The 45523-nt window shown below is 61.3% G+C and carries 37 protein-coding genes and 3 pseudogenes; 10 read left to right on the top strand and 30 right to left on the bottom strand.

Translation table 11 applies throughout. The annotated features are described in order from the left end of the window. The 3 genes from B4F51_RS23800 to B4F51_RS23790 form a co-directional block, all read right to left on the bottom strand. Positions 1-3412 (bottom strand): ESPR-type extended signal peptide-containing protein (locus B4F51_RS23800; RefSeq protein ID WP_296229269.1); only part of this gene is annotated, 3412 nt, incomplete at its 3' end. A 729-nt stretch (positions 3413-4141) separates the two neighbouring features. Continuing rightward, complete coding sequence (locus B4F51_RS23795) at positions 4142-4885, bottom strand: response regulator transcription factor (RefSeq protein WP_296229267.1); 744 nt, start codon at positions 4883-4885, stop codon at positions 4142-4144. A gap of 401 nt (positions 4886-5286) precedes the next feature. Beyond that, positions 5287-5985, bottom strand: coding sequence for a hypothetical protein (locus tag B4F51_RS23790; protein WP_296229266.1), 699 nt, complete (start codon positions 5983-5985; stop codon positions 5287-5289). Between the two features lie 976 nt (positions 5986-6961). On the opposite strand from B4F51_RS23790, the pseudogene B4F51_RS23785 reads away from it, so the two are divergent. After that, positions 6962-7291: pseudogene (locus tag B4F51_RS23785) on the top strand (recombinase family protein); the annotation flags it as partial. Positions 7292-8036: 745 nt separating this feature from the next. Here the strand turns inward: B4F51_RS23785 and B4F51_RS23780 are convergent. From B4F51_RS23780 to tssH, 25 genes and pseudogenes are all read right to left on the bottom strand, one after another. After that, positions 8037-8432, bottom strand: coding sequence for a DUF3597 domain-containing protein (locus tag B4F51_RS23780; protein WP_296229265.1), 396 nt, complete (start codon positions 8430-8432; stop codon positions 8037-8039). A gap of 121 nt (positions 8433-8553) precedes the next feature. After that, positions 8554-8676, bottom strand: a complete 123-nt coding sequence (locus B4F51_RS23775; protein WP_296229263.1) for a hypothetical protein — start codon at positions 8674-8676, stop codon at positions 8554-8556. Between the two features lie 89 nt (positions 8677-8765). Further along, positions 8766-9026, bottom strand: a complete 261-nt coding sequence (locus tag B4F51_RS23770; RefSeq protein ID WP_296229262.1) for a hypothetical protein — start codon at positions 9024-9026, stop codon at positions 8766-8768. 216 nt (positions 9027-9242) lie between these two features. Further along, a complete protein-coding gene (locus B4F51_RS24695; RefSeq protein ID WP_414706819.1) occupies positions 9243-9635 on the bottom strand; it encodes a C40 family peptidase in 393 nt (130 codons plus the stop codon). A gap of 267 nt (positions 9636-9902) precedes the next feature. Further along, a complete protein-coding gene (locus B4F51_RS23760; RefSeq protein ID WP_296229260.1) occupies positions 9903-10052 on the bottom strand; it encodes a hypothetical protein in 150 nt (49 codons plus the stop codon). A gap of 58 nt (positions 10053-10110) precedes the next feature. Further along, positions 10111-10191: pseudogene (locus B4F51_RS24690) on the bottom strand (hypothetical protein); the annotation flags it as partial. 100 nt (positions 10192-10291) lie between these two features. Then, on the bottom strand, positions 10292-10645 hold the full coding sequence (locus tag B4F51_RS23755; RefSeq protein WP_296229259.1) for a hypothetical protein: 354 nt from the start codon (positions 10643-10645) through the stop codon (positions 10292-10294). 28 nt (positions 10646-10673) lie between these two features. Further along, the gene (locus B4F51_RS23750) at positions 10674-11585 is read right to left on the bottom strand and encodes an OmpA family protein (RefSeq protein ID WP_296229258.1); all 912 of its coding nucleotides are present in this window, start codon (positions 11583-11585) and stop codon (positions 10674-10676) included. 215 nt (positions 11586-11800) lie between these two features. Beyond that, on the bottom strand, positions 11801-12322 hold the full coding sequence (locus B4F51_RS23745; protein ID WP_296229257.1) for a hypothetical protein: 522 nt from the start codon (positions 12320-12322) through the stop codon (positions 11801-11803). Positions 12323-12373: 51 nt separating this feature from the next. Next, positions 12374-12859 (bottom strand): lytic transglycosylase domain-containing protein, encoded by a 486-nt coding sequence (locus B4F51_RS23740; RefSeq protein WP_296229256.1) that lies wholly within the window; start codon positions 12857-12859, stop codon positions 12374-12376. Positions 12860-13004: 145 nt separating this feature from the next. Next, on the bottom strand, positions 13005-13403 hold the full coding sequence (locus B4F51_RS23735) for a hypothetical protein (protein WP_296229255.1): 399 nt from the start codon (positions 13401-13403) through the stop codon (positions 13005-13007). Further along, the gene (tssM, locus tag B4F51_RS23730) at positions 13403-17482 is read right to left on the bottom strand and encodes a type VI secretion system membrane subunit TssM (protein WP_296229254.1); all 4080 of its coding nucleotides are present in this window, start codon (positions 17480-17482) and stop codon (positions 13403-13405) included. The genes B4F51_RS23735 and tssM overlap by 1 nt, the downstream gene beginning before the upstream one ends. 31 nt (positions 17483-17513) lie before the next feature. Then, complete coding sequence (tssL, locus tag B4F51_RS23725; protein WP_414706817.1) at positions 17514-18770, bottom strand: type VI secretion system protein TssL, long form; 1257 nt, start codon at positions 18768-18770, stop codon at positions 17514-17516. A 60-nt stretch (positions 18771-18830) separates the two neighbouring features. Then, positions 18831-19094, bottom strand: coding sequence for a PAAR domain-containing protein (locus B4F51_RS23720; RefSeq protein ID WP_296229253.1), 264 nt, complete (start codon positions 19092-19094; stop codon positions 18831-18833). 45 nt (positions 19095-19139) lie between these two features. Next, complete coding sequence (locus tag B4F51_RS23715) at positions 19140-20789, bottom strand: tetratricopeptide repeat protein (protein ID WP_349676326.1); 1650 nt, start codon at positions 20787-20789, stop codon at positions 19140-19142. A gap of 11 nt (positions 20790-20800) precedes the next feature. Further along, positions 20801-22729, bottom strand: coding sequence for a phospholipase D-like domain-containing protein (locus B4F51_RS23710; RefSeq protein ID WP_296229252.1), 1929 nt, complete (start codon positions 22727-22729; stop codon positions 20801-20803). A 60-nt stretch (positions 22730-22789) separates the two neighbouring features. Then, the gene (locus tag B4F51_RS23705) at positions 22790-23899 is read right to left on the bottom strand and encodes a hypothetical protein (RefSeq protein WP_296229251.1); all 1110 of its coding nucleotides are present in this window, start codon (positions 23897-23899) and stop codon (positions 22790-22792) included. After that, positions 23886-24008, bottom strand: a complete 123-nt coding sequence (locus B4F51_RS23700) for a hypothetical protein (protein WP_296229250.1) — start codon at positions 24006-24008, stop codon at positions 23886-23888. Before B4F51_RS23700 ends, B4F51_RS23705 begins: the two co-directional genes overlap by 14 nt. 42 nt (positions 24009-24050) lie before the next feature. Then, a complete protein-coding gene (locus B4F51_RS23695) occupies positions 24051-26795 on the bottom strand; it encodes a type VI secretion system Vgr family protein (protein WP_296229249.1) in 2745 nt (914 codons plus the stop codon). A gap of 69 nt (positions 26796-26864) precedes the next feature. Beyond that, a complete protein-coding gene (tssK, locus tag B4F51_RS23690; RefSeq protein ID WP_296229247.1) occupies positions 26865-28211 on the bottom strand; it encodes a type VI secretion system baseplate subunit TssK in 1347 nt (448 codons plus the stop codon). Positions 28212-28247: 36 nt separating this feature from the next. Further along, on the bottom strand, positions 28248-28769 hold the full coding sequence (gene tssJ / locus B4F51_RS23685; RefSeq protein WP_296229279.1) for a type VI secretion system lipoprotein TssJ: 522 nt from the start codon (positions 28767-28769) through the stop codon (positions 28248-28250). Between the two features lie 88 nt (positions 28770-28857). Continuing rightward, entirely contained in the window at positions 28858-29343 is a 486-nt protein-coding gene (locus tag B4F51_RS23680) for an Hcp family type VI secretion system effector (protein ID WP_296229246.1), read from the bottom strand. 102 nt (positions 29344-29445) lie between these two features. Next, the gene (tssC, locus tag B4F51_RS23675) at positions 29446-30942 is read right to left on the bottom strand and encodes a type VI secretion system contractile sheath large subunit (RefSeq protein ID WP_296229244.1); all 1497 of its coding nucleotides are present in this window, start codon (positions 30940-30942) and stop codon (positions 29446-29448) included. Positions 30943-30974: 32 nt separating this feature from the next. Beyond that, complete coding sequence (gene tssB, locus B4F51_RS23670) at positions 30975-31505, bottom strand: type VI secretion system contractile sheath small subunit (protein WP_296229243.1); 531 nt, start codon at positions 31503-31505, stop codon at positions 30975-30977. A gap of 43 nt (positions 31506-31548) precedes the next feature. Beyond that, positions 31549-34260, bottom strand: coding sequence for a type VI secretion system ATPase TssH (tssH, locus tag B4F51_RS23665; protein WP_296229242.1), 2712 nt, complete (start codon positions 34258-34260; stop codon positions 31549-31551). A 520-nt stretch (positions 34261-34780) separates the two neighbouring features. Between tssH and B4F51_RS23660 the strand changes: the two genes are divergently transcribed. From B4F51_RS23660 to icmH, 7 genes are all read left to right on the top strand, one after another. Then, entirely contained in the window at positions 34781-35395 is a 615-nt protein-coding gene (locus B4F51_RS23660; RefSeq protein WP_296229239.1) for a TagK domain-containing protein, read from the top strand. A 68-nt stretch (positions 35396-35463) separates the two neighbouring features. After that, positions 35464-36279 (top strand): type VI secretion system accessory protein TagJ, encoded by an 816-nt coding sequence (locus B4F51_RS23655; protein ID WP_296229238.1) that lies wholly within the window; start codon positions 35464-35466, stop codon positions 36277-36279. Further along, on the top strand, positions 36276-36842 hold the full coding sequence (tssE, locus tag B4F51_RS23650; protein WP_296229236.1) for a type VI secretion system baseplate subunit TssE: 567 nt from the start codon (positions 36276-36278) through the stop codon (positions 36840-36842). Before B4F51_RS23655 ends, tssE begins: the two co-directional genes overlap by 4 nt. Positions 36843-36878: 36 nt before the next feature. Next, complete coding sequence (gene tssF, locus B4F51_RS23645) at positions 36879-38768, top strand: type VI secretion system baseplate subunit TssF (protein ID WP_296229235.1); 1890 nt, start codon at positions 36879-36881, stop codon at positions 38766-38768. Continuing rightward, on the top strand, positions 38768-39859 hold the full coding sequence (tssG, locus tag B4F51_RS23640) for a type VI secretion system baseplate subunit TssG (RefSeq protein WP_296229234.1): 1092 nt from the start codon (positions 38768-38770) through the stop codon (positions 39857-39859). The genes tssF and tssG overlap by 1 nt, the downstream gene beginning before the upstream one ends. Then, positions 39856-40971: an ImpA family type VI secretion system protein gene (locus B4F51_RS23635; protein WP_296229233.1), complete on the top strand. Its 1116-nt coding sequence runs from the start codon at positions 39856-39858 to the stop codon at positions 40969-40971. The genes tssG and B4F51_RS23635 overlap by 4 nt, the downstream gene beginning before the upstream one ends. Positions 40972-40997: 26 nt before the next feature. Next, positions 40998-42314, top strand: coding sequence for a type IVB secretion system protein IcmH/DotU (gene icmH, locus B4F51_RS23630; protein WP_296229232.1), 1317 nt, complete (start codon positions 40998-41000; stop codon positions 42312-42314). A 442-nt stretch (positions 42315-42756) separates the two neighbouring features. On the opposite strand, the pseudogene B4F51_RS23625 reads toward icmH, so the two are convergent. Then, positions 42757-43303, bottom strand: a pseudogene (locus tag B4F51_RS23625) (integrase arm-type DNA-binding domain-containing protein); the annotation flags it as partial. A 210-nt stretch (positions 43304-43513) separates the two neighbouring features. Here B4F51_RS23625 and B4F51_RS23620 point away from each other — a divergent pair. Next, complete coding sequence (locus B4F51_RS23620) at positions 43514-44719, top strand: sterol desaturase family protein (protein WP_296229230.1); 1206 nt, start codon at positions 43514-43516, stop codon at positions 44717-44719. 17 nt (positions 44720-44736) lie between these two features. Continuing rightward, positions 44737-45255: a cupin domain-containing protein gene (locus tag B4F51_RS23615; protein WP_296229229.1), complete on the top strand. Its 519-nt coding sequence runs from the start codon at positions 44737-44739 to the stop codon at positions 45253-45255. On the opposite strand, the gene B4F51_RS23610 is transcribed toward B4F51_RS23615, so the two are convergent. Further along, complete coding sequence (locus B4F51_RS23610) at positions 45256-45378, bottom strand: hypothetical protein (RefSeq protein ID WP_296229228.1); 123 nt, start codon at positions 45376-45378, stop codon at positions 45256-45258. Positions 45379-45523 lie beyond the last annotated feature (145 nt).

The following is a 45523-nucleotide window of genomic DNA, read 5'->3' as shown; positions in this document are numbered from 1 at the left end:
TGTTCGTCGTGCTCAGACCCGTGGACAGCGAGCTGGCCGTCGTCGACGTCGAAGTCGACAGCGACGCCAGGCTGCTGTTCGTCGTCGACAACCCCGTCGACAGCGAGCTGATGCCGGTCGAGGTCGAGGTCGACAGCGACGCCACCGTGCTGTTCGTCGTGCTCAGACCCGTTGACAGCGAGCTGATGCCGGTTGACGCCGAGGTCGACAGGCTAGCGATGCTCGACGTCGTCGTGCTGGCGACCGCATAGAGCTGGCTGCCGTTGATTGCATCGGTGCTGGTTGCACTGATCAGACCGGCAGCGACATTCTGAATACGGCGCTCGGTGCCGGGGGCGCCTACGCTAACCACACCTGCAGCCGAGCTGGCGCCGGCGTACGTACCGTATGTGGTGCTGCCAATGGTCGTGCTGCTGACCGTTCCCGTGCCGCCCGTAGCGGCCGTTGCGGCACCCGTTGTGGCAGCACCGGAACCAAGCGCAACGGAGCCGGCAACATTGGCCACAGAGCCGGAACCGAATGCCTGCGCATTGGTGGCGCTGGCTTGGGCGGTATCGCCCAGTGCTACGCTGCCTGCAGCGGAAGCACTGCTGGCATTACCCAGCGCCACAGAACCTTGCCCGGTCGCCGTATTGGCGTTACCGAGCGCGACGGCGCCATTGCCGTTCGCTGTGTTGTTGGCACCCAACGCAACCGCGCCCGTGCCGGTGGCCGCATTCGGGTCACCGATAGCGACCGCGCCATCCCCAGTCGCCGTTTGCCCTCGACCAATTGCAACTGCGCCGCCAGTGGCCGTCGAGCTGTTGGCTGTCGTGCCGCTGGAGCCAATCGCAACGTTCTGGCCCGTTGCGCCGGAAATGATGCCATCGCCTTGCGCGATGCCGAACGCGCCGCTCGCGGTTGCACCACGTCCGACTGCAATGCCAGACGTGGCCGCCGCTGCGACGGATGACTGGCCGCCCAGGGCGATGCCGTCCGATGCAGCCGACATGGCACCGGCGCTCGTGTTCGAGCCGATCGCAACTGAACCCGCGCCGGTGGCCGCTGCACTGTCGCCAATTGCGGTTGCCCAAATACCAGACGAAGTGGCGTAAGCGCCCAGCGCCACCGATGAAGCGATGCTAGATGCGATCGCACTCGTCCCGATTGCGACCCCATTTCCCCCGCTCGCCGTCGCAAAATTGCCGAGCGCCGTTGCCTGGTTGCCCGACGCGATCGAACTCGCCCCGTATGCCATCGCTTTCGTCCCGCTTGCCGTCGCAAAATTGCCGAGCGCCATCGAGAAGTCTCCAGACGACGTGGCCGAGGCACCGATTGCCGTGGCAGTGACGCCTGATGCTGTCGACCGGTCGCCTAAGGCAAGCGCGGAGGTATTCGATGCGGTGCTGCCATAACCGACTGCAACCGCATCTACTGCACTCGCGTTGGCGCTATCGCCCACCGCGACTGCGCTTGCACCGGCTGCCGTTGCATTGGTGCCGGCGGCCAGGGCATTGAGGCCCGTCGCGCCATTGTCGTTGTAGTTGCCCTGCTGCGCGCCGTTGTCGTTCACGCTGTAGTAATGCGTGCGGGTGGCCGACACCGCCGCATAGAGCTGGCTACCGTTGATTGCATCGGTGCTGGTTGCGCTCACCAACCCGGCGGCAACATTCTGGATGCGGCGCTCGGCGCCAGCAGCGCCGACGCTGACCACACCAGAGGTTGAGCTGGTACCGGCGTACGAGCTTAATGTCGTGCCGTTGATGGTCGAGGAGCTGACCACACCTGTTCCGCCCGTGGCAGCCGTTGCCGTGCCCGTCGTCACCGCATTCTGGCCAATTGCGACAGAGCCCGTCACGTTTGCAGTGGCACCTTGACCAAGAGCAACCGATGAAGGCGCAGAACTGGTCGCAAACGCACCCAGAGCTGACGAGCCGCCTCCCGAGGCCAGTGCGCCAACCCCCAACGCGGTGGCTTGGGCACCCGAAGCTGTTGTTTGCTGCCCAACTGCGGCTGCGCCTTCAGCCGAGGCGATCGCGCCGAAACCGAGGGCCATCGCATTTGCAGTGGATGCGGAAGCAACCTGACCAATGGCAATGCCGCCGCTCTTGGTTGATTGGTTGGCTGCCGCAGTTGCAACCGCGCCTGTACCAATCGCAATGCCGTTGTCTTGTACAGATGCCTTGGCGCCGTTACCAATTGCGGTGCCGTTGGTGGCGGATGCCGTAGCAAGGTTACCGAAGGCTGTCGACGAAGCGCCCGACGCTGTGTTCGAGTTGCCGAATGCCACAGAACCTTGTCCGGTCGCCGTATTAGCGTTACCGAGCGCGACTGCGCCAGTGCCGCTCGCAGTGTCGTTGGCCCCCATCGCAACGGCGCCGGTGCCGGTGGCCGCATTCGGGTCGCCGATGGCGACCGCGCCATTTCCGGTTGCCGTTTGCCCGCGACCAATTGCGACTGCGCCACCGGTGGCCGTCGAGCTGTTGGCTGTCGTGCCGCTGGAGCCGATCGCAACGTTCTGACCCGTTGCGCCGGAAATGACGCCATCGCCTTCCGCAATACCGAATGCGCCGCTCGCGGTTGCGCCACGTCCGATTGCAATACCAGAGGTTGCCGCAGCGGCCACCACGGATTGCCCGGCCATCGCAATCGAATCGGCCGCATTAGCAGCGGCGCCCTGCGTTGCGTTACTGCCCAATGCTGTGGCGCCAACTCCGGCAGCCCATGCGGCGGTGCCAAACGAAGTGGCGTAATTGCCGGTCGAGTGGGCGCCCGCGCCAATTGCGAGCGTATCGATCGCTGAGGCAACAGAGTCACCGCCGATGGCCACTGCGTTGCCCCCCGACGCTTGAGCGCCCTTGGTCGCGGTACTGCCACCGATGGCAACCCCGCCATCCCCCGTGGAGGTTACTGGTGACAGGGCGCTGGAGCCGATCGCGACCCCATACCCCCCAGAAGCGGTAGAGTTATAACCTAAAGCCGTGGAGGCAACGCCCGACGCAGTTGCCTGAAGCCCCAACGCCGTGGCCCACTTGCCCGCCATCGCGCCCATACCAAAAGCAGCGGCACCATTCCCTGTCGCAGTGGTAAATGAACCATACAGTGTCACCCCGAGCAGGGTACCGCCGCCATTCGCGCCACAACCCGCAACAGACGACCAGCTACCGTTGCCGTCGATAGGATTTGATCCTGCAGGATACGTGCGCACGCCATCGGGGCCTGTAGCGGCTAAGGTACCGCAGCCCGCTGCGCTGGAAAACGAATAGACGCCCGCGTACCCCGCCTGAGCAGCGCCAAGAAGCAGCACACCGGCCAGCAACTTGGCTGACGCTGATCCCTTGCCTCGGCCCTTTCCGCGGGCGGTGGTAATTTCGGATGCAGCCACCCACGCACCGAGGGCTTCGTTCCAAATGCTTCGATATGACTTGTTCATCTTCGCTGCTCAGTTGTCCCCGCCGGCGGCCGGTTACGTCGTCGTGTTCTTATTGACGAGCCCGCAAGTAGGTTTCGGTTAAGACAAGCGCCCTTGTTCTCGACAAGAACGGCTTATAGCGAAGGTAGTGCGCTGCAGAAACTGGAATTACAACAACTGTTCCGCGAAGTGTTAATAAATGTGAGGACTTTCGTTGAACACCGCTTGATGCAGCTAACCAGCGGCCCCAGGACAGGGCGACAAGACGGAACCTCGTCAGGCGAGAGACGAACATGAACTGTGATTTGGCGAGCTGCCGCACAGGACCTTCACACTGGATTGCAGAGGTCTTGATGCGACGCGCTGCGTGGCGACGATGTGCGGCTGCCCTCAACCGCTCGAGCTTGACGCTACGCCGGCAAGCGGCGAAAACCGGCTCGCCAGCGCGCAGAGGGCGGCGGCGGCAACCGAGTGAGGGTGGCTAAAGATCCGATCTACGTTGCCAGCCCCCCCCCCTGAGTCGACCGCGGACATGGCCCGAAGCCGCTCGCCACGTCGTTTTACATTGCGCGGGTTAACGGCATGAAGGAATGCGCAACGCGGCAACGGTGCGCGACGATATGCCCTTCACGCACGCCCCCCCCGACGCTGTGCCAGCCATGCGCAACCTGGTCATTGCGCTGGCGCACTTCAAGGGGTGACATCCGGCCACGCACCGAGACTATTTGCGGCGCATATCCCAGAACGGGATCATGCAATCAAACGCGTAGCGGTATCCGGGGATGCGTGGCCCATTTCGACTGCACTTTTTCGAATCAGCTTGAAACCGTGCGAATACACGCTCACCAAGGAATAGGTACTTTGTCGATTCAGGAAAAAACGTGTGCGCACACGTGATACCAGTGCGTCCAGTGCGCGCGAGTCCGGGCTGATTGACTTGCCCCAGATGAACGTCTCCAGAAAGTCTCGCGGAACCAACCAGTCCAGATGGCGAAACATATAGAGCGCCAGTTTGAACTCGCGAGTCGACACACAGAGCGTCTGCCCCTGGTAGGTCACGATCTCGTTCTTGAGGTCGAAGGCGTACTGCCCCTCCTCAAACAGATCGGCTGCCTCATCGTGCTGTCCGAGATACGCACGACGCAGCAACGCACTCACGTGCGCCCGAAGTTCATTGCCGTTGATAGAACCTGTCATGCATCTATCCGCGCCCGCAGAGAGCATCCGCACCATGAAGCGCTCGTCTCCGTTGGGTGCCAATACCATGATCGGCACGCCCGTACCCAGCGTGTTACGCAACCATTGCACCAGCTCTTCGCACTCGATATCCGGCTGCGGCGCAGTCACAACATAAAGACTGAACGTACTCCTGCGCACGGACGCCAAGAGGGTCTGCGCCCGGTTAAAGGAAACACAGCGATGGCCAAGCGATTCGAGATTCCGCTGGACCAACCCCGCACTCAATGCTCTGCTTTCCAAGCACGCGACATCCATTTCTGTACTCCTTCCCCAATGCACACTGCAGCATGGGCAAGCGATACACATTGCCTGCCATGAAGTGGGCGCTACTGCGTATTCGGGCCTGTGCATGCGCCCTTTTGGATAGCCGCTTCATTGGCGACTTCCATTTATATGTGTTGGGGCAGATGCTCGGTACGCCAGCACCTACCCACACCATTTCTACCACCAACATTCCAACGCGTTTTCCTGTCAGTTCTTGACTTCTCCTTGTCACCACACAGATCAGCAAACCTTGAACCGTGGCGTTGACAGCCGTTTCAGTCGGAGCGCGCTCCTCTCAGAAAGCATGCGTGCCAGACGGGCATGCCGAACGACAAAGTAGCGAACCCGCTCCACCTGGCCAGACACGAGTTCGATGGACGGCGACAACGGGCTCAAAGGTCAGGGCGCGCAGACAGCAGCATCGGCGCACTTACGTGCCCTTGAAGAGAACAACCGATTCGCACCGATGCCACCCCTGTTGGCTCGGTTTCCTCCATAAACAGAATTCGCTCTACCCGAGCGTCACTCGGCAGATCCTCTCCACCGTCTGGAGCACCGAACAGCCAGTGGCTACCATCCCAGACTTCGGTGCGAACAAAAGCATTGCCTTCGCGGTGCAACGACCAAGCCTGCAACGTATTCAGCCCTAGCGCCCTGCTCACATCGCTCACGCTGCCTCGCACCAGAAAACCCCAGGTGAAGATCGCATCTCCTGCGCCGAGGTCTTCAACTTCATCAAAGTAGCCGTCCAGTACCAACGGGCCATCTTGATAGGGGGCAAGAAAACGTACTGCGCTGGAGTCACTACGAAGCCGGTCGCCAACCGCGATGTAGGAAAGAGACCCACTGCGTCGCTTGACCTGGGCAATATCATCAAGGCGATCGCGCTCGCCATCAATTGCGGCAAAGAGACGCCGATCGCAATGGGCCAAGGCGCTGACTAGCGTAGGCGTGGCCGCGCCGGTCAAGGTTCGGAGCAGCAGCAGGGCCATGGCCACGCCCACCCCCACCAGGAGGATTCGCGCAATGTAATCGGCCCATCGGCACCGCTGCCGCTTGCGAGCAAAGTAAGCGTTGACCACTGGATTCATAACGTTTCTTGGAGCATCTCGCCGTCAACCAGCAGAATCAGACAATTAATGCATCAGCAACAACCTAACAACGCCACCGAGTAGGAAACTTCGCCTTATTACCCGCCGAATAAATTCAATTACTTAATAGCAATCAATATACATAACCTCTAATCAAACAACAAAACCACCGATACTCACCAAAGTAAATCAACGTCTCAAAACCATCCAACCGACACCGACCTAACCATCAAAACAAATTGACAACTCAGGCGACGGTTAACCACTTCCCCATTTCCGGAAGTGTTCGATCCAATGGGCGACATTCCCGTTGATCACCAAGCGGCCCGCCATTTGAATCCATCACGGGCAGCAGAATTTCATGCAGATTTCTACACGCGCCACCCCTTCCCGGCCGATGTGGGAGTCGATATTTGAGCTGACTGGCTTCATGTCCCCCTCATGCCGCGTGGCACGTAGCTTTATCGAAATGGCGTCCCGTGTGGCGGAGTGCGTCGGTTGTCACAATCCCTAGATCTCATACAGCCCTCTGAATTTCAAGAAACGACATTCAAAATGCGCCGGGAAACTGCACAAAAGGGGGCCCTTTTTTCGCTAGGCCAAAGCGGGGGCGACCGGATGGCACCACGCGGCCTCCAGGGGACTGGGTGTTAAATTTTTTTTAACTCTGATACAAGGGGCCTTATTTGTCCAGTAAGATGCGCCCCAACCCATTGAAACTTAACGTTTGTTTGCATTCGTCCTTGTACCTATGCGACGTACACTCCATCGCATAGGGTGGCGATAGTGAACGAAAGCGACCACCGTACGGTTCATGCGCCGAAGAGCGTGCTTTTTTATGTGTTGGGATAACAACACGGCGTCGCATTTGTGCCGTTTTTTGGCGTTTTGGGAACGCTGGAACACGAGGCCACAACCTTTGTTTGATCTATGCCATTCGTATTAGGCGGGAGACCTATTGCCCATTCGGGGGGAAGCGGGATGTGATCGCATCTACTCCGACCAGGGTGTCTCGGGAATCGAGTTTGTGAGACCTGGATTAGCTGATGCGCTCAATCACCTTCGGCATGGCGATACGCTCGTGGTCTGGCGACTAGACCGACTCGGCCGCTCTTTGAGCATGCTTGTAGCCCTTGTCAACGAATTGGGCAGGAAGCAGATCGACTTCATCTCACTGAACGAAGCAATCAATACCCAGTCGCCGACCGGTGTGCTCCTCTTCCATATGATGGCCGCGCTTGCCGAGTTCGAGCGCAATCTCATCAGCGCGCGAACCCTTGCGGGAATGGCCGCTGCACGTGCCCGTACGTAGACCGCATGTGGGGCGCTCACCCGCGCGCGTTGCGAAGATTGCTCAATGACAAGACCGTCATACCGCGATAACAATCGTCACGATATGCACTCTATCTGCGATGAAACCATGCGTGGCAAGCCAATGACCCTGGTGCACGTGTATCGCTTTGCCTTCAGGGCGAGATGACGTCGAAGCTACATTCGCATTGACGCCTGCGAGTAACATCAGAGGGAGGCCGCCGCCAGCGCGGCACCCTGCTTGCTCGCTTCTTTTTACGACCGAATCTTCCGCAAGCATTCTTCTGCATACGCGATGACTCTGTTCGAGTCGACATCGTCCCAACGTGCACGCTGACGCAGCGCCTGGACGTATGTGCGAAGGACCTCGCCCCCTTCCGCCCCTCGATATTTCCGGCTCAGCCAGGTAATGAAATCCAGCTCATCATCGGTACGGTGCTCCGCCATGTTGAGACACTATTTTCGCGGCAATTCTGACAGACGAACGTTCTTACGAACCGCCAAGGCCCTTAATCCCACTGATGGCATCGCACATGGTGCCGCTGTTCGATGATAGAGATCCTCTGCTCGTGCTCACCAATCACTTGCAAAGTGGCTCGCCTCATCAGGGAATCAGGGGTCAATAACAGAGAGAACGCTTTCAGTTGCTCAAGTGAAAGCGAAACGGGCCGAGAAATATCGTCGACCATCAGCGTTCTAGGTTCATGTACCACATGGGTTGGACTGCACAAGGCCACGCCTTAAGCTGTCAGGCTTGGCGGCAGTTTTCCGCCGTTGGCAGCCAGCGCTTTCATAAGTTGGGCATGTAGCCATATGTTCATGCTCGCGGAATCAGACATGTCCCCCTGATAGCTCAGTTCTTGTGCAAGCTGCCTGCGATGCTCAAGGCTGCTGTCAACACCGAGCGCCTTCATGGTGTCAACGATCGACGTCCGCCAGTTCAAAGATTGGCCACTTTCAAGAACCAGGTGGTCCATCACAGACTCCACGTCCATTTCAGCAAGCGGTGGCGGATCGCCTGCAGCATCTGCGTTGGCTGTGCTCGCCGGAACCGGCACTGGCTCGGAGGCGAGTGGCGGCTGATCCGGCTTAGCTTTACCACGAATCCGATTAACGATATCCGCAAAAATTCCCATACGAGTACTCCAATGCTATTTAAAAAAAGCTGAAGAATTTCAAACCGGGGATGAACAGTCTCCGCGCAAGCCGCCGCAGCGAGTCGAACGGAGGCCGCGCTTCACGCGGCCCCTCCTGCCCTTACCCGCGGTGTGCGCGATGGTGGTGCTTGTGATGCTTGTGATGCGGCGTGCCACCCGCGCTCTGGGCAAAAGCCCCAGCGGCAAACAACATGGCAATAGCAGCAACAATCAGTTTCTTCATGATTTGGATCCTTGAAGGGCAGCGTGTCCGGTCATTAGCAAACGCCGCACGAAACGTCCTTGCGAAAACTCAATTGCGAATTGAACGGCTTACTGCTTCTGCGCGTTCGATTCAGCCGCCTTCTTATGCTGATGGTGGTGATGGTGATGCTTGTGCTTCGCGGGCACATTGGCGGAATTCTGAGCAGATACCACCGCTGCGTCCTGCTTCGGGGCCATCTGAGTCCCAGTCACTTGCACTTGTGGGACCGTTACATTGGGAGCCGTCACCTGAACTTGCGGTGCAGTCACTTGTGCGAAAGCTGCGACGGAGGCCATACCGGTGAGCACTGCAGCGACAAAATTCTTCATGGAAACATCTCCCTTCTTCATATTTGGTTAGTGTGGAGACGATGTCCCCACGCCCCGATAACGGCTTCCCAAAACGAGCCGTTGACGGTTCCTGAGGCCGCTTACAAACGTTGATAATTGGTCAGGTGAGCCGGCCGCGCAGGCGGATCGGCATCGTCAGAAATGAAATCGGACCACGCCCTGCCGGTGGTTTTGCGCCGTTTGCCGCCAGCGCTTTCATGATGCCGGCAAGATGCCAAAGAACAGCCGTCTGGCACCGACATAGTGAGACTGCCAGTACGATCCGGCCAGATTTTCCACGCGCACGCGGCCTCCCGCGGACGGGGCGTGCACGAACTGACCGCGACCAAGGTAGATGCCGACATGCGAATACCCAGCGCCCCGCGTGTTGAAGAACACCAGATCGCCCAGCTGCAATTGCTCGCGCCCGACAGGGCGCCCCTCCCCCGCAAGACTCGCTGCCGTGCGGCCAACGTGCATACCCGCGGTATAGCGCAACACGTACTGGACAAGGCCGCTGCAATCGAATCCGGTTTGTGGCGCATTCCCTCCATACCGGTACCGGATGCCAACGAGGTTCAGAGCGCTCTGTCTGAGCCGCTCCAACATGGAGTCCGCAGGCTGTGGGGCATCGGTCGGCAAAGACACAATGGCGCTTGGTTCTTCCTGATCCACCGGTTCGGCGTAACAAGGCGCCGTCAGAACGGCAAACACGACAGCAAGCGACGCGACGAGCGCCGCAGCCCTGCCGTGCCGCGCTGTTATAGCGTGATCACTGTTTCTAATAGCAGGCATTGAATATAGATGACGTAGTGCGAGAGCGCTTGCATGGTCGCCTTCGTCTCCTTGATCGCGATGGCTACCGAGATCGCCGGGTTAACGACGCCCGTTGCCGTACAGCATGGTGGTGCCGAACCCTGCCACAAACACCGAGCGCAGCACGCCTCTGCGGCCGCAGACAAACCACGCAAGCAGCGCTGGCAACCTGCCCTGGCCGTGGTTGTCCGCCTTCATCAGCACCGTCATATTTGATGCTGACCACCCGTATCTGCGACCACAGGAACAGCGAGACGATTCCCTCCCCGTTCTGCGCCGCGGCTGCTACGACATGGGGGCTGACGCCTCCCAATGCATGCAGCGGGCTCGTGCCAGGATGGCCGAACACGATGCCGCGTGCGGCCACCGCTTGCACGGCAGTACCAGCGGCTGGCGCTGGTGCTGCAAGGAACTGATCTCTGCGACGCCGTTCCAGTGGGGCTCAAAAATCACGTTCGACGGATGGTCATGCAGAGCTCCCAATGCCTGCGTGCGCCGTTGTAATCGTTCTCGAGTTCGCCTCGCGCGACGATCTCCCGTAGATCCTGAAGTTTGGTGTCGTCTGGCAGTGCGGAATAGGCAGGCTCGCCGAGCCGGCTTGTTTCGACGCGAATCGCGCCGCGCTTAGCGACCGCGTTGAGAAGCGCGATGGCGAGCTCCGTGCCGCACCCCAGACGCCGCGCAACCAGCGTGGCGTTGAAGCGCGTGTACGGTGACTGCTGCAACAACGCCAGCACGGTTGCCTCAGTCACGGCGTCATTGGACTCACTTGATGAAACCGCTTTTGTTTTGCGGGGGCGCATGGAAACACTGCCGCTCAAAATGAACGGCTTACGCCGACTGTGCCGAGGCCACCGCAAATGTAATGCGGCGGTTGCGCTGACGGCCCTCAGGGCTGGCATTATCCGCGACCGGCTGGCTGTCTCCGGCTCCTGCTGCCCGCATACGCTCTGCCGGCACGCCCTGGCTTGCCAGATATTGACGGACAGCTTCCGCGCGCTCCAGCGAGAGCTTTCGATTGGATTCCCCGCTGCCCTGATTGTCGGTGTGCCCAGTGATGACGATCGTACGATCATCGTCTTTCAACAACGAAGCAATTTCATCGAGCCGCGCCTTGGCCGGATCCGGCAAGGTTGTCGAACCCGAAGCAAACTCGATGTGCTCGTCGAGCAGGCTGTCAGAGGGCGCAGAGGCACCTGCACCGGAACCTGCGTTAATGGACACATCAATCGCCGACTTCAGTTGGCCCGCGATCCAGCCGGGGGCCGCCGTACCGATGGAAGACCGCACCGCATCGTTCGGGGCCGCACCGCTCAGTTGCATGCCATCGCTTGACGTATGCAGATCGAAGCTGGTCATTTGCTTGAGGCGGGCAAGCACATCAACCGGACGGCTCTGCCACCACAGCGGCAAAGCGCCGGCGCTGACCTCGACCTTGTCCACGACGTTGTCCTTACCCCAGAGCACGCGTGCTGGCTTGAGCAAGCGTTCCTTGGTCGCCTCGTCTGGCACGGTGCCGCTGATGGTGATCTGTTTGGCGTCCCCCACAAGGGCGACAGCGCCGGGCGCAATGGGTCGCTCAACGGCGCGCGTACTTGGCTCCACGGCCATTGCAGATGTCGCGGCAGGTGTCTGGCCGCTGACAAAGCGTACGGCGTAGATGACAACACCGCTGAGCAACACGCCGATCACGGCTGCTACCACGGCGAGGGAAATGCGTTCTGATTGGTTTTCGGTCGTCATGATTGAAATTTCGAACAGATTGCAGGTGCTAGATCAGCTACTCACCACATTGCGGATGTTAGAACCAGCGAAACATCCGCTCGCCTGCCAATTGTTAAATTACCGTGTCGCGGCGTCGGCTTCTCTCTTGGCTCCCGGGCGAAACGAAATCGAACCTTCGGGCCCACGAAAGCCCGAGGGCTCGTACGTCGATGCGCCGGGCACCTCAACGTGCTTCATCGTATTTCCCCAGAAAGTTCGCCATCCATGCAGAGCAGTGCCGGCGGGCGCTCTGCGGGCAGCACCATTGACTCGGTCGGCGTGCCGCGTAAGGCCGCCCGATGCTTACGGCGCGTGCGCATCACCGCCAAAGCGAACAGAACAAGCAAGCCGATCTCCACAAGCACTTTGAACCATACGCTGCTGTACCAGGCCTGGGCGAAACGCAACGGCACCACGCCCGTTGCCGGGTCTATTTGGCGCAAGGCCATGCTTGTCAAGACCGGCCACCAGCAGGGCCAAACCAGAGCCGGCGTGGCATAGCCAATCGTGCGGGCCCAGCGTCTCGTCAAAAGCTGTGCTCCATACGCCGCGATCAGGAGCATGCAACTGCCCAACAGCGCTTCCGCGCCAGACCCAAAGCTCGCGCCCAGCGCGAAGGTCAGCCCCCACAGGCTGAATGTGCCGGCGGTGCTTACGGTCAGCATTGGCAGAAACGACGGCAGGTCGGAGCGAAGCTTGTATCTCGTCAATTGCATGGCTGAGTGTGTGTCTAGCGCGATTCGCTGGGTTGTCCGCATTGGGCAGGCTTAACGAACGGCGCCAAATCCGGAGCAGCGGCCGCCGCACATAGCCCCCCATGACGCCAGCACGTTCTGGATGCTGCGCGCATAGGCATCGCGCCGTGCGGGCACCTCGGAGTGGTAGGCCCCGATTGCCCGCCAGGTATTGCCATGCCGCACCATCTTCTGCTTGAGCAGCCACGCCGCCACGTACACGTTGACGCAGGCATCGGTGAGCGCCTCACGCCCGACGCCGTAGCGCGCAAGGGTGCTGAAATGGACCGAATTGATCTGCGCCATACCAATGTCGAACGAACCATCCGCGTTGTGGTGCACCGCGTTTGCATGGCCTTTCGATTCGAACCACACAATGGCCCGCAGCACGGCCGGATTGACGCCCTGATAGGCGCCAGCCTGCTCAAAACAATCGGCCGCTGCCTGGGTCCACACGGCTGCAAGGCCCAGTGCCACGCAAAGCCTGCGGCGCAGGCGGCGTCGGCGATACTGCATCATTCACAACTCCTTTGACGCTTCCAGCGGCAGGAACGTCCGCTGCAGGCAAAGACCGTCAGGGCTCATGTTCTTATTGCGAGGGCGGCTTCAGCGCTGCAAGCGATGAGGCTCCGCGAAAGGCAGAAAATCGTGCTCGGCCAGGGCGTCAGTGGCTGCGATGCCGCCGCTTACGCACCTGCGCCCGCGCTTCCTCCTTCTGAAGCAGCTCACCAAGCCGGTCCGGTTGCGGACTGACCGCCTGATGCGCCTTCTTCGCAACGGGCTTCGTCTTTGCGGATTCTGCGACGTGTTCCTGACGGGCCTGCGCCGAGCCGGCAGCGCCAGCACCGTTTAATGTCGTGATCTGTTTTTCGCTTAGCCATTCTTCCCGGTATTCCGCGCGCGCTGGAATGGTCGCTGCCAGCAGCACGATGCCAAGGCCGGCCACCACCGCGGCCGATAGCCACGGTGTTTTGCCCCGGTGCCGGCCGTCGCCGAAATTGATTGCGTAAAGCGCCATGAGTCTTGGCATCAACCGATCTCCACTCTCTTCTCGTTGCTTCATCAGGTGCTCGCTCCAGCAACGCGCGGCATCATGGCCGGAGGAATAGGAGGCAACGCCCCTGCCCGGCTGCCATTTCCGGCAGGAAACGTCGGCACCGAACTCGGGCACCGGAAACTCCTCAGCAAGTCGCTGGTGAGCGGATTCGCGGTACTTCCCGCGCTGGTCAGATCGAGCACAGCCTTGCGACCATCGAAGTCGAGCGTCACGCGTGTGCGTCCGGGTGTGGCGGCGTCGGAGACGCGCCCCTTTTGCAGCAGCCGCATCAGCGCCCACGGGCCGTCCAGCGCGATCGTCGACGTCTCCGGGCGGATTCGGGGGCTCGCCGTGATCTCTGCGTGGGTTCCGCCGCGCGGCCCCGGCCAGTTCACCATGAACGGTGCCACGGGACCATGCTGGTACACGATCGACTGGCCATCTATATCCACCGCCAGGCTCGTGATGGTGGGGTCAAGCTCGGTGATCCGGATGTCGGCCTTCCAGGCCGACTGCTTTTGCCCCGGATCCGCAAAGAACACGTCCCGAATGGCCTTGGCATGCTGAAACGGTTCCAGATCCGGGCCCTGGACGGGCTCGGTTGCTCCCGGCAGCGTCTTGTAGCGCCATGGCTTGGCCAGCGTGTCGACATACGGCGCAAGCGTCTTGGTAAAGAACTCATCCAGCACGCCGCCCTGCGCGAACAAGCGTGTGAAATCTCCCATCCCGATATCGCGGCCGCTCTCCGGCGCAAACGGATAGTTGCCAGCCACCGTCAGCCTGCAGGTATCGCCGATCCCGGCCTCCATCTGCCGCGACAGCAGTTGGCCAATGCCCTGATTCACTTCGCGCGAGCCGTCAGCCGCCAGAGCTAGCAACACGTCCCGGAATGGGGCCGGCATCGTATCGGCCGTCATCTTGAGCTTGGCCGCCGTGTCGCTTGCCGGCGGCATGCTGTTGTTCGACAGCGCGTTGTCGGCAACCGTCAACGCGGTGTAAAAATCGTTCAAAAGATTCGCCACCCCATCCAGGCCAGTCTTGCCGGCTTGGGACCCGGGCTGGGCGCCGCCGCGCGCTTCCGCGCTTCCGGTTACCACCTCGCGCAGCGCCGCAAAGTGGTTATCCACCAGCTCACGCTCGATGCGCTCGGAGGCGCGGATGCCGAGTGCCTTGTCCGCCTTTTGGCTCAACTGATCAGTCGCCTTCTGCAAGAACGAACCGTCTGCCGCAGCCTGGGACTGCGTCAGGGCAGTTTCACGCACGGCTGCACGGGCCAGGCGCGCCAGCGGCGAATCGGGGGCCGCAAAACTGCGCAGCACTTGCAGATCAAACGCCAGGCTCGTGCCGGTCACCGTGCGGATATCCCCGAGAAACGCGTCCCATTGCTGCGCATACTCCAACAGATAAGAACGCCGGATCGCTTCCGTGAGCGGGTCATCCGCGCCAGTTGCCGCACTCACGAGCTCAACCGTTTTTTTTTGAGCCGCGCCAAGGTACGAGCGCCCCATCACCCATGCATCGTCATCGCGCGCGACCTGCGTGAATTCCGGCAATCGCTTGTCGAACAGGTTGCGATAACCTTCGTAGGTGAAGAGTCCTGGCACGCCCCTTGAAAGCGGTGCGCCGCTGGCTCGCGTAAAGACGGTTCCGGCCTGCGGCCCAACCGCGCGCAGCAGCGTAAATTCGTCGGGCGCCTCTTTCAGCATCGCGGTCTTGGCGCGCTCGTACAGGCGCTCTGTGGCGTTGCTGCCATCGAGAAAATCGCGAGCCTGCCGAATCAGCGTGTCATTGCGGATCAGGGGCGACTGAACCACACGCTGCCCTGCAAACAGTTGCTGAACGTGGTCAATCATGGTCGCCCGGCCACCGAACACGGCCGCGCTATCAGACTTGGCCCAGTCGTCCAGCACCCAGGCTTTGACTTCGCCGGCGTTGAACTTTGCCTTGTCGTACAGCATGAGATAGACGCGCAGCGCATCGTATGCGGCCTTGGCATCCTTATTGGCCGTGGCCCGTGTGATCACGTCCTCCATCCGATGCACGATCTGCGGCAGCAGCAGGTTGTCCTCGAGCACGTCGTAGACGTGGTGGCTCGCATCAACGATATCCGGCGGGGTGTAAAGGCCGTAGCGCCAGTCGGCCTGCGGGCTCGACAGATCAAGCCCCGAATAGGTCGGCAGGTAGCGCGCCTCGGTCAGGGTGTCGGGCACAGCTTCGGGTTTCGGCTCTTTGTAGAGCTGGGTCACGCGGGCCGCCAGGGCCCGTGCCTTGTGCTCGACCGATTCGAGATAGTCGCTGTTGTGGCCAAAGCTGGCGCGCAGGCCGATTGCCAGCCAGGCGAACAGGATCAGCGCCAACGTATGGCCAATCAGCCGAAGCACCCCGAAGCGGAACTCCCACCGCAGGTTCGGACGCACAAGATGCGCCTCGGGAATCACCACCTTGGTCAGCAGGTCGTGCAGGAAGAAACTCTGATTGCCGCTCTGCTGAATGTGGGCCGGTTTGGAAAGCCCGAGTGAAGCCATCAGGCGCTGCGCCACCGTGCGGCGCTGTGCAGCAACTTCAGTGCCCTCCTGCTTTGCGCTGGTGAAGTACACACCGCGCAAGGTCGTGTGCAACTGCGTGTCGTCGTACCGGGAGTCCAGAAACACACGCTCGATCAGGTCGCACACCGGCGGCGTGAGCGCGGCAAACTCCTCCGACAACCCCGCCAGTTGGCGGCGCTTGAGCACATCGTATTCGTCCTGCAGGCGCGTGTTGATGCCGTTCGCAAGACGGCCGGCCAGCAAGCCGAGTTCTTCAGTGCAGCGCGCGCGAATCCCCTCACGGGCAATGGTTTCCCGGCCATAGGGGAGCGTGAACCCCCAGGTTTGCGCCCGCGCCTCTGCCGTGAGCGAACCAAAATACTCGTCGAAGCCGGTGAGCCGATCCATCTTGGTGATCAGCAGATACACCGGAAAGCGGATGCCAAGCTCTTGGCGCAATTCAGCGAGACGGGCACGCAGCGCCCCGGCTTGCGCGATATTGCTGCGTTCATCTCCATTGACCAACTGGGCCAAGTCAACTGCAACCAGCGCACCGTTGACGGGAGAACGCGGACGATGCTTGCGCAGCATCCCCAGAAAACCCAGCCACTCAGCGCGGTCGATGGTGAGGCGACGCGCCTTGTCCGACGCGTCTGTCAAAGACGCCGGTACGGCCGCCGATGCCGGAGCCCCAGAACTCGACTCTGCCTGGGTCTTCCCATCGGCTCCCTGCTCGCTGGGGGTGCCCATGGCCTCGGCGGCTGTTGCGTCGCTCGCCGTCGATTGGGCCGGCGTTGACGACGCAGCAACGAGCGGCAGCGCCTCGGTCGACGTTCCGTGGCGGGTGTAGTAGCCCGTCGTGTCGATCAGCACGGCGCTGTTGGTCAGCCACCAGTCGACCGGTGCGGCCATGCCTTCGCCCGCGGAGCGCTGCAACTGCTCGCCGATCGGAAACGGCAACCCGCCCCCCAGCAGCGCGCTGGTCTTACCCGAGGCGTTCGAACCCAGGGTGATGTACCACGGCACCTCATACAGGTAGCGCTTGCCCTGAAACAGCCGCCCCAGGCCGCGCGCGCCGGTGCGCATCGTCTTCAGGCGCGACAAGGCGGTCAGGACGATGCCGTTGAGCGCCACCAAGCGCGCTGCTGCGGGCGATGGCTCCTTCTTGCCACCGAATTGCAGCAACTGCTTGGTGAACTGTTCGTCTTCGCGCATCTTGCGCCACAGGCGGTAGATCCAGTAGACGAAGAACAGCGCCAGCACGACGGCAATGGCGGACAGGCGGACAGATTCAGGCGCAAACGGCTCGCTGCGGCCAAACGTAAGCAGCGGCGATGCATACCAGATCAGCACACACAGCAGGGCCGCAACCACGGGGCTGACAGAAAACTCCGCCAGCCACAGCAGCGCCCAGGCCAACAGCAGCACGATCATGAACACGCGCATGCCTATGCCGGCCAGCGGCTTCAGACCGCCGAACGCGATCAGGGGCCCGACAAACCAGATCGCCAGCGCTGCAATCACGAGTGCAACAAAGGCCAGAAACTGGCGTGAGCCCAAAAAAGAAAGAAACTTCGTCATACCTGCTACCTGTATTCCGATGGCTGATCCGTCAGCGCGCGACGGTGATTTCGACGCGGCGGTTTTGCGCGCGGCCCTTTGCAGTCCGGTTGTCGCCGATAGGATCGGCATCCCCCTTGCCGACCGCCTCCAGGCGGCTGGCCTGCACACCACCCGATATCAAGGCCTGCATCACCTGCGTGGCGCGTTCCTCTGACAGCGCTTGGTTCGATTCGAACTGGCGGCTCTTGATCGGAATGTTGTCTGTGTAGCCGGCTACCGTCACCTTACCGGGCACCTTGGCAACTTCGGCGGCAATCTTGGCGATGAGCGAATTCATTCCGGAATTGACGCCGCCTCCGCCCGGCGTAAACATCGAATCGCCCCGGAACCTCACCATGCTTGCGCGTGCGTCCTCATCAACGCTCACCGTCCCAGCGGCGATTTCGGATTTGAGCAGTTCCTTGAGGTGCAGCGCGGGCGGTGCCGGTGGCGGCGTCATGCGCGCAATGTCGATCACCTGCTTCTCCACCGCTGCGCCACGGTGCGAGAGTTGGACTTTGAAATACGCGAACAGGCCGATCAGGATGGCCGACAGCACCACCGCCGTGATCCATACCGGGAAATCGTAGAAAGAAATCCGCTTGCCCCGGACGTTGGACTGCCAGTGGGGTGACAGCGCAACCGGTACGGCCTCCCGCTGCGACATGATTTCGTTATAGAGGCGCTGGCGCACGGCGTCGTGCTTGCGATGGCCGCCTGCCTCGTACCTGTAGCGCCCTTCGAAGCCGAGGCTCAGGATTCGGTAAATGACTTCCAGCAGGTCAAGGTGCTCCCGGGGCTCGTCCAACAGCCGGCCGATCAGCAGGTAGACCTTCTGGCCGCCATCGCGATCTTCGTGGAAGGTGGTAGACAGGCCGCTCGTGCCCCACTCCACGCCGCTGTTCTTGCCCCACGACGTCTGCATGGCCGCTTCGTCCAGCGCCGTGCACAGGCAGTAGCGCGCGCCGATCATGTGGTCGCGGCGGATGTTGGCTTGCTCGCAGAGCTTTTGGAAGGTGCGGACTTCCTGCTCGAGCAGCATGCGCAGTGACATCACCCCCTCCGGCGGCAGATGTTCGGGCATGTCAGCAAGTGCGCGAAGCAGGGAACTTGCCGCTTCAAGCAGCGGATTCTGGGCGGTTTGGACGCCATGCAGGCGCTCGCGAAACCGGGTTTCGTCAATACCAGCAGAGGTCGCAGAATGGTCTGCACCGCCCGGCGCTGATAAGCCGACAGCGCGCAACGCGCTGCTGGAGGAATGGCTCATACGTGAATCAACGGTTCTTGTGATGGAAATAAAAACAGTGCCGGTGAACGTCGCGCTGACTCATCCAACCGATAAGGTGGCTCGGACACTGACCAGCACACAGCCGCAGCTCGCATGATGGCCTTCAAGCGAGGCAGGCTCACCGTTCACCAACATGGACGGGTCGCCTTCGGCGATCGGATTGACGCCGTGTTTGGCGCAGTCGGCCAAGTCGTTCCGGCGCGCAACTGCCTTGCCGTCAACACTGTCGGCACTGGAGCCGCTGATGACCTTGCCGCCATGCGGAGACAGGGTGTCGCCAACCACAATCATTTGTCGAGCCATACGTTCCTCAAGATTCCATCGATGTTTGTCGAGCGCGGACAGTGCTCACAGCGCAATCTGATCAAAGCCATCAGGCGTCTTTCCATTGGCGCTGCCCAGGTAAGTCCACTGCACCTGCTCCAAGGGGATATCCAGGTGGCGCAGCTCCGGCTCTGGAAACGGCTGCCCCTCCTGAACGAAGGCCTGCTGGTCCCAGCGGTTGAAAACCGCCGCCATCGGGTGGTCGCGCTTGACTCGGCCCTCCCAGATGCCCGTGCGCGGGCAGTGCTCCAAGCCGTGGCATGTGCGTGCCTGGGGTGGCTGTTCGATCTGGCGCAGGAAACCAGCGTCGGTCAGTTGCTTGAGGTAAACGTCGGGCGCGGGCGGCACCGGCTTTGCTTCGCCCAGAAAGAACCATTGGACCTGCTCGGGCGCAAGCAATCCTGGCTTGCCTAGTTCGAAGCGCTCTCCGGCCTCGTAGCGCTCCGGATAACCGCGACGCGCCGGCAAGAGCTGTTCGCGGGTCATCGTGGAGAGCCCATAGAGCGCCAGCCAGTAACCGGTTTCAGGCACGACCTTGTCGCCAGTCACGGCGTAAGGGCTCTGCGCCAGCGGCAGGACATCATGGTCCTGCGGCATCTGTTCCCGGCCTTGCAGCGCCGCCTTCGGGTTCGGTTTGGGAGGCGGCGTGACCGCCTTCGCCGCGTCGATCAGTTTCTTTTCGTCACCGTCCCACTTGGGCAGCGGCGCGGGCGGCAGCGGCAGCACCTTGTCCAGGTTGGGGAGCTTGATGCGGCCGGAGTAAAACTCAAGCATCCGGCCCAATTCAAAATACCGGTCGGCACGGGCACTGTCGATGTGACCAACAAGGTTTTCGCCATCGCTAAGCCCGAATCCGCGAAACTCGGAAGCCAAATCCTTTGCGCACTTGTAACTGCCAAGCTTCACCCCCTCGTGCAAGGTCTTGAGGGCAAGGGCCTTGCCTTCCGCTGTGTATCCGTCTTTCTGGTAATAAGCCAACTCGTACGCCGCATCCCCATACCCCTGTGCCACCGCACATTGCAGCATCTGCACCGCAATGGGCCGGTTCCCCCAGAACTCCGGCGGCGCATCGTAGGTCCCGCCCAGCTTGTCGCCCAAGTAGGTCATCGCCAACGGACTGCCCATGTCCGCCGCCTTCTGGTAAAACGCATAGGCCATGGTCGAGCCGCCGCCGTGCACGATGCCGTTTTCGTGATACGTGCCCATCGTGTCGTACGCATCGGGCACGCCCAGCTTCATAGCCTTCTCGACCCATTGAATAGCTACCTCCGGGTCTTTCACTGGCATATTCCGATACGTGCCGCTGTCCAGAATCAACGCCGCCATATTGAGCATCGCCTTCCAATGGTTACGCTCGGCGGCTTGCGTATAGAGTTGGTAAATCTTGGGGTAGTCGCGCTTCTTATAGTAAATGTCCGGATCATCCAGTGCCAGCGCTTGCTGGAACCACAGTTCGGCCTGGGGATCGATGGGCGGCACATGCTGGTCCTGGTACACGCACGTGAAGGTCTTACGGTGCGGGTTGAACAGCGGCAGTTTCTCGTAGCGCGGCAGATCAGATTTGGCGGCCATATCTAGCTTGTTGGTGAGAGCGGAGAGCGGGCCAGCTTGAGCGCTGGCAATCAGTACACCGCACATGAACGCGCCAATGAGGCGCCAGCGGATCCCTTTCATCAAGGCCTCTCCTATGCGTGCATTGTGGTCGTTGAGCGGCGATCCTCGAACCGCAGCAGGAAGCCTTGCATGGGCTTGCCGCCTTTACGAGCGAGCTTGTTGCTGTCCATTTGCTTGGTCCAATCGTCAAACACTTTGGGCACCAGCGCGCGCTCCCCCGTGCCGAGCACCTTGCCTCCCGAGTGCAACGCAAACACCCGTTGGCGCAGATCCGAAGCCCACGCCAGCCCGGTCGCCGCGACATTGATCTCGCCGTCCACCGACATGCTGCGCTGGTTCAAATTGGCGCTACCCATGGTCAGGAACACGTCGTCAATAATCATCAGCTTGGAGTGGATGTAGATCTCGCGGTAGGCCGGGCGGTGGTTCGCGTCCAGCCCATAAGTGCGCAGACGCGCCACGCTCACTTCCAGGCCGAACGACTTCTTCAAAGCCTCCACGCTCGGCCGGTCCAGCACTTTGTGCGTGCCTTTGACGGTGAACGGGCGCCCCTCCGCATCCTGCAGATCCAGCGTGTATGTGGCGTCGACCACGTCCTCATAGTGCTGGCCCGCCACCCGGTGATCAATGAGATCAGCCTGATCCTTCATGCGGTCGCTGTGCCCGAGTCCCGTGAGCGTGTCGAACGTGCGTGGGATCATGCCGTCGTCTTCGGGGTGTGGGATCACAATGAACAGATGCAGCTTCGGAATGTCGGTCAGCGGCTTGCCGGAATAGGCAACCCACTGATCGCAGAATTTGTCGCGCTCCTTTTTCAGGTGACGCACGAACTCCGGGTAAAAGAAATACTGGTTCTCGATGTAGATGTAATTGCGCGCGACGCTGGTGGATTGGAAATACACCTCCTTGATGCTCTTCTCACGCTCGGCGGCCTGCGTGCGCACGATCTGCACCTCGTAAGCCGCCGATCTGCTCGATCTCGCCAACTTGGGAGGTGGGGAGCCCAGTTCATGGGTCCGCAATGCGGCCGGCGCAAAGGCATTCCAGCCACGCTCGAAGTTCTGGTGCAACCGCTCCAACGCCAACCCCACGACGCGGCAGGCATAGTCCTGATAAGGTTTGGTGTAGCTGTACTTGGCGTTGCTGCGCTCTTTCTCGGTATCGTATTCGTGGTCGTATTCGCTCTTGGCCGCGCCCTCCGTCCAACGTTGCCGCCGCGGGTCGTCCAACACGTGGTCGGTGGTATCCCAGAAGTCCGTGATGGAATTCAATCCCATCACATAGCCCACCGCCTTGCTGCCGCCCTCGTGGGCATAGTCGATCAAAATGGGCTTCTGATGGTGGGTCCCAAAAAGGAATAAGGCGTCCTCCATGGCATCTGGCTTGTCCTCTTCCTTGGGTTCCTGCGCCATCAATCTGTCGACATCCGACTTGTGAACGCTGCGCAAGACAACCTGTAGATTCGCGAGTCTGCCTGCCCCGCTTTGCCCGTTCGGCAAATGCTCCTGCCACCACCGAATGCAGTAATTCTGGCGCTTCCTGCCGTCATAAGGCGAGGCAAACGGTCCGGCCTTGGCATCGGAATAGCCCGGCACGTTGTTTTGCTTCGTCGAAGCGAGCATGTCGAACCAGACCAACAACCGCACTCTCACGCCACGCTTGGCTGTCTGTTCCAGCAGATCGCCATATGTCGTGCCGCGCGGCCAATCTCCCGCTGAGCGCTCCTCCAGCTCCATGCCTGGGTCAAAGCCCCAGCAGATGATGTCGACCGTCGATTGGGCCGCCCGCAGATCTTTGGCAATTGCCCCAAAGCCCTTCTGGCCGCAGATGAAGAACTGCAGATCCGTGTCCCGGTACTTCTTGGGCGCATCCTTGATGGGCGGATGGCCGTTGAGCCCCTTGCCGTTCTCCAGCAGCCATTGCAACGACCCCTGTGCCTTGCGGCCCGCTTCGTCGATGGCCACGTCAACCGCGTTTTGTGTCCTGAGATGTTCCGCCATGGTCTTGTCCTCGTCTGTCAGCCGTGTCGTTGTGTGCGTCAAACCATCGGCTCACCGCGTTCAGTTCACTAGCTTCGGCATGTTGGCCTTTGCACACGCAACCATCGCACGTCCCACACTCTGTTCTTCGCTTGATGCTCTCTCCTGCAGGAGGTCCCCGACTCCTGCCATGGACGTATAGCTTCCTCGCTGCGCCGCTGCGAAATATCCCAGCGAGGCATACTTCCTCCCACCTGAACCGCTGCCCAAACCGGTTGCGGCCAGCGCTTCCGCGAATTCCGCATAGACGGGCCCGATCTGATGGGACACCAACCATTCCTTTAACTGCAACACCCGGTATTGAAGCGCAAGATTGTCGCGGTTGCGAAGCATGTCCTTAAAGTGTGCATACACGAACCACCGCGCTTGCCAGTTACCCTTTTGTGCGGCCGTCATAACGGCGTCCCACGTCGCCTCGCCCACGTTCCCTCTCGTGTACTCCGTCAGGAACTGTTGGACCGCTGCTTCATCTGGAACATCACCGAACTCCGCTGCAGTCTTGCAATGAAATTCGCTCAATAACTTGTCAGAACTCGTGAACGTTTCAATATCGTTCTTAACCTGCTCGTGCAGCCGCCTCCAGCGTGTCAGCACATCCTCTGCCGGCCATTCTGGCGGCAGAGGGCCAAGCCATGCGAGTGGATCGTTATTGCTTGCCGCCGCTTGCGCATACATGCGAAGACGTACGCGTGCCAGGCTTCGCTGCTCTTCCTCTTCTGCCGCTTTCTTTGCCTCGCGCTTCTCGATGGATTCGTTATCTTCAAAGCCGTCAATATTCCAAGCGTCAACAAGCTTGACGCAACTTTGAAACGAAGCTTTCCAGCATCGCGCCTCCACTTGATAGCCCCAATGCCGATTGATGGTTTCGAGCACATATCTGGAGACATTTGGAGCCTGAATGACCTGAGCGTTCCCTTCGTCGTCCGTTATTCCCTTCTTCAGCACCTTCCCATCTGAAGACTTCCACTGGTACGGTTCGCTCGCTAGCGGCATCTGACATGCTGCGTCTTCACAGAGCTTCACCGCTGGGCCAGACGCCGCAAACGCGGTCGCGCACAACGTCCACAGCAGCAATGCTGTCGCTCCTCTCGGCAAGAAATTCATAATCCCCTCTATTTCACGGTTGGTCATTGATTCTCCTGCTGCTTTCCAGCAACCACTGCACCGACCCCTGCGCCTTGCGACCCGCTTCGTCGATGGCCACGTCAACCGCGTTTTGTGTCCTGAGATGTTCCGCCATGGTCTTGTCCTCGTTCGTCAGCCGACTCTTGGTGTCTGCGCCTTAAGCCATCCGCTCACCGCAGTTGGAACGCTGGTCGGCATGCTCCGGATCGGCAGCCAATGCGTCTTTCACCTTCAAATCGAAATGCGCGCCATTGGCGAGCTTGACCCGATAGGCCGATGTGCCAGCCTTGTGGTCCTTGACGACCACATGCCCGTGTTCGTCGGTGACACCCTGACCAATCTTCGCGTCACCCTTGTAGAGTTCATACGGCTCGTTTGCATAGCGATGCGCCTCCCCCGGCAACGCCCCCAGCGCAAAATGCAGGTTCTGCGGTGATTCAACCGCCTGGGGCAACTGCGGCGTGGTGACGTTATCCGGCCCGGTGAACGTCCGGCCTGCCGAGTGCACCTCGAAGGCGCCATTCGTTCCGCTCTTGATCTGTCCGGCGCTCCAGCGCGTGTAGCTACCACCTCCGCTGATCTCGACCTCCTGCTGCGCGCTGATGCGAATCCTGTCGGCCACCACGGTGACGTTGAGCTTGGCCAGGAGGTTGATGCTGTTCTTCAGCGCCTTGATGTCGATGTCGCCAGCGCCGGCGATCAGGCGCATGCCCGCCTCATAGACGAACAGGCGCAACGCACGGCGCATGCTCGCAAAGAACCCGCCGCCCGTGGAAACCGAGAGGTCCGTGCCCACCGTCATCGCCGTGGCGCGGCCGCTGCTCAAGTGAATCTGCTCGGGCGTGCTCCCAACCAGACCTGTGGGGCTGGCCAGCACCAGTTGCGGATCGTTGAACTGCTTGAGTGCGCCCTCGCCACGCACCGCCTTGGTCTGAGCTTTGAGCGCGGTGGCAATCTGTTTCTGTTCCCCATCCTGGGCGCCAGCGGTTTGCGCCGACTGCGCGAGGCTTTCCGCTGTTTCCTGGGCCTGTCGCAATTGCTCGTCGATTTCGTCAACGTTGAACGCATCGCCGTTGGACGAGACACGCGCAAAGGTCGTCAACAGCAGGCCGCGCGCACCTCGCACCGCCGCGTTGCCATCGGTCCGCAGCTCGGCACCCTTGCCCCGCTCATCCTGCCGCCCAGCGTTGCCGTTGATGCGCGTGATGTAACCAAGATTGAGCTGCGAAGCACCTTCATCGCTGCTCAAATGCGCCTGGATCTTGCCGTTCGTATCATCAAAGGCCAGCGTATTGGCGCGCATGCCGCCAATCTCACGGCTACGGAAACCCGCCAGCGCCTGGTTATCCGGCAGCATCCACGCCGGCTGGTTGAACGCATTGACAACCCGGCCCGTCAGAATCGGCAAGTCCGGGTCCCCATTGATGAAGTCCACCGACACTTCCTGACCACGGCGTGGGAGGAACGTGCCGCCAAACTGGTCGCCTTGCCACGGGGCGGCCACTCGCACCCAACAGCTTGAGCGCTCATCGTTCTTGCCGAGCCGGTCCCAGATGAACTGCACCTTCACCCGGCCATAGGCGTCCGTCCAGATCTCCTGTCCTTCGGGGCACACCACGACTGCGTACTCGACCCCGGTCGCGCGCGGCTTGGAAAGCGTGCGCAACAGCCGGAAGGCTTCGTTGCTCGGCTGGATATCGAAGTCCGTCTGGCAGCGGTAGCGCTGCGCAGAATCCGTCGCTTCGCCCACGTCCTCGATCTCGATCCGGCAGGCAAGCACCACGTATTCGCGGTTGGCGGCCGTCTGCGGATAGTGCGTGAGCACGAAGGTCTGCCCGGTCACCAGCCCGCGCAGGTTGCCTTGGCCTGCTGCGCGCAAGCCCTGGCAACGCATCGCCTGCATCTGTACGAGGGTCAGGTATTCGGCTTCGGTGCGCGGCTCGTTGTGCTCGCCGGTCAGGCCCGCTGCGCCCGCCTGGGGCTGGCCATAATCTCCCCAACCGTAGTGTTCCTGATGCGCAAGACCCGTATCGCGCGGGTCTTCGCGTCCGACGGTCAGATCAGCGCGCGGCCATGTGTAGTCGTAATCGACGCGGGTGACCGCGCCTGTGGTCAATGCATGCGTGACCGCCAGCGCGTGGATATGCTCCTCGTCGATGCGCTGGCCGGTGGGCGCCTCGTAGCGAATCGTGGCGTAGGCCTCACCATGCGGTTGCAGTGCCCCCATCGAGTCGCACAGCACCAGCCGGTGCTTGCCGTCGCTGTGTTCAAAGAAGTAGAAGATGCCCCACTCTTCCCACAGGCGCTGCAGGAAGGCCCAATCGCTCTCCCAGTGCTGGCGCTGCAGGTCGCGCTTGGGCCAGACCTTGTTCGGGCGTGGCGTGGTCAGGCGCTTGTCAACCGGAAACGGATAGCTCGCAAGCACCGCGTCAGTGATCTCCACCACCGACATGTCCTGGAACAGGCGGCAGTTCCGATTCTTGGCGGCGTGCCACAGCCACGGGCGCAGCGTCAGTTCATAGACGATCGTGCGACCATCCTCGCGCAGCAGGCGCGCTTCGCTCACGATGCCCGTGATCTCGCGCTTGCCTGCGCCAATGTTCACCTTGCCAGCGTCTCCGGCCAGGCCCGCCATAAAATGGCCGCGTCCCTCGATCTCAATGGTCACGGTCACCTCGGTGCCGACCACCTTGTCGAGTTCGATGTTGGCCGCAAGACTGGGTGAGAACGCCAGCGCATCGGGCGTCTTGAGTTCAAGCCGATACTCGAACAGCTCACCCAGCGCTTCCTTGCCCGAGAGCCGCACCGGCGTCAGGACGGGCTGGCCGCCGTAGGCCGGCATGGCCGCGCCGGCCACCGACAGCGTGCGCCGCGCGCCAAACAACTCGTTCATCGAACCCATACGCGACTCTCCTCAAATGGGGCTGCTAGCGGGCTGCCAGCCATCCATGACACCTCAGCGATGCGCGCCTTACCCGCGCACGCCCCAAAGCTCCAACTTGAGCGACGGAAACTCCCCCGCCACGTGCAGCGCAAGCCCGCCGTGTCTGGCCACCTCTTCCCACAGCGATCCACTGCGCGCGAGTTCGTAGTAGACATACCCCGCGTTGAACGGAATCTGCCGTGGCGGCACAGGCAGCGCTTGCAGGGCGATGCCCGGCAAGTGGCCGCGCACCAGGTCGGGCAGCTTGTCTGACGGGCCGGCCTTGGCCTGCGCAGCGAACTGCTGGACCAGCACATCGGGCGGCATGGCCGCGTGCACAGCCAGCACGACCGAGTTGAAGCCCCGAATCTCGGCGGGGTCGATCACGGCGTTGCGCAGGCCATGCGCCTGCTCCTGCAGTGCGATGCTCTGGGCGCTGCGCACAAGGACGGCGTTGAGCAGCCGGTGCACGTCGTCCACCACGGGCTTCAGACATGCGTAGGGCATCGTGTGCTGGTATGGCGGGTGTGATTCGAGCGGGCGACGCGTGTCGGTGCGCACATAGGTCGACAGTTCCCCCGCCATGCTGATCAGCAGCGCATAGATATCCGCCGGCGACGTTGTCGGCACGCGCCGCACGTGTTGCAGAACCGGCTCATAGCGGTTGAGTGTCTGCAGCAGCAGGTAGTCGGAAACCTCGGCGGTGGTGGCAGCCTTGCCGTCGCTGCCGGTCAGCCGTTCGGCCAGCGCATTCGCGCGCAGATGCGTCAAATCGTGGATCTTGGCGAGCCAGCCGGCCAGCATGTCGCTTGCGCCATATCCGGCCACGGGCGGCACCTGCGTGTCGTCCAATTCAATGCTGCCGTCGGCGCGAATGGTGCGCACGCGGGCCAATGCCAAACCAATCCACGCGTCAGTCAGCTCTTTCTCGGGGAGCAGGCGCAGCCGAAGATTCGACAACTGCACCGTCTTCGGCCCCTGGCCGACAGAATTCGTGTCGCACAGGTCCGTGTCGAACACGACATAGCGCGCCAGTGAATCCGCCGTGTTCTCGAACGTCGTTTCTTCACCGTTCGGTACGCGCACCGGCACCGCCAGATAGATCAACTGCTCCAGGTGCTCCGGGCGGATGGTCAGGGGCGCTGGCGGCGGCGTGCTGCCCGGCGCATCGAACGGCGTGCCATCGGCAAACACGCCAGAGGCGGATTTCAGGATCACCTTGCCAAGCGCCAGGGCTTCCGTATCCAGCGCATAGTGGGCAAAGCCAAAGAAGAACGGTGAGAGCGTCGCTGCGCGGCGATGGGCGTAATGCTCGAGGTAGCGCTCCTGCTGTTGAAACAGTTGCGGGCGCATGAACAGCCCTTCGCTCCAGGTCACCTTGTTGTACCAACTCATGTGTGTATTCCCGCTATTCCTGTGATGCGCCCGGTTTCAGTCTTTGACTTCCGTAACCTTGATGGCGTTGGCCTCGAGGTCGATGGTGAGCTTGAGCTTTTGCTTGAAGACGTGATACCAGGCGGCGTCGCGCGCGGGCGGCAATGTGTAGGCCGTGCGCCAGACGGAATTGGGCAGATCACGATAGGCAGCGAGAACGCCAAGCGTTGTCGCCGCGGGATCAATAGGCCGGGCGAGCGTCACGTGTTCACCCGGCCGCAGCAGGTATTGGTCTCGCTTGACAAGGTCGTCGGCCAGCACGGTTTTGTCCTTGTCCTGCAGCGTGAAGAAGTCTGCCGCGTTGAAGGCGCCATCGGTCTTCAATTCATAGAGCCGCACCGCGATCGGCGCGGGCCGCTTCTGGTCATCCGGATTGACCGTGGATGCGGCGTTGAGCGTCAATTCCAGCCGGGTGGCTTCCTTTGGGCTTGGATCGCCGCTGGCGCACGCGCCGAGCAGAAGCGCCGGAATGACAGCGCTCAGGACAAGCGTCAATTGCGTGGGGAGCACTCGGGTCATGGCAGACGGCACGGTGGAACGATAGAAAAAAGCGCCGGGGCGGTGGTTGATCCACCGCCCCAGCAGGTCACACGGAAGCGTTGATGGATCAGGCTTCCTTGTTGCCCTTGATGTCGAAGCTCGCGGTCACCGCGCCGCCACTGCCGCCCTGCGCGTTCTGCACGACGTATTCCTGCTTAACCTTCGAGAACGACAGCGACACCACTTCGCGGCTCTTGTCCGCATCCAGCTTGCTGCCTGCGGGCTTCACGCGCGTCACGATCACGTCGCTCATAGTGAGCTTGAGATACTCGAGCGGATTGCCGCCGGCCTTGCGCATGACGAGCACAGCCTGATTGATGTGCTTGCCAGTCAGGGCGTACTTCATCAGGTTGGGGCTGGCGCGGTCGATCGCGTGCTCGAACGTCAGGTCCTTGACGGTTGCCTTGCCGGCGCCGCCGCCGCTGCCGGCATGCATGCTCGACTCCTGCTGAATTTCCCATTCCCAGGTCAGGACTTCGATTTCGTCCTTGTGCTTGTCATCCAGCGACTCACCATTGATGCCGTCAATCTTGAGAAAAATATCCTGAGCCATATGCTTGCTCCTTGGTACGGTTGGGTTGGTATTACAAACAGCCGGCTTGGGGCGCGCACGATGCGAAACTCAAGCCGAGCCAGACGAGACGCCAGATACGGCTCAGGCGGCTTCCTTGATCGACGGCAGCTTGGCGACCAGGCGCAGCGAGACCGTCAGGCCTTCGAGCTGGAAGTGCGGACGCAGGAAGAACTTGGCCTGGTAATAGCCAGGATTGCCCTCCACGTCCTCGACCAGCACCTCGGCATCCGCCAGCGGACGGCGCGCCTTGGTCTCCTGCGACGAGTTGGCCGGGTCCGCGTCGACATAGCGCATGATCCATTCGTTGAGCCATCGCTGCATGTCCTCGCGCTCCTTGAACGCTCCAATCTTGTCGCGCACGATGCACTTGAGGTAATGCGCAAAACGCGAGCACGCAAAGAGGTACGGCAGGCGTGCAGACAGGTTGGCGTTGGCCGTGGCGTCTGGGTCGTGGTACTCAGCCGGCTTCTGCAGGGACTGCGCGCCGATAAAGGTCGCGTGGTCGGTGTTCTTGCGGTGGATCAGCGGAATGAAGCCATTCTTCGACAGTTCCGCCTCGCGCCGGTCCGAAATCGCAATCTCCGTCGGGCACTTCATATCCACGCCGCCGTCGTCGGTCGGGAAGGTGTGGCACGGCAGGTTCTCGACCGTACCGCCCGATTCAACACCGCGAATCAGCGAGCACCAGCCGTACAGCTTGAACGAGCGGTTGATGTTGACGCCCATCGCGTAGGCGGCATTCGCCCAGGCATAGCGGCGGTGATCAGAGCCGGAGGTATCCTCCTCGAAGTCGAACTCGTCGACCGGGTTGGTCTGGGCGCCATACGGCAGACGCGCCAGGAAGCGCGGCATGGCGAGACCCACGTAACGGGCATCCTCGGTATTGCGCAGCGAGTTCCACGAGGCGTATTCGAGGTTCTGCGTAAAGATCTTGGTCAGATCACGTGGGTTGGCAAGCTCTTGCCAAGATTCCATTTGCAGAACCGACGGCGCGGCACCGGAGACGAACGGTGTGTGGGCCGCAGCCGCAACCTTGGCGATCGAGCCAAGCAGGTCGACATCGGGCGGCGTGTGGTCAAAGTAGTAGTCCGCCACCAGGCATCCATACGGCTCCCCGCCAAGCTGGCCGTACTCTTCTTCGTAGATCTGCTTGAACAGCGGGCTTTGGTCCCACGCCTGGCCCTTGTAGCGGCGCATGGTGCGACGCAGCTCGTCCTTGGAGACGTCCATGAAGCGGATCTTCAGGCGCTCGTCGGTTTCGGTGTTGGAGACGAGGTGGTGCAGGCCGCGCCAAGCCGACTCCAGCTTCTGGTAATCCTCATGGTGCAGGATCAGGTTGATCTGCTCGGAGAGCTTGTGATCAATCTGCGCGATGATGGCGGCGATGCTCTTGTAGGCATCGTCGCTGATCGTGGCGGACTGCTTGAGCGCCTGCTCGGCAAGCGTTTGCACCGCATACACGACCGCCTCGCGGGCTTGCTCGGTCTTTGGCCGGAATTCCTGCGCCAGCAGTTGCGAGAAATCGGTGGTCGTCCGCGCGTCTTGGACTTGAGCGGCTTGAGCCTGTTGTTTTGCCATAGTCTGTGCTCCTGGGGTATTGGCTGTTGCGCTCAGGCGGTCGCTTCGCCGTCAGCGGCTTGCTGCTCCGGCTTGGGTGCAGCAGCAAGCGACTTGAGCAGCGCCGGGTCCTGCAGCAGTTGGTTGACGAGCGATTCGGCGCCGGCCTTGCCATCCATATAGGTCTGCAGGTTCGCGAGCTGGGTGCGCGCTTCGAGCAACTGGCGCAGCGGTTCCACCTTGCGGGCAATGGCGGCCGGCGAAAAATCCTCGATGCTCTCGAAGGTCATGTCGACCATCATCTGGCCCTCGCCCGTGAGCGTGTTGGGCACTGCGAGCGCGACGCGCGGCTTGATGGCCTTCATACGCTCATCGAAGTTGTCCACGTCGATATCCAGAAAGCTACGGTCAGCAACGGGCGGCAGCGGCTCCACGGGCTTGCCAGACAGATCTGCCAGCACCCCCATCACGAACGGCAGTTCGACCTTTTTTTCCGAGCCGTAAACCTCGACGTCGTACTCGATCTGTACGCGCGGCGCACGGTTGCGCGCGATGAATTTCTGCGAACTGCTGGATGCGGACATAAAGACTCCGTGGAGTGGAAAAAGGAAAGCCTGCGAGGATCGGTCAGGCTCGCCGGGGTTGCGGTAAATCCTGTGCCGTGTCGGCGAAGCCCGGGACAAACATGAGCGCCTGCTCCGGCGAACCTGCCGGTTGGCCACCAGCGTCGCCAACGTCGATGTGAATGCGCTCAAGCGGCTGCTTCTGGGCAAACGCATCGAGCCACAGCTCCGACAGGCGCGGCAGGATGTGCTGCTCGATAAAGCCAATGAGCACACGGGCGCCGGTTTCCTGAACCAGGCAGTGGCCCACGATGTAGTCGACGACAGCGTTGTCAAAAGTCAGCGCAATTTCGTGCACATCGGCCATGCGCTTGACCACGCGGCCCAGGTGCAGGCACACGATGCTGGCAAGTGACGTGTCCTGTAGCGGCCGATACGGCACCACGGTGACGCGACCGAGAAACGCCGCCGGAAACGCCTTGAGCAACTCAGGAGCAATCGCCTCGGACAGGCCCTTCGCATCGGGAGCCAACGCCGTGTCGGCGCAGAGGCTAGCGATCAGGTCGGCACCCTCATTGCTCGTGAGCAGGATCGTCGTGTTGCGGAAATCAATGTGGCGGCCGTCGCCGTCTTCCATGTAGCCCTTGTCGAACACCTGGAAGAACATTTCGTGCACATCGCGATGCGCTTTCTCAATCTCGTCGAGCAGCACCACCGAGTACGGCCTGCGGCGCACTGCTTCTGTCAGGACGCCGCCCTCGCCGTAACCCACGTAGCCCGGCGGCGCTCCCTTGAGCCCGGACACCGTGTGGGATTCCTGATACTCGCTCATGTTGATGGTGATCAGGTTCTGTTCGCCACCATAGAGCGCCTCGGCCAGCGCCAGCGCTGTTTCTGTCTTGCCCACCCCCGAAGGCCCCGCCAGCAGAAATACGCCCAGCGGCTTCTTCGGGTCAGACAAACCCGCGCGCGCGGTCTGCACGCGCTCGCCGATCTGGCGCAGTGCCTCGGATTGGCCCACCACGCGCTCGCCAAGCATCTGAGGCAAACGGCGAACCGCGCTGATCTCATCAGTCACCATGCGCCCGACGGGAATGCCGGTCCAGTCCGACACGATCGAGGCCACAATCGCCTCGTTGACCTCCGGAAAGACCAGCGCCTGTTCGGATTGCAGCACAGCAAGCTGGCGCTCCAACATGCGAAGCGCGTCCACGGGCACCTCCGCCGCATCGCCCTCGTCGGCCCGAGCCGCGTGTCGGGCTTCGAGCAGTGCGGTGGCGGCCGCCGTCTGCTTTTGCCACTGGGCCTCCAGCCGCTGCGCTTCGCGCTCCAACGCATCAATGCGTTCGCAAGCGGCAGTGAACCGTTGGTCGGCATTCATGCCAATGCGGTTCTCCTCGGCCAGCAGATCGCGTTCCGTGCTGGCCGCCGCAAGGCGTTCACGCACGCTATCGAGCTCTCGGGGAGCGGCGTGCTGGGAGAGCGCAACCCTGGCGCAGGCCGTGTCGAGCAGACTGATCGCCTTGTCAGGCAATTGACGCGAGGGAATGTAGCGGTGTGAAAGCGTGACGGCTGCGCGGATGGCTTCGTCGAGCACAGCCACGCCGTGGTGTTCGGAAAACGTATGCGCGAGGCCCCGCACCATATCAGTGGCAGCGGCTTCGCTCGGCTCCGGCACCTGGAGAACCTGAAAACGCCGCGTCAGCGCGGGGTCCTTCTCAATGTGCCGCTTGTACTCAGCCCACGTCGTCGCACCGATGGTGCGGATGGTGCCGCGCGCAAGCGCTGGCTTGAGCAGGTTGGCCGCGTCGCCCGTTCCAGCCTGGCCACCCGCGCCGATCAACGTGTGGATTTCGTCGATAAACAGAATGATAGGGACCGGGGACTTCGCGGCAGCCTCCAGAACCCCCTTGATGCGCGCCTCGAACTCGCCCTTCATGCTGGCACCGGCCAGCAGCGCCCCGACGTCCAGACTCATCAGCCGCACATTCGCAAGCTTGGGTGGCACGGTTCCTTGCGCGATCGCAAGCGCCAGCCCCTCGACCACTGCGGTCTTGCCAACGCCCGCTTCGCCGGTCAGCAGCGGGTTGTTCTGACGGCGGCGCAGCAGCACGTCGATCATGGTGCGAATCTCGAGCTCGCGGCCAATCACCGGGTCGATCCGGCCGTCCCTGGCCTGCTCAGTGAGATCCGTGCAGAACTGCTCGATTGTCGAGCCCGTAGCCGTGGCCGGCATGGCGCCGGAGGCTTCACCGGGAACTGCGCTCGCGAAATTGCTGCCGTCATAGGGCAGATCCGCCCCCTCCGGCGAGCCCTCAATCCATGCCGGCAGCGTCTGTGCCAGATCGTCGACGGGAATCCTGCCAAAGGCAGGCGAGATGGAGAGCAGCACGCGGCGCAACTCCGCCGTTTTGACGAGCGCTTCAATCAGCCATGCCCCGCGCACGCGCGAGTCGCCCCAAGTCAGCGTTGCCAGCACCCAAGCGTGCTCGATGGCAGATTCCAGGTGCCAGGAAAAATCGCTGATTGAACTCGCCCCCGCAGGCAACGCAGCGAGCGCGCGGGCCATGTCGCGATCCAGCGCCTCGCGGTCGATGCCCGCGTGCCGGACGATCCGATGCAGATCGCTGTCGGGCAACTGCAGCAGCTGGTGCAACCAGTGCACCAGTTCGACATACGGGTTACCTCGCAGCTTGCAAAAACTAGTCGCCGACTCAACGCTTCGGTACAGCGTCGAGCCAAGCTTTCCGAACAGAGCTTGACGCGGAATTGCCATGACGTGCAGGAATGCTATGGATCGCCAACTGACTTTTTCTACACTGAAAGATCAAATAGTGAAACCACCAATTAACCAATCAAATAGGGCCAATAATATATAAATTACTCTATATATTTTTAAAGAAAAAATACGATTTAGCAAAGGATACAGCCTGCACTTTTCACCCGTCAACGCGTTCCCCTTTTTTTGTAACATTTGTTGGATATTAACTTGAATTGAATTCTGATCTTAGATTCACTTCTTTCGACCACAAACCCAATCAGATGCTTCGTTTGCATACACTCAACAACCAGCCCTGCACGATGATTATTTAGAAACATTTAACATCTTTTGTTTTCATTTCGTTTGCAATTTGGTGCCATTTTTTTGCCGCAACCCCCTAATATTGAATTTTGTCCTCAACACAACGCGAATTGCGGCAAATCGCGCTTAAAATGCCAAACCATTTCAATGACGGCTTCACATGGTCCCGTTTCGAACGTCTAAAAAAATGCATTCGGGCGCCCTGGAACCAGCTATGACTGATTCGACTTTAGATAAGCCTCGTGCCTCTGTCGTAGCCGGGTTGCAGATTGATCCGGAACGCTCGCACAGCGACCAGCCTGTTGAGAACGCAGTGCTTGGGCTGATCGGCCCGTCGGCCAAGCTGGACGCTGGTGCGCTTGCACACGTCAGATCAACGCCACATGCTGACGGCGAGACCGGCGCAGAAGCCGACATCGCGCAGCTACTGCACTCGCAGTATTGGCAAGCCCTTCTGAATCCGCGGGCGCCGGCCGCCCAACCGTGGGACAGGACGCAGACGAATGACTCATCTGTCTACGCTGACGACGCAACCGCTGATCGGCCATCTACGAACGCTGGCACCTCCATCGAGACGCTGATCAGCGGAGAGCGCACGCTCGACGAGGTGTTCGGCCCCCTGAGCACGCAAGGCAGCAACCAAACTGAATTCGCGCTTGAGCCGGCACCCGAGATCCTGCGCCTGTTCGCCCCGGCTGCCTACCAGGCGAGCCTCGCACGCGGCCCGGCTTCGCTGCCGCCCGAGTTGACTCGCCGCGAACACCAGGTGCTTACGGTAGACAGCCCGCTTAACGCGCCAGAACTGCTTGGCCCCCATCAGACGCCATGACCACCCCAGCCAACCAACAACCTGCCGACACGCAATCGCCGGCGGCAACGCTGCCGACTTCGCTTCGCATGCCGCTCGCAGAACGTCTTGCTGATCTGGAGGCGCTTGTGCGTAGCAAGCCGACCCAACATGAGCACCGCTGGGCGCTGTTCGAACTGCTGTGCGTGATGGGCCAGTGGACACGCGCGATCGTGCAACTGCAGGTCTGGGGACGATTGCATCCCCAGCAAACCGCGCTGGTGCAGGCCTATCGTGATTTGATCCGCGCAGAGCACTGGCGCAACCGCGTGTTGAATGGCCAGGAACGCCCAGGGCTTGTGTTCGACACCCCAGCGTGGATGGAAGGACTGCTTGAGGCCCTGCGCCTGGCTGCAGCCGGCGAGACGGATGCTGCGAACGACGCACGGGAGGGCGCCCTCGACGCCGCCCCCATGGTTGCCGGGCACCACACGCTCGGCACGTTCGAGTGGATTACCGACAGCGACTCACGACTGGGTCCGGTATTTGAGCTCATCACGGCTGGCCGATACCGGTGGCTCCCCCTCTCCGATCTCGCCGCGTGGGACATTGCAACGCCGTCCACCCTCATCGACCTGGTTTGGGCGCCCTGCTCGCTCACGCTGGCCGATGGCAGTGCGCTGCGCGGATTCGCACCCGTGCGCTATCCGCAGACCGAAGCGAACGCCGAGACAGGCGACCACAGCGATGCGATCTGCCTTGGCAATCAAACCATCTGGCGCGATGCCGGTCGCGCGACCGTAATCGCTGCGGGGCGCAAGACGTGGACAACCGACGCTGGAGATTACGGGTTGTTCGAATTGAACACCTGCACCGTCGGCACAGGTGCGGCAACACGCCCCTCAATCACAGGAGACGGGCAATGAGCAGCGCTGACAAGAACCGACCTGATCGTGCCCGGTCCGGCGCAAACACCGCGCCGGCGCCACGCCGTGCCAGCACGCATCTGCTGCCAACGCTGCTGGACCGCCTGCGCGACGATGCTCCCCAACGCCTGAGCGAAGCGCCTGGCGAATACGCCATGACGCGCGCACAGATGCGCGACATCGTCCAGCGCGACTTGGCCTTCCTACTCAACACGACCAACATCGAAGACCAGATCGACCGGCAGCGCTACCCTGAAGCAGCCGCATCAACGGTGAATTTTGGGGTACCCCCCCTGGCCGGGACCTTCATGGCTTCACGCAAATGGGCCGATGTCGAGCGGATTATCCGCCGCGCGATCAGCGAGTTCGAGCCGCGCCTGATTCCCGACTCGCTTACCGTCTCGCCGCTGGCCCCACCCGATCGGGCTGAGCCACACAACGTGCTGCTTTTCGAGGTTCGCGGCATGGTTCGCATGGACCCGTATCCGCTGGAATTCATGGTGCAAAGCTCGCTCGATCTCGAAACCAGCCAAGTCAATGTCACCGGCATGCGCGCAGGCTGAGTTGCCGCCGCCCCAAGACCATCGCCTCCGCCATTTATGGATCCAAGACTGCTCGACTATTACAACCAGGAATTGATCTACATGCGCGAGCTCGCCAGCGAGTTCGCGCAGGCCCACCCCAAGGTTGCACGGCGGCTGGGCATGCAGGCCGGTGAAGTCGCCGATCCCTACGTCGAGCGACTGATCGAGTCGTTCTCCTTCATGGCGGCGCGCATGCAGATCAAGCTTGATGCCGAGTTTCCGCGCTTCACGGGCCGCCTGCTGGAAGTCCTGTATCCGAACTACGTGGCGCCCACGCCGTCGATGGCTGTCGCGCGGTTGTATCCGAGCCGCTCCGAAGGCAGCCTCGCCCAGGGCTTCCGGATCGAGCGCGGCACGACTTTCAACGCTCGCGTGCCCGATGGCGAAAAAACCGCCTGTCAGTTTCGCAGCGGCCAGCACGTCACCCTGTATCCGCTTGAGATTGTCGAGGCGCGTCTGACTGGCGTGCCGCCCGATATTCCGGCACTTGACAGGTACGTCGGGCCCAGCACCACCGTGCGCGGGGCCTTGCGGCTGCGGCTGCGCACCACCAGCAACATCCCCATCGCCGACCTGCAGGGACTGGATCGCCTCCCCATCTACTTGGCCGGTGATGAGCAGGTGGCATCCCACCTGTTCGAGCTGCTGCATACCGCCAGCGTGGCATCCCTGATCGGCACGCCTGGCGGCTTCGGCAGTGCGGGCACGCCGTTTTCGGCCGTGACCACGCGCCCGGTCGAACACGAGGGGCTTGGCATTGATCAGGGATTGCTGCCGCTGTCCTGGTCCAAGTTCCACGGACACAACCTGCTGCACGAATACTTCGCCTGTCCGGCGCGGTTCTACTTCTTCGCGCTGACCGGTTTGCAGGAGGGTCTGCGGCGCATCAATACGGCGCAGGTCGAGATTGTCGTGCTGTTGAATCGGCCGGTCGAGCAGTTGGCCAACCTGGTCGATGCCTCGCGCTTCGCTCTGTTCTGCACACCGGTCATCAACCTGTTCCCCAAGCACACCGACCAAGTCGAGTTGTCGAGTGCGAAAACCGAACATCGCATCGTGCCCGCGCGATTGGCGCCGCTCGACTATGAGGTGTTCTCGATCGAGAAGATCCACGGCCAAGTCGCCGCCACCTCGGCCGAGCAGGAATTCCGTCCGCTTTATGAGACGCTCAACAACGACGAAGGCAACCACGGGCGATATTTCTCAACACGCCGAGAGCGGCGCCTTCTTTCCGACTCTGCGCGGCGCTACGGTACGCGCACGCCCTACATCGGCACCGAAGTATTCATCTCGCTCGTCGATCAGCACGAAGCCCCCTATCGGGAGACAATCCGCTACCTGTCCGTCGATGCGCTCGTGACCAATCGCGACCTGCCTAACCTCGTGCCGCGCGACGGCGTAAGCGACCTGACCATCGCACAGTCGGCCCCGCTCGAGAGCGTCGGTCTGATCCGGCCCCCAAGCGCACCGCAGGCGCCCTACGCCGAGCGTGAGATGGCTTGGAGGCTCATCCGACAACTCAATTTCAATTACCTCCCGCTCGACGAGCTCGATCACCGGGCGGGCGGCCAGGGGCTGCGCGACCTGCTGCGGCTGTTTCTCTCTAACGACGACAGCGACCATCGGCGCCAGATCGAAGGCGTGGTCGGCGTCAAGACCCGCCCAGTCACGCGCAAACTCCCGGGCTCCGGCCCGCTGGTATTCGGCCGCGGAATCGAATGCACCTTGACTGTCGACGAGACGGGATTCTCTGGCATCAGCCCCTATCTCTTTGGCTTGATCATCGAGCACTACCTCTCGCGCCATGTCTCAATCAATACCTTCACGCAGACGGAGCTGCACTCGATGCAACGAGGGTGCCTGGCCCGGTTCCCGGTGCGCATGGGTACGCGTGGAGTGGCCTGATGAAACGCGAGACGCTTCCCGCAGTGGATGGGCGGATTTCACTACGCCCCGAGCTGCTCGAGCAGTTGCAGGCCGAACCCTGGCGCCACGGATTCCTGATGCTGCTGCGCCGCATCGACGCATGCAGCACCAAGGACCCCATTGGCAGGGCCCGGCGGCCATTGGCCGAGCCATTCCGGCTGGGGCAGCAGCCGAGCCTAGCCTTCGCTCCCCGCGAGATCGCCAGTGCAAGCCTCGATGGCGGCAACCTGCGCGTGCAACTGTTTGGGCTGGGCACGCTCGGCCCCAACGGACCGCTACCCATTCACGTCACGGAAATTGCCCGAGACCGCCAGCAAAGCCGGCGCGACTCGACGCTGGTGGATTTCCTGGACATCTTTCATCACCGATATCTCACGCTGCTCTATCGCGCATGGGCCTCTGCGCAAGCGACCGCCAGCCTGGACAGGCCTCAGGAGGAGCGGTTCTCGTTCTATATCGCGAGCCTCACTGGACAGGATCCTGATGAGATCGCCGCGAGCCCCCTGCCCGCTCACCCACGTCTTGCCGCGAGCGCACACCTGGTGCGTGAGTCACGCAATCCCGATGGCCTGCGCGCGACCCTCATGCAGTATTTCGGGGTGCCGGTCGCGATTGAGGAGACGGTCTTTCATTGGATTGCCATCGGCCCTACCGAGCAGAGTCATCTGGGCAGTCCGGGATCGACATCCGTACTTGGCGAAGGCTTCATGCTTGGCGAAATGGTCCCCGACCGGCAGCACAAGTTCCGCATTGTCATCGGCCCGCTCGATATCGAAGCGTACTTGCGCTTCACCCCGCAAGGAGTTGACCTGCCGCGCCTGGTCGAGTGGGTGCGGGCGTTCATCGGCTACGAATTCGAGTGGGAATTGGAGTTGCACATCAAGCCGCATCGCGCACCACCAGCGGTCATCGGTGGCCCGCAGCAGCTTGGCTGGTCAAGCTGGCTTGGTCATATGCCGTCTGGCGAACCCATCACCGGCATGCGATTCATACCGGAGCACTACGCACAGTCGTTCGCCCACGCCAATCCCCCGCCTGCTGCACAAACCGCTCAAGCGATCCAACTATGAGTCAACCGAAGAAACACACCCAATCCAAACCATCGCGTTCGGGCAACGCCGCCAAGGAACCGGCGGGCCATGATTGGGTGGCGCCCATCGATGCCGACGCGCCGTGTGGCCCCGACCTCGAGTACGACCCGGAGTTCGTGGTGCTCTTCGCCCGCGTCGCGCCCAAGGCCGAAGCGCAATATGGCAACTTCGTGGGAACACCGGACCCCGTCAACTGGAGCGACATTGATCGGGACTGCCGTCGGCTCATGATGCGCAGCAAGGATGTACGACTGGCAATCCTGTTTGCGCGATGCCGCACACGACTGGCCGGTGCCACGGGCTTGGCTGAGGGCACCCATCTGTTGGCCGCCTGGCTGGCAGCGTTTCCCAAGGAGATCCATCCCCAGCTTGGCGCCGATGACGATCCCGATGGTGCGCTCGAGATCCGCATGAACGCACTTCAGGCACTGACCGACGCAGAAGGCCTGCTGGGCGACGTGCGCGAAATTGTGCTTGCCAAAGCGATGGCCACACGCCTGCAAGTGCGCGACGTCGAGCGAGCCTTCGCGCATCCGCGCCCGAGCGATGCACTGGCGCCGGAATCGGTCAATCGGCAACTGGCGGATTTGCGCGTCCAGCAACCGGCAAACATGGCGGGGTTTGACGAGGCACGGCACAGCCTGGCGGAAATCCAAGCCTGGTGCACAGAACATCTGTACGCCTACTGCCCAGACTTGTCGCCGATGGAGAGGCTGCTATCCAGGCTGGCATGCGCCGACGCACCAACCTTGCACACGGTGGCGGAACATCACGCAGCGGGCGCCTCCGGGCATGCAGATGATGGCAAACCCGCGCAACACACCGCACAACGCGAAGAATCCAGCCCCTATCACGGCCCTGCCGAGCCAGCCTTTGGCCCGGCTCATCAAGGGGCGGGCGAGCGAGAAGACGCTGTTGCACAAATCCGCCAGGCCCGCCTATGGTTTGAACGCCATGAGCCAAGCAGCCCAATTCCCGTGCTGCTGCAGCGCGCCGAGCAGTTTGTTGGCAAACGCTATGCGGAGATCATTCAAGCCATTCCCGCGGAGTTGCTCGCGCAGTGGGAAAGCGCAGCCAGCGAAGATTCATGAGAGCGGCAGATCAGCGTGGCAATGTCATGCGAGATCAGGTGCAGGACATCGTGGCATCCCATCCCGGCGACAATTCCCTGCTTGCGCTAGCCCAGCCCTTGCTGCGCGCGCTGGCCCATACGCCTGAGCACCTCGATACCAACGGTGTCGAGGCGCGACGCGCGATGCTCGTCAACGCGGTTCGCAAATTCCAGCAATCGTGTGTCGCGTCAGGCGTACCCCGGGAGACTGTGCGCAACGCGAGCTATTGCCTGTGTGCCGCGCTAGACGAGGCAGCGATGCGCACCGCTTGGGGCCGAAACGATGGCCGCGGAAACGAGTGGATCACGCAAGGTCTGTGCTTGACATTACACGGCGATCGCCAGGGCGCCGACAGGGTTTATCGGTTATTGGAGCGGGAAATTGCCTCACCAAACCAACACGGGGATTTTCTTGCGCTGATTGATGCCATCCTGAAACTGGGTTTCAGAGGGCGCTATCGCTTCGAGCCAGATGGCCAGCGAAAAATGGAGCAAGTACAACAGGCGCTAGACGTCGCTATCCAAGATGGCGATGCGGCGCAATCGAATGCGCTCCCACGAGCTTCGCTAGCAATACGCATCACTGCAAACAACCCCTCAAGCGCGAAACACTGGCGGTCCGACAGGATGGGCGCCGCTGCGCCGCTTCAGGTGTCACTGCTTGTCGACTTGGCAATAGATCGTCGGAGACTGCGGCGCATTGCCTTGATGATGTTCGGTGCCGTACTGACTGCGCTCGCCGTTGGAGCCGTCTGGCGTTGGCACAGCCTGTCGGCTACAAATACCGTCGCCCAAGCGCAACCTCAGAGAGCGGACTTCGGTGAGGTTGCGCAGCAGATGCGGACGGCGCTTTCCAATGAACTGGCCGCTGGCACCGTGTCCATGGAGGCTGACACGCTGGGCGAAGTCATCAGACTTCGCTGCAATGATGTGTTCCAGTCGGGCGCCAGCACGGTCAATCCGTGGGCTGGCCCCATTCTTGCGAAGATCGGCCGTGAATTGGTACAGACCACGGGTGCAGTCGAGGTGACGGGTTATGCCGATGGCACAACCACGCTGAACACCGGCGCTGCCATGAATCAGGCGCTTTCCGAACAACGGGCGACGCAGACCGGAAGAATTCTGCAGGCTGCGGGCGTTTCACCCAATCGCTTATCCACCAAGGGCAAGGGTGATGCGGACCCCATTGCTAGCAACATGACCGCATATGGCCGGTCGAGAAACCGCCGCGTGGAAATTACGATCTGGACCAAGTCACGAGGCATTGAATCGCCGGCCCTTGGCCGGCAGACCTCCCAATCGCAGCAAGCTGCTGCAGCATGAATTTCCTGACCGGAAAATGATCGTTGTTCGTGTATGCAGTGTTCTTGCCCGCAGGCTCTCGGGCGGATACACAGTTACCGTACTTGTTGCGGTAACTACAGGCGTAGACGCCATCGATTCTGATGGATGCGATGAGTGGCCTGACGTCGCCCCCTCTGGCGCGACCTGTGCCGCTCAAGCACGGCGAACGAAGGCCCTCGATCCACTACCGAGATCCGCATCCCGTCTCGACATATTGGAAGGCAGTCCACCAAAACCACGCGCCGTTCGAAGCCGAGATACGCGCTGGCACCTTGTATCTTCCAATCCGACTAGCGAGGTAAAGTTTGAACGCTGTTCAGGCGCCCAGACCAGTCCGTGCCGTTTGTCTGATCCTAGGATGACCGAGCCCGTGTCTGAGGACAGAGCGCACGGCCACCGCGCTGGTCTTCGTCAAGCCAGAACGGTAGCCCCACAGCTCAGCCATGTTGAATGTCTCGCGGATGCAACCCAAGGCCCGATTGGCCTGAATGGGGGGCATCTCCGTCCACCTCATCAACGCGTTGATGTCTGGGCGCGTAACTTCAGCAACCTTCTTGCCACCAAATGCGGGCGGGATGAAGTTATCAATACGGTGCTGGTAACCGGCTTGTGTGCTTGGCTTGTTATGCCGCTTGGAAGATCCCTCATGAACCTGCCGCATAACTCTTTAACTATCGGCGCTTTGCGGGCCTCCACCTTGTCGTGTCCAGGATCACCACCGCGGCGAACTTCAGCCAGCCAGTCCTGCGCCAGAGACCGCGCCTGCTCGACAGTCAGCTCGCCGAACTGCCCGATCGCTGGCTTACGGAACACGCCCAAGTTCGGGCGATATTGGAGCATGAACACCTTACGATCCTTCGGGTTTTCTTGCACATAAACCCGGGAACCATCGTGTCCCGTAGTTCGACATCGCGCTCTCGTGCTTGGGCAGCATCAATAACGGTTTTGGTCAGTTTGACTTTTGCCATCTGGCGCTCCTAACGCACACCTCGATTCCGGGAATCGGTCAGGAGCCAGGCGAAAGAGAACCGGGGCGATTTTTATCGCACACCGGTATATGATCCAGGGCCCTGACCCTACGAAAAACCGCTACAGCAAGCTGTATCCAAGCTGAACGGGGCTCCGGTGCGGGGCACATTGTTTATTAACAAAATAAAACAATACAGCGAGCCAGATCCATGGATGTCTCTCAAAAGCCTTCAGCACCTTCGCCTGAAGAGGAACACCACCCTGCCATCGTCCGCGTGGCCGACGCGACGATCCGTGATGCCAATACGCTGCTCCAATCAAGCGGCGGCCTGGTCTGCGGCCGCGGCATGATCGGGACGATCCTGGCGCTGGTGCTGGGCTTCCTGTGCCTGTTGGGTGTGCTGGCATTCCATTTTCCGCAGTACCTGACGACGCCCGAATTGCGACGCGCGTACTCCGTTGATGTAATACGGCAGATCCTGTTTTTCTCACTGCTGATTTCGGGCGGCCTGTCGCTCGCGAATATCGTGCTGGATAACCGGCGGCGCCTCAATGGCCTGGCGTTTCTGTTCGTGGTGGTGGCGGTGGCGCTGGGCGGCTCGCGCGTGCCGGTGGGGGATTTTCCGGACCATACGCCGTATATCGGCATGGACTGGTTCATTCTCGACCTGCTCGGCTCCACCGCGATTTTCGTGCTGCTTGAGAAGCTATTCCCGCTCTACAAGAAGCAACCGGTGTTCCGTGCCGAATGGCAGACTGACATGGTGCACTTTGCCGTTAACCATTTCATCGTGGGGCTGGTGCTGCTGGTGGTCAACTTCCTGGTCCACCGCGTGTTCGGGTGGATGGTGCATGCTGACTTCCAAGAAGCCGTGCAGCGCATCTGGTTCATCCCGCAACTGCTGCTGTGCATGCTGGTGGCCGACCTGATGGAGTACGGCGCGCACCGCGCGTACCACGAGGTGCCCTTCCTGTGGCGCTTCCATGCCGTGCACCACAGCGTCAAGACCATGGACTGGCTGGCCGGCTCGCGCCAGCACATCCTGGAGTTGATCGTCACGCGCGTGGCCGTGCTGGGGCCGCTCTTCGTGCTGGGTTTCGACAAATCGGTGGTGGATGTCTACATCATCATCGTGGGCTTCCAGGCGGTGTTCAATCATGCCAACGTGCACCTGCCGTGGGGGCCGCTGAAGTACATCTTCGTGACGCCCGATTTCCACCACTGGCACCACTCGTCGGAAGACGAGGCGATCGACAAGAACTACGCCGCGCACTTCGCCTTCATCGACTACCTGTTCGGTACAGCGGTGAAATCGAAGAAGGCCTTTCCGGAAAAATATGGCGTGGTGGGCGACTACATGCCTGACGGCTTCCTGAACCAGCAACGCTTTCCGTTCCGCCGTCAGCAGAACTGAGTCGAGGGAGGCTCGTCATGCCGATCGCACCCGCTGCCCAGCGCCTGATCGACCGCCTCGGTCTCGAACCGCATCCGGAAGGCGGCTTCTACCGCGAGACCTATCGCAGCCAGGAACGCGTCCAGCGCGGCATCCCGCCCGTCGAACGCGCGGCTGCCACCGCCATCTACTACCTGCTGGCGGATGATGCATATTCCGCCTGGCATCGGATCCAGTCGGATGAGCTCTGGCATTTCCATACAGGCGATCCGTTAGACGTGCATGTACTGGAAGGCAACGGTACGGTGCGCACGCATCGCCTGGGCCATGCGGCCGAGGACGAGATGGCGGTGTACCAGGCGGTGGTGCCGGCGGGCCGCTGGTTTGCGGCTGAACGCGTGGCGGGAGTGCACGGTTATGTGCTGGTGGGCTGCACGGTCTCGCCGGGCTTCGAGTTCAGTGAATTCGAACTGGCGGAAAGCCGTGTGCTGTTGGAGAGTCATTCGGCACATGATGATCTGATCCGGAGGTTGTTGGCCAAGCCTGCGGTGCGCTAGTCAGCACCAGACCACGTTGCCATAGTCGACCGTGCGGCGGTAGACGCTCATGCCGCGCCAGGTGCTGTACTCCATGTACGCACATATCAGGATGACGATCCAGTTGGCTGCTGTGGTGGACATATTCCCTCCCATCTCTGCCGTGCCCCGATAGCTGTGTTATCGGCTCGTGTTCAGCTTATGTAAGGGCTGCGCAAAACCATTGCGCGAGCAATGACGGTTCTCGGGGTCTATTCCCAGCCCACGCTTCTGGATGGGCACAACGCAC

It is taken from the genome of Ralstonia sp. UBA689, from assembly GCF_002298975.1.
In the GTDB taxonomy this organism is placed as follows: Bacteria; Pseudomonadota; Gammaproteobacteria; order Burkholderiales; family Burkholderiaceae; genus Ralstonia.
Note: the sequence above shows the minus strand (reverse complement) of the source record. Positions and strands in the feature narration are given on the sequence as shown.

Coding starts and splice junctions, on each gene's coding strand:
- B4F51_RS23795 (WP_296229267.1), bottom strand. CDS start 4,885: ATGGATGTCGCGTGCTTGGAAAGCAGAGCATTGAGTGCGGGGTTGGTC.
- B4F51_RS23790 (WP_296229266.1), bottom strand. CDS start 5,985: ATGAATCCAGTGGTCAACGCTTACTTTGCTCGCAAGCGGCAGCGGTGC.
- B4F51_RS23780 (WP_296229265.1), bottom strand. CDS start 8,432: ATGGGAATTTTTGCGGATATCGTTAATCGGATTCGTGGTAAAGCTAAG.
- B4F51_RS23775 (WP_296229263.1), bottom strand. CDS start 8,676: ATGAAGAAACTGATTGTTGCTGCTATTGCCATGTTGTTTGCCGCTGGG.
- B4F51_RS23770 (WP_296229262.1), bottom strand. CDS start 9,026: ATGAAGAATTTTGTCGCTGCAGTGCTCACCGGTATGGCCTCCGTCGCA.
- B4F51_RS24695 (WP_414706819.1), bottom strand. CDS start 9,635: ATGTTGGAGCGGCTCAGACAGAGCGCTCTGAACCTCGTTGGCATCCGG.
- B4F51_RS23760 (WP_296229260.1), bottom strand. CDS start 10,052: ATGACGGTGCTGATGAAGGCGGACAACCACGGCCAGGGCAGGTTGCCA.
- B4F51_RS23755 (WP_296229259.1), bottom strand. CDS start 10,645: ATGCGCCCCCGCAAAACAAAAGCGGTTTCATCAAGTGAGTCCAATGAC.
- B4F51_RS23750 (WP_296229258.1), bottom strand. CDS start 11,585: ATGACGACCGAAAACCAATCAGAACGCATTTCCCTCGCCGTGGTAGCA.
- B4F51_RS23745 (WP_296229257.1), bottom strand. CDS start 12,322: ATGCAATTGACGAGATACAAGCTTCGCTCCGACCTGCCGTCGTTTCTG.
- B4F51_RS23740 (WP_296229256.1), bottom strand. CDS start 12,859: ATGATGCAGTATCGCCGACGCCGCCTGCGCCGCAGGCTTTGCGTGGCA.
- B4F51_RS23735 (WP_296229255.1), bottom strand. CDS start 13,403: ATGAAGCAACGAGAAGAGAGTGGAGATCGGTTGATGCCAAGACTCATG.
- tssM (WP_296229254.1), bottom strand. CDS start 17,482: ATGACGAAGTTTCTTTCTTTTTTGGGCTCACGCCAGTTTCTGGCCTTT.
- tssL (WP_414706817.1), bottom strand. CDS start 18,770: ATGAGCCATTCCTCCAGCAGCGCGTTGCGCGCTGTCGGCTTATCAGCG.
- B4F51_RS23720 (WP_296229253.1), bottom strand. CDS start 19,094: ATGGCTCGACAAATGATTGTGGTTGGCGACACCCTGTCTCCGCATGGC.
- B4F51_RS23715 (WP_349676326.1), bottom strand. CDS start 20,789: ATGAAAGGGATCCGCTGGCGCCTCATTGGCGCGTTCATGTGCGGTGTA.
- B4F51_RS23710 (WP_296229252.1), bottom strand. CDS start 22,729: ATGGCGGAACATCTCAGGACACAAAACGCGGTTGACGTGGCCATCGAC.
- B4F51_RS23705 (WP_296229251.1), bottom strand. CDS start 23,899: ATGACCAACCGTGAAATAGAGGGGATTATGAATTTCTTGCCGAGAGGA.
- B4F51_RS23700 (WP_296229250.1), bottom strand. CDS start 24,008: ATGGCGGAACATCTCAGGACACAAAACGCGGTTGACGTGGCCATCGAC.
- B4F51_RS23695 (WP_296229249.1), bottom strand. CDS start 26,795: ATGGGTTCGATGAACGAGTTGTTTGGCGCGCGGCGCACGCTGTCGGTG.
- tssK (WP_296229247.1), bottom strand. CDS start 28,211: ATGAGTTGGTACAACAAGGTGACCTGGAGCGAAGGGCTGTTCATGCGC.
- tssJ (WP_296229279.1), bottom strand. CDS start 28,769: ATGACCCGAGTGCTCCCCACGCAATTGACGCTTGTCCTGAGCGCTGTC.
- B4F51_RS23680 (WP_296229246.1), bottom strand. CDS start 29,343: ATGGCTCAGGATATTTTTCTCAAGATTGACGGCATCAATGGTGAGTCG.
- tssC (WP_296229244.1), bottom strand. CDS start 30,942: ATGGCAAAACAACAGGCTCAAGCCGCTCAAGTCCAAGACGCGCGGACG.
- tssB (WP_296229243.1), bottom strand. CDS start 31,505: ATGTCCGCATCCAGCAGTTCGCAGAAATTCATCGCGCGCAACCGTGCG.
- tssH (WP_296229242.1), bottom strand. CDS start 34,260: ATGGCAATTCCGCGTCAAGCTCTGTTCGGAAAGCTTGGCTCGACGCTG.
- B4F51_RS23660 (WP_296229239.1), top strand. CDS start 34,781: ATGACTGATTCGACTTTAGATAAGCCTCGTGCCTCTGTCGTAGCCGGG.
- B4F51_RS23655 (WP_296229238.1), top strand. CDS start 35,464: ATGCCGCTCGCAGAACGTCTTGCTGATCTGGAGGCGCTTGTGCGTAGC.
- tssE (WP_296229236.1), top strand. CDS start 36,276: ATGAGCAGCGCTGACAAGAACCGACCTGATCGTGCCCGGTCCGGCGCA.
- tssF (WP_296229235.1), top strand. CDS start 36,879: ATGGATCCAAGACTGCTCGACTATTACAACCAGGAATTGATCTACATG.
- tssG (WP_296229234.1), top strand. CDS start 38,768: ATGAAACGCGAGACGCTTCCCGCAGTGGATGGGCGGATTTCACTACGC.
- B4F51_RS23635 (WP_296229233.1), top strand. CDS start 39,856: ATGAGTCAACCGAAGAAACACACCCAATCCAAACCATCGCGTTCGGGC.
- icmH (WP_296229232.1), top strand. CDS start 40,998: ATGCGAGATCAGGTGCAGGACATCGTGGCATCCCATCCCGGCGACAAT.
- B4F51_RS23620 (WP_296229230.1), top strand. CDS start 43,514: ATGGATGTCTCTCAAAAGCCTTCAGCACCTTCGCCTGAAGAGGAACAC.
- B4F51_RS23615 (WP_296229229.1), top strand. CDS start 44,737: ATGCCGATCGCACCCGCTGCCCAGCGCCTGATCGACCGCCTCGGTCTC.
- B4F51_RS23610 (WP_296229228.1), bottom strand. CDS start 45,378: ATGTCCACCACAGCAGCCAACTGGATCGTCATCCTGATATGTGCGTAC.